The organism is Limnothrix sp. PR1529, from assembly GCF_002742025.1.
Classification (GTDB): domain Bacteria; phylum Cyanobacteriota; class Cyanobacteriia; order CACIAM-69d; family CACIAM-69d; genus CACIAM-69d.
Window position 1 is genome coordinate 309 of record NZ_LIRO01000096.1, and the last position, 57671, is coordinate 57979.

General features: G+C 53.1%; 53 protein-coding genes, 5 pseudogenes and 1 CRISPR repeat array (1 of these 59 only partly in view). Of the genes and pseudogenes, 17 read left to right on the top strand and 41 right to left on the bottom strand.

The features are described from left to right. The 4 genes from AMR42_RS13450 to AMR42_RS13465 form a co-directional block, all read left to right on the top strand. A partial coding sequence (locus AMR42_RS13450) for a hypothetical protein (protein ID WP_234406998.1) occupies positions 1-549 on the top strand: 549 nt, incomplete at its 5' end. A 163-nt stretch (positions 550-712) separates the two neighbouring features. Then, on the top strand, positions 713-1297 hold the full coding sequence (locus AMR42_RS13455; RefSeq protein WP_099534183.1) for a VWA domain-containing protein: 585 nt from the start codon (positions 713-715) through the stop codon (positions 1295-1297). 95 nt (positions 1298-1392) lie between these two features. Continuing rightward, positions 1393-1752, top strand: a complete 360-nt coding sequence (locus tag AMR42_RS13460; protein ID WP_143473087.1) for a hypothetical protein — start codon at positions 1393-1395, stop codon at positions 1750-1752. 204 nt (positions 1753-1956) lie between these two features. Further along, complete coding sequence (locus AMR42_RS13465; RefSeq protein ID WP_099534262.1) at positions 1957-2559, top strand: sugar O-acetyltransferase; 603 nt, start codon at positions 1957-1959, stop codon at positions 2557-2559. 122 nt (positions 2560-2681) lie between these two features. Here the strand turns inward: AMR42_RS13465 and AMR42_RS13470 are convergent, their stop codons facing one another. From AMR42_RS13470 to AMR42_RS13530, 15 genes and pseudogenes are all read right to left on the bottom strand, one after another. Next, positions 2682-3131 (bottom strand): hypothetical protein, encoded by a 450-nt coding sequence (locus AMR42_RS13470; protein ID WP_143473088.1) that lies wholly within the window; start codon positions 3129-3131, stop codon positions 2682-2684. A gap of 57 nt (positions 3132-3188) precedes the next feature. Further along, complete coding sequence (locus AMR42_RS13475; protein WP_099534186.1) at positions 3189-3428, bottom strand: hypothetical protein; 240 nt, start codon at positions 3426-3428, stop codon at positions 3189-3191. Positions 3429-3442: 14 nt separating this feature from the next. After that, entirely contained in the window at positions 3443-4345 is a 903-nt protein-coding gene (locus AMR42_RS19950) for a hypothetical protein (RefSeq protein WP_143473089.1), read from the bottom strand. A 400-nt stretch (positions 4346-4745) separates the two neighbouring features. Next, entirely contained in the window at positions 4746-5057 is a 312-nt protein-coding gene (locus AMR42_RS13485) for a hypothetical protein (protein WP_099534188.1), read from the bottom strand. A gap of 321 nt (positions 5058-5378) precedes the next feature. Then, positions 5379-5693: pseudogene (locus tag AMR42_RS13490) on the bottom strand (helix-turn-helix domain-containing protein); the annotation flags it as partial. An 18-nt stretch (positions 5694-5711) separates the two neighbouring features. Next, complete coding sequence (locus tag AMR42_RS13495) at positions 5712-6074, bottom strand: type II toxin-antitoxin system RelE/ParE family toxin (protein WP_099534263.1); 363 nt, start codon at positions 6072-6074, stop codon at positions 5712-5714. A 129-nt stretch (positions 6075-6203) separates the two neighbouring features. Further along, positions 6204-6308, bottom strand: a pseudogene (locus tag AMR42_RS13500) (thylakoid-associated protein); the annotation flags it as partial. Between the two features lie 75 nt (positions 6309-6383). Next, entirely contained in the window at positions 6384-6863 is a 480-nt protein-coding gene (locus AMR42_RS13505; protein WP_099534190.1) for a GNAT family N-acetyltransferase, read from the bottom strand. Positions 6864-7391: 528 nt separating this feature from the next. Then, positions 7392-8126 (bottom strand): HNH endonuclease, encoded by a 735-nt coding sequence (locus AMR42_RS13510; RefSeq protein WP_099534191.1) that lies wholly within the window; start codon positions 8124-8126, stop codon positions 7392-7394. Next, positions 8098-9045, bottom strand: coding sequence for a DNA adenine methylase (locus tag AMR42_RS13515; protein ID WP_099534264.1), 948 nt, complete (start codon positions 9043-9045; stop codon positions 8098-8100). The genes AMR42_RS13510 and AMR42_RS13515 overlap by 29 nt, the downstream gene beginning before the upstream one ends. A 354-nt stretch (positions 9046-9399) precedes the next feature. Then, positions 9400-10365: an NAD(P)-dependent oxidoreductase gene (locus AMR42_RS13520; protein WP_099534192.1), complete on the bottom strand. Its 966-nt coding sequence runs from the start codon at positions 10363-10365 to the stop codon at positions 9400-9402. A gap of 147 nt (positions 10366-10512) precedes the next feature. Next, positions 10513-10707, bottom strand: a pseudogene (locus AMR42_RS20570) (hypothetical protein); the annotation flags it as partial. After that, positions 10674-10805: a hypothetical protein gene (locus tag AMR42_RS21405; RefSeq protein WP_255407547.1), complete on the bottom strand. Its 132-nt coding sequence runs from the start codon at positions 10803-10805 to the stop codon at positions 10674-10676. The pseudogene AMR42_RS20570 and the gene AMR42_RS21405, both read right to left, overlap by 34 nt. 320 nt (positions 10806-11125) lie before the next feature. Next, positions 11126-11389 (bottom strand): hypothetical protein, encoded by a 264-nt coding sequence (locus AMR42_RS13525; RefSeq protein ID WP_199858184.1) that lies wholly within the window; start codon positions 11387-11389, stop codon positions 11126-11128. Between the two features lie 143 nt (positions 11390-11532). Continuing rightward, complete coding sequence (locus AMR42_RS13530; protein ID WP_099534194.1) at positions 11533-12069, bottom strand: Chromate resistance protein ChrB; 537 nt, start codon at positions 12067-12069, stop codon at positions 11533-11535. An 81-nt stretch (positions 12070-12150) separates the two neighbouring features. Between AMR42_RS13530 and AMR42_RS13535 the strand changes: the two genes are divergently transcribed. Next, positions 12151-13119, top strand: a complete 969-nt coding sequence (locus tag AMR42_RS13535) for a sodium:calcium antiporter (RefSeq protein ID WP_099534265.1) — start codon at positions 12151-12153, stop codon at positions 13117-13119. A 233-nt stretch (positions 13120-13352) separates the two neighbouring features. On the opposite strand, the pseudogene AMR42_RS13540 reads toward AMR42_RS13535, so the two are convergent. From AMR42_RS13540 to AMR42_RS13550, 3 genes and pseudogenes are all read right to left on the bottom strand, one after another. Further along, a pseudogene (locus AMR42_RS13540) lies at positions 13353-13577 on the bottom strand (phosphoketolase); the annotation flags it as partial. 85 nt (positions 13578-13662) lie between these two features. Then, entirely contained in the window at positions 13663-14454 is a 792-nt protein-coding gene (locus AMR42_RS13545) for a hypothetical protein (RefSeq protein ID WP_143473090.1), read from the bottom strand. Positions 14455-14576: 122 nt separating this feature from the next. Next, positions 14577-16784 (bottom strand): transketolase, encoded by a 2208-nt coding sequence (locus AMR42_RS13550; protein ID WP_099534196.1) that lies wholly within the window; start codon positions 16782-16784, stop codon positions 14577-14579. Positions 16785-16984: 200 nt separating this feature from the next. Between AMR42_RS13550 and AMR42_RS13555 the strand changes: the two genes are divergently transcribed. The 3 genes from AMR42_RS13555 to AMR42_RS13565 are packed head-to-tail and all read left to right on the top strand — an operon-like array spanning position 16985 to position 18997. Next, positions 16985-17818, top strand: coding sequence for an alpha/beta hydrolase (locus AMR42_RS13555; RefSeq protein WP_099534266.1), 834 nt, complete (start codon positions 16985-16987; stop codon positions 17816-17818). 55 nt (positions 17819-17873) lie between these two features. Then, positions 17874-18419 (top strand): Uma2 family endonuclease, encoded by a 546-nt coding sequence (locus tag AMR42_RS13560; protein ID WP_099534197.1) that lies wholly within the window; start codon positions 17874-17876, stop codon positions 18417-18419. A gap of 32 nt (positions 18420-18451) precedes the next feature. Beyond that, positions 18452-18997: a Uma2 family endonuclease gene (locus tag AMR42_RS13565; RefSeq protein WP_099534198.1), complete on the top strand. Its 546-nt coding sequence runs from the start codon at positions 18452-18454 to the stop codon at positions 18995-18997. A gap of 36 nt (positions 18998-19033) precedes the next feature. Here AMR42_RS13565 and AMR42_RS13570 read toward each other — a convergent pair whose 3' ends face one another. From AMR42_RS13570 to AMR42_RS13595, 5 genes are all read right to left on the bottom strand, one after another. After that, entirely contained in the window at positions 19034-20614 is a 1581-nt protein-coding gene (locus AMR42_RS13570; RefSeq protein ID WP_099534199.1) for an adenosine deaminase, read from the bottom strand. Between the two features lie 344 nt (positions 20615-20958). Beyond that, positions 20959-23178 carry a transglycosylase SLT domain-containing protein gene (locus AMR42_RS13575; protein WP_143473091.1) on the bottom strand — a complete coding sequence of 740 codons (2220 nt, stop codon included), beginning with the start codon at positions 23176-23178 and terminating at the stop codon, positions 20959-20961. 45 nt (positions 23179-23223) lie between these two features. Next, positions 23224-23724, bottom strand: a complete 501-nt coding sequence (locus AMR42_RS13580; protein ID WP_099534201.1) for a GNAT family N-acetyltransferase — start codon at positions 23722-23724, stop codon at positions 23224-23226. A gap of 1635 nt (positions 23725-25359) precedes the next feature. Next, positions 25360-26964: a YcjF family protein gene (locus AMR42_RS13590; RefSeq protein ID WP_099534203.1), complete on the bottom strand. Its 1605-nt coding sequence runs from the start codon at positions 26962-26964 to the stop codon at positions 25360-25362. Between the two features lie 36 nt (positions 26965-27000). Beyond that, positions 27001-27447, bottom strand: coding sequence for a DUF29 domain-containing protein (locus AMR42_RS13595; RefSeq protein ID WP_099534204.1), 447 nt, complete (start codon positions 27445-27447; stop codon positions 27001-27003). A gap of 193 nt (positions 27448-27640) precedes the next feature. On the opposite strand from AMR42_RS13595, the gene AMR42_RS13600 reads away from it, so the two are divergent. Next, positions 27641-28198 carry a hypothetical protein gene (locus tag AMR42_RS13600; protein ID WP_099534205.1) on the top strand — a complete coding sequence of 186 codons (558 nt, stop codon included), beginning with the start codon at positions 27641-27643 and terminating at the stop codon, positions 28196-28198. A gap of 13 nt (positions 28199-28211) precedes the next feature. Further along, a CRISPR array of direct repeats spans positions 28212-29121; the repeat unit is 37 nt; unit sequence CTTGCAACGATCGCCCAAGTCAGACTTCCGTTGCATC. A gap of 459 nt (positions 29122-29580) precedes the next feature. Here AMR42_RS13600 and AMR42_RS21625 read toward each other — a convergent pair. The 7 genes and pseudogenes from AMR42_RS21625 to AMR42_RS13635 all read right to left on the bottom strand — a co-directional run. Beyond that, positions 29581-31017: pseudogene (locus AMR42_RS21625) on the bottom strand (zinc ribbon domain-containing protein); the annotation flags it as partial. A gap of 139 nt (positions 31018-31156) precedes the next feature. Next, positions 31157-31687, bottom strand: coding sequence for a CDP-diacylglycerol--glycerol-3-phosphate 3-phosphatidyltransferase (pgsA, locus tag AMR42_RS13610; protein ID WP_099534206.1), 531 nt, complete (start codon positions 31685-31687; stop codon positions 31157-31159). A gap of 104 nt (positions 31688-31791) precedes the next feature. Beyond that, positions 31792-32373, bottom strand: a complete 582-nt coding sequence (locus AMR42_RS13615; RefSeq protein ID WP_143473092.1) for a hypothetical protein — start codon at positions 32371-32373, stop codon at positions 31792-31794. A gap of 204 nt (positions 32374-32577) precedes the next feature. Continuing rightward, positions 32578-34113 (bottom strand): NAD(P)H-hydrate dehydratase, encoded by a 1536-nt coding sequence (locus tag AMR42_RS13620; RefSeq protein ID WP_099534208.1) that lies wholly within the window; start codon positions 34111-34113, stop codon positions 32578-32580. A gap of 270 nt (positions 34114-34383) precedes the next feature. Further along, on the bottom strand, positions 34384-34695 hold the full coding sequence (locus AMR42_RS13625) for a DUF2470 domain-containing protein (protein ID WP_099534209.1): 312 nt from the start codon (positions 34693-34695) through the stop codon (positions 34384-34386). Between the two features lie 107 nt (positions 34696-34802). Continuing rightward, a complete protein-coding gene (locus AMR42_RS13630) occupies positions 34803-35768 on the bottom strand; it encodes an NAD-dependent epimerase/dehydratase family protein (RefSeq protein WP_099534267.1) in 966 nt (321 codons plus the stop codon). Between the two features lie 17 nt (positions 35769-35785). Continuing rightward, on the bottom strand, positions 35786-36418 hold the full coding sequence (locus AMR42_RS13635) for a DedA family protein (RefSeq protein ID WP_190355983.1): 633 nt from the start codon (positions 36416-36418) through the stop codon (positions 35786-35788). A 27-nt stretch (positions 36419-36445) separates the two neighbouring features. Between AMR42_RS13635 and AMR42_RS13640 the strand changes: the two genes are divergently transcribed. Further along, positions 36446-37180 (top strand): NUDIX hydrolase, encoded by a 735-nt coding sequence (locus AMR42_RS13640; protein WP_143473093.1) that lies wholly within the window; start codon positions 36446-36448, stop codon positions 37178-37180. A 138-nt stretch (positions 37181-37318) separates the two neighbouring features. Next, positions 37319-39421: a mechanosensitive ion channel family protein gene (locus AMR42_RS13645; RefSeq protein ID WP_143473094.1), complete on the top strand. Its 2103-nt coding sequence runs from the start codon at positions 37319-37321 to the stop codon at positions 39419-39421. Positions 39422-39862: 441 nt separating this feature from the next. On the opposite strand, the gene AMR42_RS13650 is transcribed toward AMR42_RS13645, so the two are convergent. Next, the gene (locus AMR42_RS13650; RefSeq protein WP_099534212.1) at positions 39863-40435 is read right to left on the bottom strand and encodes a manganese efflux pump MntP family protein; all 573 of its coding nucleotides are present in this window, start codon (positions 40433-40435) and stop codon (positions 39863-39865) included. 740 nt (positions 40436-41175) lie between these two features. Here AMR42_RS13650 and AMR42_RS13655 point away from each other — a divergent pair. The 3 genes from AMR42_RS13655 to AMR42_RS13665 all read left to right on the top strand — a co-directional run bounded on the left by AMR42_RS13655 (position 41176) and on the right by AMR42_RS13665 (position 43721). Continuing rightward, the gene (locus AMR42_RS13655) at positions 41176-41769 is read left to right on the top strand and encodes a cytochrome b/b6 domain-containing protein (protein WP_099534213.1); all 594 of its coding nucleotides are present in this window, start codon (positions 41176-41178) and stop codon (positions 41767-41769) included. A gap of 606 nt (positions 41770-42375) precedes the next feature. Then, on the top strand, positions 42376-43239 hold the full coding sequence (locus tag AMR42_RS13660) for a ParA family protein (RefSeq protein WP_158234482.1): 864 nt from the start codon (positions 42376-42378) through the stop codon (positions 43237-43239). 152 nt (positions 43240-43391) lie between these two features. Beyond that, a complete protein-coding gene (locus AMR42_RS13665; protein ID WP_099534215.1) occupies positions 43392-43721 on the top strand; it encodes a hypothetical protein in 330 nt (109 codons plus the stop codon). 12 nt (positions 43722-43733) lie between these two features. Here the strand turns inward: AMR42_RS13665 and AMR42_RS13670 are convergent, their stop codons facing one another. Then, the gene (locus AMR42_RS13670; RefSeq protein WP_099534216.1) at positions 43734-44186 is read right to left on the bottom strand and encodes a DUF2809 domain-containing protein; all 453 of its coding nucleotides are present in this window, start codon (positions 44184-44186) and stop codon (positions 43734-43736) included. A gap of 196 nt (positions 44187-44382) precedes the next feature. Between AMR42_RS13670 and AMR42_RS13675 the strand changes: the two genes are divergently transcribed. Both AMR42_RS13675 and AMR42_RS13680 read left to right on the top strand, forming a co-directional pair. After that, positions 44383-45276: an ROK family protein gene (locus AMR42_RS13675; RefSeq protein ID WP_099534217.1), complete on the top strand. Its 894-nt coding sequence runs from the start codon at positions 44383-44385 to the stop codon at positions 45274-45276. 205 nt (positions 45277-45481) lie between these two features. Next, positions 45482-45949 (top strand): helix-turn-helix domain-containing protein, encoded by a 468-nt coding sequence (locus AMR42_RS13680; RefSeq protein WP_099534218.1) that lies wholly within the window; start codon positions 45482-45484, stop codon positions 45947-45949. Between the two features lie 36 nt (positions 45950-45985). On the opposite strand, the gene AMR42_RS13685 is transcribed toward AMR42_RS13680, so the two are convergent. The 7 genes from AMR42_RS13685 to AMR42_RS13720 form a co-directional block, all read right to left on the bottom strand. After that, positions 45986-46696, bottom strand: a complete 711-nt coding sequence (locus AMR42_RS13685; protein WP_099534219.1) for a hypothetical protein — start codon at positions 46694-46696, stop codon at positions 45986-45988. A gap of 213 nt (positions 46697-46909) precedes the next feature. Beyond that, entirely contained in the window at positions 46910-48823 is a 1914-nt protein-coding gene (locus tag AMR42_RS13690; protein ID WP_099534220.1) for a PhoX family phosphatase, read from the bottom strand. Between the two features lie 80 nt (positions 48824-48903). After that, on the bottom strand, positions 48904-49446 hold the full coding sequence (locus tag AMR42_RS13695) for a hypothetical protein (RefSeq protein ID WP_143473095.1): 543 nt from the start codon (positions 49444-49446) through the stop codon (positions 48904-48906). Positions 49447-49999: 553 nt separating this feature from the next. Continuing rightward, the gene (glyA, locus tag AMR42_RS13700) at positions 50000-51283 is read right to left on the bottom strand and encodes a serine hydroxymethyltransferase (protein WP_099534222.1); all 1284 of its coding nucleotides are present in this window, start codon (positions 51281-51283) and stop codon (positions 50000-50002) included. Positions 51284-51635: 352 nt separating this feature from the next. Beyond that, positions 51636-52445, bottom strand: coding sequence for a hypothetical protein (locus AMR42_RS13710; RefSeq protein WP_099534224.1), 810 nt, complete (start codon positions 52443-52445; stop codon positions 51636-51638). A gap of 6 nt (positions 52446-52451) precedes the next feature. Beyond that, positions 52452-52676: a hypothetical protein gene (locus tag AMR42_RS13715; protein ID WP_143473096.1), complete on the bottom strand. Its 225-nt coding sequence runs from the start codon at positions 52674-52676 to the stop codon at positions 52452-52454. 58 nt (positions 52677-52734) lie between these two features. After that, positions 52735-54030, bottom strand: coding sequence for an FtsK/SpoIIIE domain-containing protein (locus tag AMR42_RS13720; protein WP_158234483.1), 1296 nt, complete (start codon positions 54028-54030; stop codon positions 52735-52737). Positions 54031-54033: 3 nt separating this feature from the next. On the opposite strand from AMR42_RS13720, the gene AMR42_RS20575 reads away from it, so the two are divergent. Beyond that, on the top strand, positions 54034-54192 hold the full coding sequence (locus tag AMR42_RS20575; RefSeq protein ID WP_158234484.1) for a hypothetical protein: 159 nt from the start codon (positions 54034-54036) through the stop codon (positions 54190-54192). Between the two features lie 767 nt (positions 54193-54959). Here AMR42_RS20575 and AMR42_RS13725 read toward each other — a convergent pair. Next, positions 54960-56906: a HEAT repeat domain-containing protein gene (locus AMR42_RS13725; RefSeq protein WP_143473097.1), complete on the bottom strand. Its 1947-nt coding sequence runs from the start codon at positions 56904-56906 to the stop codon at positions 54960-54962. 240 nt (positions 56907-57146) lie between these two features. Further along, on the bottom strand, positions 57147-57671 hold the end of the coding sequence (locus AMR42_RS13730) for a CHAT domain-containing tetratricopeptide repeat protein (protein ID WP_099534228.1). Its footprint extends 2208 nt past the window's final position; only the last 525 of its 2733 coding nucleotides appear in the window; its start codon lies off the right edge, out of view; its stop codon occupies positions 57147-57149.

Genomic DNA, 57671 nt, shown 5'->3' on the forward strand with positions numbered 1-57671 from the left:
GACGCTTCCAGCTCCATGGGCATTCAGATGCCGAACGGCCAAACCCGTTGGGCCGCCGTTGCCGAAGCAGCCTTTGGACTGGCCCAGGCGATCGAGCAATTTGATCCCGATGGTATCCAGGTTTATACCTTTGCCTCTGGGGTCAAGGAACATGGCAACGCCAACGCTCAAACCGTTGCCAATTTGTTTAGCCAAAATCGCCCATTTGGATCAACCAACTTGGCTGGACTGTTGAACTTGGTGTTGCTGCAAAAGTGGGTTCCCGAAGTGCCCACCACCTTGATTATCGTCACGGACGGGCAACCAGACGACAAAGCCGCCGCCGCCCAATCCCTGGTGGCCGCCACCAAAAAAATGCAATCGGACGAACAACTAGCGATTACCTTTGTCCAAATTGGCGATGATCCGGGTGCAACCAATTTCTTGAAATTCCTGGATGACGAGTTAATGGGATTGGGCGCTAAATTCGATGTGGTCGATACCTTTTCTGCTAGTGAATTTGGCAATCGATCAATTGAAGAAATTCTGCTTGCCGCCATCCAAGATTAAGAGAAATCAATGGGCGCAATGTTCAAACATCAACGATCAGTGAAAACGATCAGCGAATGGGGCATGATTCAGCGACCAATTTCCTGAAAACCATGGGCACTAGTTGCATCACTTCTCTAGATGCTCTGATCGTTTAACCACCTTTTTTCTATCAAATTGAGACATGATTAGCCTCAAGCGTGATTACATTTTGGCGATTGACGCTTCCAGCTCCATGGGCATGACCCTTCCCAATGGGCAAACCCGCTGGGCCGCCGTTGCGGAAGCGGCTTTTGGTCTGGCCCAAGCGGTGGAAAAACTAGATCCAGATGGAATTGAGGTCTACACCTTTGCCAGCAAAATTCGTGAATTTGGCAATGCAACGGCGGCGACGGTAGCCGAAATTTTTAGCCAAAATGAACCCTTTGGCTCCACCAATTTGGCAGGGCTTTTGAATACAGTTTTGCTGAAGAAATGGCAAGCGGAAGTTCCCTTAACCCTGCTGGTGATTACCGATGGTCAGCCCGATGACAAAGCCGCCGCGGCCCAAGCGATCGTCGCGGCCACCAAAAAGATGTCCGTTGATGAACAATTAGGCATTAGCTTTGTGCAAGTGGGGAACGATCCGAGCGCAACCAACTTCTTAAAGTTTTTGGATGATGAATTAATGGGGTTGGGAGCCAAATTCGATGTGGTTGATACGTTCCCTGCCAGTACCTTTGGCGATCGCCCGATCGAGGAATTGCTGCTGGCTGCGATTCAAGACTAAAATCGTTGGCTGAGAAATGTTTTCTAGCCAATATTTTTTAACCTCGGTTTTTGACCATTTCTCCACGTCACCTCTGAGAACTTGAGAGATTTTATATGACTCAATGGACAATGCGATCGACCTTGAAATCGGCCTTGGCGGCCACTATTGCAGTTCCGATGGTGGCCCTGTCGGCAGTCATGGCCAAAGCGGACACAGAGTCAGTGACTTTCACGTTGGTGAATGGCACTAGCTCAACCATGACGCATTTCTATGCTTCGCCCCCCAGCACCAGTTCTTGGGAAGAGGACATTTTGGGGGTTGATGTATTGAACCCTGGCGAGTCCGTTGACATCACCATTGATGATGGCCGTGAAGATTGTACCTATGACTTCATGGCTCGCTTTTCTGATGGCTCAGATTCGGTCAGTTCGGGCACAATTTGCGGTGGGGAAACCTATACGTACACCGATTAAGCCCAGGTTTCTCGATCGATTCAACCTTGAAATGGGCAAAACTCGATCGAATCAAAAGACATTTCAGAGCGAGCCGATCAGCTTGTTTTGATTAATCCGACAACTGCGCAGATTGCATAGAACCCCAGGAGATGATCAATGACTCGTGAATCGCTCCTGGGATTTTGATTTTGATGAAGGTCGATTGATTCTGGGAGGCTGATGATGGCTAATTTTGCCGAAGAACATAGCGAAAAAAGCAAAATGATCGCAGGGCAACTATACCTAGCCTCCGATTCCCAACTCATTCAAGAACGGGCCCGGGCCCGCCAACTTTGCCGTCGCTATAATGCCACCACCGAGGAAGAACCCAACCTAAGGTTCAGCATTTTGCGCGATCTTTTAGGCACAGCGCCACCGGAAATTTATATTGAACCGAATTTTAAATGTGACTACGGCTATAACATCCATTTGGGCAATCATTTCTATGCCAATTTTGATCTCATCATTCTGGATGTTTGTGAAGTGCAAATTGGCGATTATTGCCTAATTGGCCCTCGGGTCAGCATTTTAACGGCAACCCACCCGATCGACCTGGATTTGCGGCGATCGGGTCAGGAACTTGGCAAGCCGATCTCGATCGGCAATAACGTTTGGATTGGCGGCGGCGCGATTATCAACCCCGGCGTAGCGATCGGTGACAACGTGGTGGTTGCTTCCGGTGCAGTGGTCACCAAAGACGTGCCCGATGGTTACATCGTGGGCGGTGTCCCCGCCAAAATCATCCGACATTGCACCGAAAATTCGCGTGAAAATCGGAGTTCATGAATCAAAATTCCGGTTTTGGTGCTCAATCGCGATCGCCCATTCTATCGGTTTTTTTCGTTGCTGTAATACCGGATCAACTTTTTCAGTTTGCTCTAACAGGTTTGTTCCACTGCTGGTACTTATCAACTAGTTTCCTCTTCTTGAAATGGATTTGCGTACCACTGTACGTACCACAGTTCTAAATCCTCATCATCTGGATAGTCCTCATACTTTGGAATATGAATCTGGTAAGAATCATGAAAAAACAAATTGAGACTGCTATCTTCCAAAAATTCATATCCTGTGAATACGCTTTGATTTAACGGATGAAATAGATTGCACCATTCTTTGAATCTTGGATTGTAATCAATATCTTCATGATGTGGGCAGAAGGAGGCATCTGTAATCAGTTCTCCATGCTGCATGAATGACCAAGGTGGGTCAATCCAAATGTAACCTTTCCTCTTTAACTGGCCTCTTTCTTCAAACCTGATTTTGATTGAATTACAAGCGATCGAGTGGGAGCAAGTTTTCCCAAAAAAATCTCTCAAAATTGGTTCATACTGCTGTCGGTCACTAACGGTGTAATCCAATTTTCTGCCTCATTCCCAGTGCTACAGATATGCTAACAACCTTCCATCTTCGAGCTATTAACCTTGACGACTGACAAGGGGTCTGCCAGACACGTCTATAACCTTACCGATCGTCTTAGGAGTGCCACAGCCACAGCCCAACAGCGCGATCGCCCGTTTCGCCAGGTTCTCAGCCGTCAGACCGTTCAGACCCATCAGTTGACCAGCGGCGGCCGTTGTTTCGCCGCGCTTCCAGACCAACACATCGCGTAGGGCGATCGGCTCCAGCATGGCGATCATGCCGCCGGTTATACCCAATGCCAGAAGTTAGCCTAATGACTTTTTTGTAAATAATAACGGAGGGCTTCAGCAAACTCTGTGGCTGCTTTCAAGTCTGTGCTGGAATACAAGATTCCTGGACTTCCTGTCGTCTGTTGATTCATGAGAGGCGATAGGGCCAAATCGACTGTATAAGTGACTTGAGCGATTTGAGTGCCTTGCCCGCTTGCGCTCGGAATTGCTGTCCTAAGCTGAACGTCTATTACCTCTTGACTGCTGAACGTTTTGGTTCTCTTGCCAATGAGAAGCTTTCGGGTAATTTTAACTTGGCGAGTGGATCTTTCAAATGTCCAGGTTTCGCTGAATCCACTATATTGCGCTATCAACATCATAATTCCGATTAAGATGCCGACAAGAATTTGAGGTATTGGAGGAGAAGCGGTGAGTATCGGAATCAAGGTGACCAGCATCAAGAATGCAAGAATGATTGAGCAAGCTATGGCTGTCCCTCTAAGATAATTATGCTTATAGATTAGGCGTTCAATGCCTTTTTCTAGAATGTGTGATCTTGTGTTTTCCCACCCTTTTGAAGAGAATCCGTGATAGGGCGGTTTTGCTGGGAGTTTGAGATAGCTACGAAGTTCTGTTTCTAGTGCGATCGCATCTTTTTCTGTTAAGGAACCCCGACTCAAATAGACCTGAGAAAGTCGAGAGTCTGATAGATCTAGTACGAGTCCAGTGGTTGCTTCATGGTCATAATCTGGATATGCTCTGTAAAAAATCCACACATCTTGAACAGCATCTATTGGACAAGTGATACGTTTCCCATTTGACCACTGAAAATCAATCGCTTGTGCTTGCCAGTCGAAAACACAGATGATTTTCAGCGGGTTCAAGAGCGATCCGAAGGCATCACAATGAATGCGAATGCTATTGGGGAATCTATCAACTTTCATGATCAAGCCTGAAGAGCAGAAAGATACTTGATTAGAGTGCCCAATATAGCGATTTGTTTAACTAAATCTTCACGATCGAACCAGAAGGCTGACTATTCATTAGATCATACACGCGGGATAACTCTTTCAGCAGAGTGTTATCAAGCCGTTGCAGTCTAACTCCGGTACTAAGAGTACTATCCCGAACTAACGATCGGCTCCAGCACCGCACTCGTACCGCCGGTCACGCTCAACAACGCATCACCACCAAAGGGGCGATCGAACGCTGTGCATCATTCACAGCAAGATAACGACCCAGGCTCAGCGACCCGGCGCACGGGGTGTAACGATTGCACACTAGGTGTCATGGTTTGTAACTTCCTCACTTCGGCCTCCAACTCTCCGGCAAGAATCGCCCTAACTACGCGAAAACGTCTTCACCGTAGGCTCTCGCAATCGCGGTGTCGAAACGGCTGGCAAACTCGCAGAACTCCTGCCCCCAACCACTGCTCACACTGACCTCCTGGATTGGGCCGGTGGGAAGAAACAAAAGCTCAATGTCGGAACGCTTGGGTATGTCACCAGACTCAATGCGAGCAACAATGCTGTCAATCTCTCGAAGTGCTGCCGGTGCATCCTTCCATGAAGACCAATCAAAGTTGTTGTCGGGCCGCGAAAGGAACTGGCGCGCCTCTCGGAGAACCTCAACCAACTGTTGGTGCTTGGAATTCATAGAAAAGTGCGAATGACACCTAATTATTTATTAGACCGCAGTTGCGGGATGACTCTTTCAGCAGAGCGTTGTCAAGCAGTTGCAGTGTAATTTCAGTATGAAGGGTATTGTTCCGCAGTTACGAGATAATACCCCCACTTATAGAACTTCTACCGCAACGATCGCCCTGAAAACGCCACAGCCAAAGCCCAACAGCGCGATCGCCCATTCTGTCGAGTTTTTCGCTTAATTGTCGAGGGACGGCCGTTGCTTGGCTGCGTTCCCACGCAAGGATATTGCACGGAGCCGCGCTGAGGTCAGCGATCGACGGCGCATCGTGCGGACGGATGTTGAGGCCTTGGCATGAGCAAGCGGCTTTTCCCTCACGATAATCTCCACATCCTGACCCAGAGCATTCAAGAAACGGAAGAGTCGAGGAATAGAAAATCCTGCTAACTTGCCATTCATCAGAGCTGAAACTTTGGGTTGATCAATGCCTAAAATTTCAGCCGTGATCGCCTGGGTCATCTGTTGATGTTCAATGAGGCGTTTGATTTGATGCGCTAATTCTGCTTTGACTAATAATTCAGTCGAATTCTCTAAACCCAAGTCCGCAAAAACATTTCCACTACTCGACTGGATCTCAATGTTTGACATCGTGCCTTCCTCTCAAGACTACTTGTAGTGACTTAAATAATGTTCTGTGGCGCGTTGCAGTCTCTTTTCGATTAACTTGATTTCTTGTTGAGGTGTTGCAATCCCATGCTTTGATTTTTTCTGAAAGGCATGGAGGACGTACACCACTCCAGCTAACCGAATCGTATAGATGGCTCGATAGGTATCACCATCAAAGTCATCAATGACTTCTAAGACACCCGCACCCTTAAACCCTTTTAGTGGTTTTGCTGAAGGATGCTTTTCGCCACGCTGGGCTAGATAGAGAGCATAACCAACTACCAACCGTACATCTTCTGGGAAGTTCTTGACATCTTCTAGGGCGCTGCCAACCCATTCAACGGGTTTTAGAGGTGGGTTCATATCCCCAATATGCCAATTTTGGCATAAAGCCGTCAAGATGCGTCAGAAGTGGATGATCGCCCTGAAAATGCCATAGCTCTAGCCCAACAGCGCAGCCGGAGGTTTTTTCTTGATTCCCAAATCACAGCGTTAAGTACGGGCATAAACCGCCATCGGCTCCTTAATCAACTTGATATAAAGATGCTTGAATGTGGAGCGCACCACTCGCGGCAAACCAAAATCAATCGGCATAACGACCCTGTTCACCCGCCGTTAACAACCTCTCAGACTTAGTGACCAACTTGTATACGTCAGCGTGCAGCAGGATTGTTATGCAGCAACACTTCCTAATAACTTGCGAAATACAATTTTATCGACACCATCTGTATAGAAATCGCGAATTCTTGCTTCCTCTGTGTAACCATTGTTGCGGTAAAACGCGCGAACGTATTCAAAGTCATCGGTTCCAGACGTTTCCACCAGTAGCACACGCTCACCTCGCTCAGCGAGCACTCGCTCGACGTATCGCAGCAACACGGCTCCGCGACCCTGTTTTTGGTGGTCGGGATGAATAGCAATCAGATAGAGATTCCACGTCCTGTCAGTCATCCGTTCTGGCGCAACGTAGGCAACACCCAGTGGCTCATGATCGTAGTCGGTTAGCCATACACCCTGACTGGCTGTTTCGTTACTGAAATGCTGATTTAGCATTTGGGCAAGTTCTTCAATTTGATCTGACTCGAAAAGCCCTGTCGCTTCTGCTAAAGCAAGTAATGCATTTGTATCATCGGGTGTAGTCAATCGAATCATAGTAAGTTCTAGTCAAAGCTTATACTTTTGCTTCTATTATTCAAACACCAACATTAAAATTTCCCACTACCTCAATCAGAAATGCCTAAGATGTTTGCGACTAAGAGATAACCTTGCAACTACTGCCCCAACCATTGATTTGATCCCCATAACTATTTATTAGACCGCAGCTGCAAGATAACTCCTTCAGTAGAGTGTTGCCAAGCAGTTACAGTCTAACTCGGGTACAAAGGGTATTACCCCTCAGTTGCGGAATAATCCCCCCCTTATAGGACTTCTACCGCAACGATCGCCCCAGCAACACCACAGCTCTAACCCAACAGCGCGATCGCCCGTTTCAGCAGGTTCTCTGCCGTCAGATCGTTGAGGCTCATCAAACGATCGGCTCCAGCATCGCACTCGTGCCGCCGGTCACGCCCAACAACGCATCACCACCGAAGGAGCGATCGAACCTTGTTGTACATCATCCATGGCAGATAACCTTGAACACTCATCGATAGCCTCTGTTACGTCTGAACGAAAGCAGTGTTAGCCGTCGCCACTGCGCTCAAGCTCACGCTCAATAATCTCTTTGACCAACTCAGGGAGTTCCTTTTCTACGCTGACAGCCCTTTGCTTAAGTCTTTCATAAATCTCAATGTCATCTCCTTCCCAAAGCAGATCTATTCTTCTGATCTGCCGCATTGCAATATGCTCATAGCTTTCTGGATAAGCCCAGTAGCAGGATAGACAAATAGATTTATCCTTAATGCTGTTCCAGTTTTCGCAATGTTCGCATGACCACGACTTAGCCCGGTTAGCTGAGCCACAAAGTAACATGAAGTTTTCTGGGGCTAGATCCGGCTCACCAGCAACTTCAAAAGGGACACGATGATCAATTTGTAATTCGCGTTGATTGACCTCTTCAAGATAAATAAAACACCTGCATCCATATCTGCTAATCAGTGCCTCTTTAATTTGCTTGGATAAACCTGTTCTGCCAGAAAGGCGAGTGAATCTTGCCTTGCTAATATCTCCAAATCGATATGCAGCTATTTTTCTGCCATCGCTTCCAGTAACACGAAAAGTTTCTAACGGGATACCGTTTTCTCTGACATCTCTAGCGGCTCTTGGAGGATGGTTATAACCGTAAGTTTCTTTTAATTCCTCAGTTGTAATAAATCCGTGTTGCAAGATGTGGTCAATGACTGCTTTCGGTCTCTTTGCTGTTACAGAACGGCAAAGGTTCAGGAAGTCATCGGGTAGCGGCTGCGAATTCTCCATGCGTTTCCAAGAGGGTTAGCTGCTTTGGTTGCTGGTCAATATAGCTGAAATCACAGATTTTAGTATTCATTAAGTTTTTGGATAAACTTGGCGACAAGTACAACGATTCGATTGTATTTTCTGCTTTGCCTAGTAAGGTAGACTGCGAAGATCTGCCAACTTCGATTTCGATTTTTTCAAGGTTTAAGCGCTTAGGAAGAACTTTGCCAAATGCCTTATCACCCAATTTACCGTCATAACTGATGATAAATGCAGATCCTTTGTGATTTAACTGTTCAAGCGCTAACACAAAATCATCGAAACTGATTCCAGACAAATATCTTGAATCTCTATTTCCGCAGACACCTTGGTATGGAGGATCCATGTAGATAAAATCATCTTCCTGGATTTGCTCTAATACTTCTCGGTAATCCAAATTGGTAAACTTACATTTGCTTTTGAGCAAACTAGAAACACCAACTATATTTTTTCTCATTGTTTCGGGTCGTGTTCCTTTGCGTCTTTTGTCCGGACTTTGGTTAAACAATCCTTCGGAATTGTAGCGAACTGACCCTTTAACGCATCTTGCTAGTAGATAAAGAAGTAGTTTTGGATCGTTGGTCTCATTGAATTTTGATCTGACTTCAAAGTAATGGTCTACAGAGTTAGGATGTTGTTTATTCCATAGCTCTAAGTAAAAATCGGCTATTTCGTCTGGTTTTTCTACAGCTAGTTCTAGGAGCTTGATGAGCGGATGGTTCAGATCATTTAACCAAAAACTCTGGGTGATCTGACTTGCGGACGTAGCAACACTAATTGCAGCAGTTCCAGCAAAAGGCTCTACTAGCCTATTGAATTTTTTTGGAAAGAACTGGAGGATGTGTTTTGCTAGCTTCCTTTTGCTGCCTTGATATTGAATGAAGTGGGGTAGGTTTGCCATCGTCATACAAGAACAAATGATCTTACAGTGGCTTATCAGGATGGTTTGGGCTTATTGCTTAATTCAAGCATTTTTTTGAGGGCGACAGAGGGGGCAAGGCTGAAGTCTAAGACGGCTAACGATTCATTCGGCCGCAATGATCGCCCGTTTCACCAGGTTCTCCGCCGTCAGACCGTTGAGGCTCATCAAACGATCGGCTCCAGCATCGCACTCGTGCCGCCGGTCACGCCCAACAGCGCATCGCCGCCAAAGAGGCGATCAAATGTTGTGCATCATCCATCCATAGCAATATAACTTCCAAGTTCAGTGGCGGCGTGTAGTATTGTCCGCTGCAACCGGTTGTTAGGAGTTGAGTTAGCTGCCTAATCGCGCGAGTCCGTCATCAATGGCAATCCGATTGCAATAGCCGAGTTCTTGCCGGGCCCGTGTGTCATCGATGCGAAACTCACCGCCGATGAGGTCGATCAAGGTGTTGGTGATTGGCGGCCTTCCGGAAAGTCTTAGCAAGGCCCAGGCCGCTTCGGCAAAAGTGGCGCTCGTTCGTGCTATCGGCCGGGGCAGCGAAAGCCGTGGTGTCGTCAATCCCCTCGCACACAGTGCAGTCTCGATCAGCCTCCTAAATTGAATGTCCTCACCATCCGAGACGAAAAACACCCCTTCCCCCGTTGACGACGAAAGAGCTGCCAGAATGGCCGAAGCCAGGTTTTCTACATGAATGGTTGCCACGCAGTAGTGGCCCCCGTCAATCCAGACAAACTGACCTTTCTGCACCGATTCCGCGATCGAATTGAAGACTGGTGCATCCTCCGCCCAGACCAATGGCGGCCGGAGCACCACGCGCCGCAGATGCGGGTTCGTGCAAGACAAGACCTCCCTCTCGGCAAACGCCTTCGTAGTGCCGTAGTTGCCCGCAGGCCTGGCGATCAGACGCGCCTTTTCGTTTACCGGAAATGGATCGGGGGATCCGATGGCAACGGCTGCCGCGCTAATCATCACGAAATTCTTCACCCCCGCCTTCTGACTCGCCTCCAACATCCGTTGCGTAAGCACGACGTTGTCGGCGTAGAAATCTTGGTAAGAACCTGAGATGTCAAGCCGAGCAGCCATGTGAACGACTGCATCAGCGCCTTGGAGGCAGTTCATGATCGAGTTAGTCTGACCCAAGTCACAGAGACATGCCTCACAGCCGAATGATTCAACTTTGCGAGCAGATTCCGGGCCACGAACCAGAGCAGTTACCGCGTGCCCTTTGGACAGCAGTATCGGGATCACGTGTCGTCCAACAAACCCGGATGAACCGGTGATAGCAATCCTCCGCATGTTGGTTTCTCCAGGTGCTTAACTACTTACTAGACCGCATGTGTTGCAGTCTAACTTCGGTACAAAGGGTATTACCCCGCAGTTGCGGAATAATACCCCCACTTATAGAACTTTTACCGCAACGATCGCCCTGGGAGCGTCATAGCCCTAGCCCAACAGCGCGATCGCCCGTTTCACCAGGTTCTCCGCCGTCAGACCGTTCAGGCCTATCAGTTGATCAGCGGTAGCCGTCGTTGCGCCGCGCTTCCAGGCAAACACATCGCGCAGGACGATCGGCTCCAGTCTGACGCTCGTGCTGCCGGTCACGCTCAACAACGCATCACTGCCGAAGAGGCGATCGAACGCTGTGCATTATCCACTGCAAGATAACGCCCGGCATCACCCGCCGCCCTGAACGATTCGATGTGCATGATAAGCAGCGTGTCGCCGGTCAGGTGCATGCCGTTTTTATGTGACGATTGTCGCCGCCAATTGGGTTTGGTATCCTTATGGCTAAGGTGCTGCTATGAAGAAACAGATTGGTGATTTGGTTTACGACACAGATAAGGACGAAAAGGTGTGTGCACATACTGAATTCTTTTGGCTTGAAGAATTATACAAAACGCCAAAGGGACGATTCTTCATGTTCAACAACGAGATGGGGGGAGTGATGATATCGTAGCTCTTACGCCAAAGAAGGCAAAAGAGTTTTTCAACAAATACGGCGATAGTAACGACTATGAGAGGGTGTTTGGCAGGCAGCAGGAATAAGCGTGAACGCTTATTCCTGCTGCCTGCCGGGTTCATCGCTAGTATCTCGCTTCCGCCACATCCTTTCTCCCCGACTCCACACAACTGTATCGGCTGTAATTTTTCTAAATTCTTTCAGCACAGCAGGCGAGATTGCTAAGTTGAAATTCTCATTCTCATAAACAAACTCACCGCCAAATTCCGCCTGTATCTCCCATACAACATCCCCCTGATAAATCTCGCCTTTCCCTTCAATTTGTTTCAGCATCCATTCTGCTACATCTTTCGCGCTCAAGTTAAGCCTCCGTAATATTTCCGAGGTTATCTGTGTGAAGCTACATAACGGTGAAGTTGTGCGGCGGCAGATAACCTTGAACTCATCACCAAGATCTCTCGCCCGTCCGCACCAACGCAGTGTTAGACAGCGGCAACTACAACTTATAGATCTTGTGCATCATAGACTTGCTGGCTGAATTCTTGAAAGTCTTGCTCACAGAGTTTTAACGCTTCGATTGCAGCAACATACCCAGTTGCCTCAAACAGATCTCGCTCGTGAATCTTAGGGAGCCAGGATTGCAATTTCGCCAGTTCTGCCTCATTTTCATCGAGTTCAGCAAAGGTAAAATTGCTCTCCTGCCGCTCATGCTCTAACTCCCTGTGGAAATCTTGGCAACGCCCCAAGAATTCCTGATATTCCTCGTTGGCTTGCTGTTGAAACCGCTCGATTAACCGTAAATTCTGAGCGTCGTCTTCAATCACAACGGTCAGCAAATCCGCTTCGCCACCACCCTCAACAATTTCTGCCGCTAATTTTCCCAATTGTTGCTGTAACTCCTGACGCTGCGGCAGTACGCAGACTGACTGTTGCAAATACAATCCTCCCCAGCCCTTTAATTTTCGCCAGACATAGACCCTCCGCGTGGACGGTTGGGAGGGAACTCGGTAAATCAGCAGATTCCAGGATTTATTGAGCATGGCTTGATTGTAACAGGTGTTGCATTCGAGCAGAAGATATGTCAAACTCTGATGCAACAGATGTTGCATTTGGAGATGCTTGTGATTTTAATCTGGGGATTGCTGATCATTGTTGGCGTTGTCCTGATCGTCTGGGGAGCCGAAGCCTTTGCCGAACATTTGGGGGCTGCTGCTGTGCGATTGCAGATAAGTTCATTTGCCTTGGCGTTACTCCTGGCTGGAGCGGAACCGGAAGAACTCGCTACGGCGGTTGCGGCATCGCTCAGAGATGCTCCAGCGATCGCGTTTGGCGATGTGGTGGGCGCAAACATCGCAATTTGTCTGGTGGCATTGGGGGTAGGCGCATGGATTGCTCCTTTGCCATTTAGCAAACGAGTCATGCGCTATGCCTTATTTGGCTTACCGATTGGTGTAACCGCAACTGGGTTTATTTGGGATGGAGAGATTAGCCGTTTTGAAGGGCTATTCTTAATTGGGCTGTACGTTCTCTATGTTGCTGTAATCTGGTGGGTTGAACGTAGACCACCTGCTCTAGGTGAAACTGGGGAGTTAGAAGAAGCATCAGAGGAATTTGCCATCGAGCAAGCGAAAGGGATTCAGCACCGAGTAGGGAAAGAGCTACTCTTCGTTTTGGCTGGATTTGCTGCCATGATTGCAGGATCTATCCTACTGGTGGAAGCTGTGCGTCAAATCAGCCAGGTTGAAGAGACTCAAACCAAATTGGCACTCTCGCTCGTTGGTTTTGCGACCGCTTTTGAATTGGTGATTCTGGCTTGGTCAACCGCACGACGAGGCGTGACAGAAGCGGTTGTTGCAGGCGTTGTGGGATCGTTTGCTTACAATGTGACAATGACGCTAGGGGCTGCGGCGATCGCCCGTCCGCTAAAGATTGTGGATGCTAGTCTCTTGCATTTTCCGCTCATCGTTATGCTTGGGTCACTGGCATTAGTCATTGTACTGGCATCATTCAAAGGCTATCTGCACAAGACCGCCAGCATAATTTTACTGTCTGCCTACCCACTATTTCTCATCGCCTTATTGGTTATGTAACAGCAATCTCAAACTTCATGTCTTACAGACAACCTCTCGGCTGCTGTCCCAACCAACAACTCAAGCTGTCTAACTATGTATTAGACCGCAAGTGCAGGATAACTCCTTCAGCAGAGTGTTATCAAGCAGTTTCAGTCTGACTCCGGTATACAGGGTATTACCCCGCAGTTGCGAGATAATACCCCCACTTATAGCACTTCTACCACAACGATCGCCCTGGGATCGTCACAGCCCTAGCCCAACAGCGCGATCGCCCGTTTCACCAGGTTTTCCGCCGTCAGACCATTCAGACCCATCAGTTGGCCAGCGGTCGCCGTCGTTTCGCCGCGCTTCCAGGCAAACACATCGCGCGGAGCCGTGCTGCGCAGGACGATCGGCTCCAGCATGGCGCTCGTGCCGCCGGTTACGCCCAACAACGGATCACCGCCGAAGAGGCGATCGAACGTCGCATCATCCACAGCAAAATAACGTTAGCGCTCACCGGAGCAGGTAGCTTTTGCGACCTAATCAACCATGTCAAAACGTTTTGGTGCAGCTTGATTATTAGGCTTTGGGGAATGCTCGGTTGTTACGTAGAGCATAACTCCAACCATTATTGATATACCCTTTACTTTCTCTATTTTCTCTTCTTTTGACCTGCTTTTCTGAAAAGTCAATCAATAATTGATCATCATCTTTATGGACTGGTGCTTTATAATACTCAGCAGCAAAACGACTAAGTAAATTGTCATTGGTTAAAAATTTTTTCTCTCTATCAATAGCCGTCGATAATATCAAGAGATCATTGATGGTATTACGAATATTGCCTTTACAGTTATGCTCAGACACAAACTCTGAGAACAAGCTTAAAGCATTATCTATTGCTGACTTGGTAAGAGAATAGCAATGGTAATTACTGTCAAGGATATGCTTCAAACGTCTTAAAAGCCATTTCTGTTTCTGTTTAGGTAAATGGGCAATGCTAATTTTATATATTCCAAGTTTCTTTTCATTGATGATTTCAGAAATTGCCTCATTTCCAAATTCTCGATAAGCTGGAAACTGATTGCCAAAATCAATGATTACCTGATCTGTTCGGTGAGCACCCATTCTCGCCCATTTAGGATTTCCAATGTGTTCAGGAACACCAGAGCCGCTCTCTTCTACATATAAAGGATGAAAATATCTAGCTGGATGAATAATGTAATAATCAGGTTGTTCTGAGTTCTTTGAATGAGTTACTAGAAATTCACTAGCCGTAATTGATGAAATTGCAAAAACTCTGTTGTGAATATATTTTTCAACGCCCTTGAATTGATATGACAGTATTTGTGTGTCAACAATTAGATCCACCATTCATTTCTCTCCAAGGACTAGAGACCTAACTCCGGTACGAAGGGTATTATCCCGCAACTGCGAGATAATACCCCTACTCATGGAACTTCTACTACAACGATCGCCCTGGGATCGTCACAGCCCTAGCCCAACAGCGCGATCGCCCGTTTCACCAGGTTCTCCGCCGTCAGACCATTGAGGCCCATCAGTTGGCCAGCAGTAGCCGTCGTTTCGCCGCGCTTCCAGGCAAACACATCGCGCGGGGCCGTGCTACGCAAGACGATCGGCTCCAGCATCGCACTCGTGCCGCCGGTCACGCCCAACAACGCATCACCGCCAAACAGGCGATCGAACGTTGCGTCATCCACAAAGTGAGCATCCGGCTCCGAGCACATCTCCACCGCCACATCGGTCGGGCGATACAGGCGACGGGGGCTGATCACCGCCACAATCCGCGAGCCGATGCCCTGGGCCGCCAACTGTTCCGCCGCTGCGATCGCCGGGGTCAGCGTCATGTCGCCAATCACCGCCAGGACAACGGTTTTCTCACCGGGCGTTTCTTGCAACACAAAACCACCATCCTGCAAGGCTTGGCGCGTTTGCTCAAAGGTCGAGACGATCGGTAGCGGCGACTTGCTGACCGTAATCGTGATCCCCTTGTTCACCTGAGCCAGCGCCCACTCATAACAAGCCTGGGTGCTGTTGGCATCGCAGGGGAACAGCGGGAAGATGTTGCCGTTGCGCATCATCGCCGCGAAGTAGTTTTCGATTTCCGGGCGTTGGTGCGTCCAGCCGTTGCGCCCTTGCTCCAACGCGCCCGCCGTGAACAGGCAGACCGTGGCGGGGGTGGGGCGGCGCAGTTCGGCCATGGCTTGGGTGACGGTTTGCCAAATCGGCAGCCCGTTGATCGCAAAGGACTCGTAGGAACACCAGAGCGATCGCGCCCCAAACAGCGCTTGACCCACCGCCAACCCGGCGCAGGCATCTTCGTTCAGGGGTTCGTAGACCTGACCATCGGGCTGTTGGAAATAGATGGGGTCGGTGGTGGGGTGAACGATCTTCAGGCCCACGTTGATGTTGTTGATCCCCGAAGCGGCGTTACCGTCGGCGTTGGTGACAATGAAATCCGGGTCAGCCTTGCCCACTTGCACGACCAGATCGCCCATGGCCGTGGTCGAAACTTTCTTTTCGCCGGCCGGGAATTCCACCAGGTTCAGCTTGCCCAAATCCGCCAAGGGGCGAACGCTTTCGGTGACGGCCACTTGGGAACCGGGGCCACCGCCCGATCGCTCAAAATTCGTCCGCACCAGTTGCCAAGCCTCCGGCGACAGGGCCCGCTCCTTCAGGGCCGCCACAATGTAGTCCCGCTCCAGGTTGTCGCCGGGATAGAGGTTGTGAGATTGGGCCCCGCGCTTGTGGACACCCGCCCCCTTCAGTTGCTTGATGATCAGCACCGTCAGCTTGCCGCCCAAGGCCAGTTTCGCCGCTTTGTCGGTGGCTTCCAACACCGCCTGGGCAAACACCAACCGCTGGGCAAAGGAGAACTGGGTGCTATCGACGTAATCGCCCGCTTGGTTGGCATCGTTGAAGTCTTTGGCATCCAGCAGCACCACTTCTTCAAAGCCATTGCCGCGCCAGTAGGCTTCCATGGCGGCGTTGGATTTGGTGGAGACCATGCTGTGGTGCTCTTGGCTGTAGCCGTTCCAAATCAGGATCGGCAAGAAGTTGGTGGCCTGCGGATAGGCGGTGTTGAAGTGGCCAAAGCTGCTCATGATGTAGGGTTCGCCCAGGCCGCCATCCCCGATCGTCACGGGGAAGAGGGTTCCGGGGAACAGCTTCGCGCCGGCCATGGCGAAGTGTTGACCCTGGCCGAGGGGGCCGGCGGGTGCGAGCAAGCCGGGAATTTGTCCCGACAGGTGACCCAGCAGCCCGTGGGTTTCCCGGAACCGATCGCGCAGTTGCTGTACCGTCGTGATGCCCATGGCTTCGAGCGATCGATCCAAGAACACCTGGGAATAAAAACCGGGGGCATGGTGGCCCACTTCGGTGGTGAAGTTCTTGTAGCCCAGCATGATCAGCGCCGCCATCACATCGGCGGAACTGGCATAGCCGCCGGGGTGGCCCGATTCCTTGCTGGCGGTCATTTGCACGGTCAGGTAGCGTAGGGCATCGGCCGCCAGGAGAGTTTGGAAGGCCGCCGCTCGATCGCTCGGACTGGCGATCGCCCCTGTGGTCGCATCCACGGCTGGCGCAGCACCCAGGGTGTCAAATTCGGGCCAAGGCGCACCGAAGTATTGAATGCCGTCGCAAAACGCAGGCGTGGTCGTGGGTGCGGGGGTTGTGGCGGTCATGGGCAATTCACCTAGTGGTTCGACTCTCTCGACTGTAAGGCCAGTCTTGAGGCGATATTTTACAACCTTGATGTTGCTAAAGTCGCAAGCCGATCGAAACCGGCCCCTTGGCTGCCTGTGGTGCGGGTGGCCGGTTGGCGGGCCGCGGGCGGCGACCATCGGTCAAACTAGCTGATAAAAAGCAAAATGGGTTACTGGTAATGTGGTCTTCCCAGTTGCGATCGCTGTTAATTGGTAAACTGAGTTGGCAGCGATTGATTCGATCGATTGTTTTTGTCTATGTGGCAATTACGCTGTATGTCTTCTTTCGGGCGGATAGCATGATTTTTTTGCCACCGCCGCCGAGCTATGTTGACAGTCCTGAAATTTTGAAAATTCCGGTCAATCCTCGGGAAAAAATTTCAGCCCTTTATTTGCCACAGAAAAACGCCCGATCGACCATTCTTTATATTCACGGTAATGCCAGTGACTTGGGGCAAATTCGGCCCTGGCTGTTTCAGTTACATAACTGGGGCTATCCGGTGTTTGCCTACGATTATCGTGGTTATGGAACCAGTGACGGCAGCCCCAGCGAGGCCAATGCCTATGAAGATGCGGAAGCGGCCTATCAATATCTCACCCAAACTTTGAAAATTGCGCCGCGCAATCTTCTGGTTTATGGACAATCGCTCGGGGGCGGATCGGCCACGGAGTTGGCGCGACGGCATCCGGTGGGAGGCTTAATTTTGGAAAGCACTTTCACCTCTGCTTTTCGGGTGGTGTTGCCGATTGCGATTTTCCCCTTTGATAAGTTCACCAATCACAGTAAGTTGGCCCAGGTGCGATCGCCCGTTTTAGTCATTCATGGTCAACAGGATCAAACGATTAATTGGTCCCACGGGCAGCAACTCTACGCCGCTGCTCCCGGAATGAAGCGATCGCTCTGGATCGCTGGTGTCGGCCACAATGATTTGAGTGAAGTGGCGGGCGATCGATTGCGGCAGTCTCTTGCTGAATTTGCCGCCCTAGTCGAGACCCAAAACACCACGCCCTAGGCCATCAAGCCTGTTGATAGACTGGGGGAAATTCCCCGATCGAAACTGGTCGCCTATGTTGACCCTGGCGCAATGGACTGTGGCGGAATATCACCAAATGATCGCGGCGGGCCTGTTGGTCGATCGCCGTGTGGAACTGTTGAACGGGCAAATTATTGAAATGTCACCGGAAGGGCCGGAGCATACCTATCGCGGCGAAACCCTGGCGGAGTGGCTGCGCGATCGCCTGCGGGGGCGAGCCTATGTGCGGGAAGCGCGACCGATTACCCTAGACCATTCGGAACCGGAGCCGGATATTGCAGTGGTGCGGGGCGATCGATCCCAATTTGTCCAACGACATCCCGGCGCGGCGGATCTGTTTTGGGTGATTGAAATTTCCCGATCGACCCTGAAAACCGACCTAACCCACAAGCGAGATCTCTACGCGCGGGTGGGAATTCCGGAATATTGGGTGGTGGATTTGGTGAATCGGCGGGTGGTGGTGTTTCGGCAACCGGAAGCAGGCCGCTACAGCCAAGAGGAAACGGTGAGCGATCGCCTGATCGCCCCGCTGGCCTTCCCGGACTGCGCGATCGACTTGGCCCAGCTCTTCCAACCGTAGAGTCTGCCGCGTAACGACGCGACAACGCAATTATGTTGACCCTGGCGCAATGGACTGTGGCGGAATATCACCAAATGATCGCGGCGGGCCTGTTGGTCGATCGCCGTGTGGAACTGTTGAACGGGCAAATTATTGAAATGTCACCGGAAGGGCCAGAACACCGCTACCAGTGCAGCAGTTTGGGCGATCGGTTGCGGCTGCTGTTGCGCGATCGGGCTTGGATTAGTGAAGCACACCCAATTACGTTGGATGACTCGGAGCCGGAGCCGGATTTGGCAATTGTTCGGTTGCCTCGATCGGCCTTTCGCGATCGCCACCCGGGGCCAGCGGATCTGTTTTGGGTGATTGAAATTGCCCGATCGACCCTGACCACAGACCTGACCCACAAGCGGGATCTCTACGCGCGGATGGGAATTCTGGAATATTGGGTGGTGGATTTGGTGAATCGGCGGGTGGTGGTATTTCGGCAACCGGAAGCGGGCCGCTACAGCCAAGAAGAAACGGTGAGCGATCGCCCGATCGCCCCGCTGGCTTTCCCGGACTGCGCGATCGATCTAGTCCAGCTCTTTCAACCGTAAGCAAATCGGGCGTAGGCAAATCGTGAATTTCCTGCACTAGGGGCCCGTACGGAACGAGGGCAAGGCTTCAAATTGGGCAAACTCCGATTCAAGTTTCCACTGCACCCGGGCGCGATCGCTCTGGGCCAAAAAGCCCCGACAACCCGCCGAAATGGAAGCAGCGTTGGGCGAATCTTGGGCACAGGCGGCAGTCACTGCGTCAAAATTTGACGAATTCCAAAGACTGACTCCCGAGAGGAAACTATATTCCAAACTATTGCGCGCCAACCGTTTGAGATCGGCATAGCTCAACTGATAGCGCAAGATTGCCAATCCATACTCGTTGCTCAAATCAATGCGAGCAATGCCCTCATCATCGGAAGCCAACGTCATCGGCACACCGGCCGCCAGATATTCGCGGAAGGGATGTTGGTTGCCAGCCACATTCAAAATCACCTCATTGCTGGTGAGGCAAATTTCGACTAACACCCCCCGTTTGCGCATTTCTGCCATCAGTTGAAAGGGGTTGTTTTCATAGAGAATGCTCACCCCATGGCCAATGCGACTGGCCTGAGCCACTTCCACCGCTTGCCGAATATGAAAACGCAGATCATTCGGTGGCACTAAGCCCAGGGTTAATTCCCCTGCGTGAAGAGAAATTTTGACTTCCGGAAACTGCGTTTTTAGAAATTGCAACATCTGCATTTGTTGCTGGTAGTCGCGCAGGGCCACCGGATTATCTTCGGGCGCAACTAAGTTGATCCCCACAACGCGAGAGTTTGCTTTAGCCAACTCAAAGGCATAAACAAATTGGGCAAAAACTTCTTCGGGCGCTTTGGTGCGTGTGGTTTGTTGCAAATAGCGCACCGTCACTTCACAGCCCGGTTGAGCCATGGGCGTATCGCAGCGTAAAGTGCTGGCGACCTGGCGTTCAAGATTCGCCACCTCCTGGCTCCCTCGGGCCACCAGATCCATTAAGCCGCGATCAAGCAGCGCGCGCCGCATTTGGGCAAAGTCGCCACTCCAGCCCACCGCCCGCCCCAGTTGACGCACTTCAGCGCCTTGAACGGTCATCAACAGTTCTAAATAGAAAATATGCTGATCAGCGGCGCGATTGGCCACCTCCGCCACCATGTCGTCCTGGCGCGACGGAGCAGAAGAAATCTCCGAAAAGCCGCCAAACGCCTGGAAAAATTGATCATGTCCCGATCGATTGGCAAAAGGCAGATTGCGCGTTGACCACAGATTAATCAGGGCATCGTAGGTGTCAGGACGATTGGGCAACTGCGAGGCGGGAAAATAGCGGCTGTTTTGGCCACAGGCACTCGGTGGAATCAGGGTCAGGGCCTGGGGATCAATGCAGTAGCCATCGGCGGCGGCCCACTCCAAATAACGCTCCGCATAAACGGCCCCGCTCAGGTGTGTATGAATGTCGCCTCCTTTCGGCATTCGCTGCACAAAGGCCCGAATCGCAGGGGGACTGGCGCGGTGTTGCTCCAGCCATTGGCTCACTTGGGCTTCGGCATCACGGCGCGATCGCGGGTTTACGGGAGCTTCTTGGGCGGCAACGCTGGAAACAACCAGGCCAGAACCAAGCAACAGTCCCCATAAAACAGCGAAGGAGGAAAGTTTGGGCATGGAAAACCGGGGGGCGGTGGGAGAATTTTGGTGAACTGTACCGCCAATTTTTGCTCAATCATTCAACCATATTCAAATTCTAAATAAATTTACATTTATGTTTTCAATATCTGTCTGAAAATCAGCTAAGGATTGCAATATCTTTCTGGAAATTATCCATTATTTACATCGTTTACCTTGCTAACAAGGGGCTTAAGCCCCTTGTTCCACGTGATTTCATGGCGGCAATGTCAAGGTTTTGGGTGATTTGATTAATAGCCTGAAGCCCTTTTTTTTGATTAATAGAGTGAGAATTAGATCGACATTTGGCTTGGTTTGACTTGATTTGAATTTTTAAGCATCCTCTAGGGGCTATTTTGGGGTTTGGAATCAGCTTGAAACGGTTGCAAAATTGCTTGGGTTTCCGGGTTGTAGAGCCGGAGATAATTCCAATAATTGCCCAACACATTTTCTACATAGCCGCGCGTTTCCGAAAAGGGAATTTGCTCCACAAATCGATCGAGATCCGCCGTGCCAAATTGCTTCACCCAGCGGTTCACATTGCCCGGCCCGGCGTTGTAGGCGGCCACGGCTAGCAGACTGTTGTTGTCATATTCCCGGTGGGTGTAGTCCAAAAACCAAGTGCCGAGTTTGATGTTGTCCGGGGGATTTTCCAGGGTGTAATCCTTGAAGCCGATTTTGTTGGCTACCCATTCGCCTGTGGAAGGTAACACCTGCATTAAGCCCACGGCATTGGCGATCGAGCGGATGTCGCGCTCAAAGTGAGACTCTTGGCGAATTAACCCCAACACGAGGGCCGAATTCAGATTTTGGGCCCGGGCCCCGGCGGCGATCGCATCCCAATAGGGACGGGGATAGAGCCGCCGCCAATAGTTCAAGTCTCGACGGGCGGCCGCAAACTGTTCCCGATCGCCCGGTTCCTCTCGCCACCGCAAATTGGCCAGGGCGAAAAGACCGGCTAAATAATCGCCATTGCCCAGTCGCAACGTGCCGTCCGTATATTGCTCTGCAAAGGTGGGCTGGTTGCGGTTTTGGAATTCCGTTTGCCAATAGTCAAAGGCAGCGCGGTCTTGCTCCAGTTGATAGAGCGCTTGCAGGGTGGGCGATCCGGCGGGTAAGGGAGCGCGGGGGGGCGGTGGTTGCAGGGTGGGTTGCCCCGATCGAATGGTGGTGAAATCTCCGACCGGTAACCCCAACTTCACCGCCGATCGCCAGGCGTAGTAGGACTCGGGATACTGTTGCAGGGTGTGGCGGTAGGCCGCTTGGGCGGCAGCTTGGTCTCCCAACTGGGCGGCCCATTGCCCGGCCCAAAAGCTGGCCCGAGGGGCATCCTCATGCTCAGGGTTCTGTTGCACCAGGGCGATCGCCCATTGGCGGGCCGCTTGGGGGCTGGTGGTGGCGGCTTCCTCGGCCAGTTGCCAGCGCAAATCGCCGGCCGCGTCGCTGTTGCTGAAGGTTTTGAAGAGTCGATCGCGATCGGCCGTGGCGGGCTGTTGCTGATTTTTCAGGATCCGCACTCGCTCCAGCAGGGCCCGAGGGGCATGGGTGGGGTTGGCCAGGGCGCGATCGAGCAGGGCCAAACCTTCGGCCGGCGGCACTAACCGGGCCAAACGGGTCATGCCAAAGGCCGCTTCCGGAGCTTGGGGAAATTGCTGAATCAGGCGACGATAGCGGGCGATCGCCTCGGGCCGTTTGCCGCCCAGTTGGGCCCCCCGCCCGGCCCGATAGGCATGGAGGGGGCTGGGGGTGGCTTTGGCGTAGGCATCACCGGCCTTGGCGTATTGACGACGATCCCAATAAATCCGCCCGATCGTGGCCCAATCGGCGGGGGTGATGGCGGTGGCGAACTGACTTTCTAAGGGCCCCAGATAGTTGCCCACGTCCCGCGCATCGGGGGCATGGCGCAATAGATATAGGAACCAGTCGGGGCGATCGGGCGTTTGGGCTAACCGTTGCTTGGCTACCGCGATCGCCCGGGGATGCGATTTCCAGGGAGAATCGGCCGCCACCAGGCGATCGAGCCACTTTGGATCCTGTTGACCCAACCCATAGAGCGCTTCCGCCGTGGCCGGATCCTGGGGAAATTGCTTCAGCAGGGTTTGCCAGGTTTGGCTGGCCCCAGCCCGATCGCCCCCTTGGAGTTGCGCCTTGGCCCGCAGGGCCAACACCGGAGCCAACAGCACCGGATCATCAGCATTTTCCAGCCACTTCAGGGCCGTTGCATGGTCTTTGACGCTCAGGGCTTCCGTGGCCAAAACATAGCGTGCGCCCGATCGGGTCAAGGGGCTGGCCGACTCCGCCAACTCCGTCAGGGGAGGCACTTTGGCCGCTTTGGGATCCTTGGCCTCGGGACTGGGCGTTTCTTGGTGAATTCGGGCCGCGGCCACTTCGGCTAATCCCGTTGTGGGGGCCTGGTTCGCCTGACGATTAGCCAACCAATCTCCCATGGGCGACAGGGCCGCACCAACCCCCAAGGCCACGGCTCCCGCAGCCCCCAAACCCACCACCCAAGGGCGATCGCGCCACAGGTGACGTAAACCCACTGTCCAAGTTGCAAACTTCACGGCCGGCCTCGATCGCAAGACACCCTAGCCATTGTGCCGCAGTCCCTAGGCCGATGTGGGTTGGGCCACCACCTCCGCCACCGGCACCACCTCCGCCCCTTGGCAAGTTGGCAAGGGTTCAATCAAGGGTTGATTCAACAACACCATGGTGGTGCTTTGGTTTTCCTGGAAACCAATCCGTTCATAAAACGCCTGTTGATTGGTGGTCATTAAATAGACTCGCTCCACCCGGCAGAGTTGCGGGTGCGCCAAAACCGTTTGCACCAATTTGCGCCCAATGCCAGCCCCTTGATAGGTGGGATGAACCACCACGTCCCAAATCGTGGCCCGATAGATGCCATCGGAGGTGGCCCGGGCAAACCCAATCAACCGATCGCCATCCCAAGCGCTAATCACCGGCAAACTGTTGGCCACGGCCAATTCCACGTCCTCTCGGCGGCGATCACGCGCCCAAAATGCCGTGTCCTGAAACAGTTGATGGAGCTGGTCAAAATCAATCTCTTCGGCGCGATCGCGAAACTGAATATGGCTGCAATCGAGAGGCATGGCAGTCGCGGGCAAACAACGACAATTGCAGTTGATGGTAAACGACCCATCCCAACTTTGGCAGCGTCCTGGCACACGGAAATGCAGCCAGGTTCGATCGGCCCAAAATCCCTTCCAGAATCCCTTGCTCCAAAACCTGACCCTAATCAGTCTCTAACCTGTCCCTAATCGATCCCTAATTTGCCTCGGGTAGGGTGTTGGGGAATCGCTGCCGGGAATGTATCGCCCTCCGTCAGCGCCCGATCGCGCCCTTGGTCCCAACTCGCTCCGAAAGCCGGGATCAGCAAGCCGGGATCAACAAGCCGGGATCAGCCCTTGCCGCAACATCTGAAATATGAAGGGCGATCGCGTCAATTTTCCCCAACCCGCTAGCAAGCACTATTGGGTTCATAACCATTTGTAAGTAAATCGCAACTAAAAAGCCCCATTTCTGACTTCTTTATTGCTATAGATCGCATTTTTTAACAGTTGCGAATTATTTCAACCTACGGGGATCAAACCCATTAGAATCAAATCAGTTAGCGCTAGACAACCTAGTTAGTTAACTCCCTTAACCATCGTTTCAAGTTATTGCCTCGTTTCGTAGAGGGCTACATAGACCTTGTGGCTCTGTTCGTTAACCAAAACCCCAGTGGTTTTGATGGGCTTGTAACATGCAGCATTGTCATTGATTCTGAATCAGAATCCTCTCGGAAGTCTTAGTTGGCTAAAATAATCATTAGCCAATCCGTTAGCCAATTAGTTAGCTCAGCTAAAGCGCAGTTGGTTATCCGTCTTTCGCAGTTGGCTTGTCACGATTTTGCGGTTCGCTGTTTCTCATTGATCGTTTGATCAGTCAGTTCTTGCTTGTTTTGTGGAACTGCTGGCAACTGAAGACAGGTTTTCTCGGCTTTTCGACCTTGATGATGTTGATGGCTGGCTTGAGTTCTGATTAACTCGCTGGCTCCGCTGAACATCACGGGTCACCCTTTCGATATCTCAAAGTCTCAAACATTTCGTCTCAAACATTTCTGATGACTTAGGAGGCTCCCTAATTCCTCTCTGATTGCTGTTTGTGTTTGATTTTGATTTGACTTGCATTTGACGACGATTGATGATGTTGGATTTTGGTTGGGCTTGGTTGGACGAAAACTGGATTAAGTCGTTTTCAGTCTCCAAGATTCAGTTGGAAAGATTCAGTCGGTCTGAATTCGCCTAAGACCAAGCCCCCATTCCACCATCAAATTCTCAAGTATCGGCCATGAGCATGGTGATCTGAGGCTCAAAACAAGACCGGAAACGGCCATGTCGGCAACCGCTGGAGCACTGTCCTAGCAATCGCCAGCCCAAGCTTGGCCTCGATTTGGTCAAAGGGTTTGGGTCGCCTGTGTCGGTTGCAAGCCTGCCCATGGCAACGTTTGTTGCTGATGTTTCTGAGGTTTTTGAACGTTTCTTGCCAGAGGTTTTCTTGCCAAAGGCTTGCTGTTGAATTCTGAACTGTTTCCATTGTCGAATTGAGTATTAGCTGATTGAACGCTGATCGAACATTGCTTGAATAATGGATCAAAGAGCCACCCTCATTGGGTGGTTTCTTTTTGGGATGATTTGCTGGGAGATGATTTGCTGGGAATTGGCCACAGCTTGCTGAAGGAGAAATTAGGGGTTAGGAGAGGTACGATCGGGCGGCTTTGGTTGTGGCGCAGTTTCTTGGGCGATCGGTTGCACCACTTTCGCGATCGCCTGTTGCACAAACCGTTTTACAAACTGATCGCGTTGTTCTAGCTGAAACTGTTTTTTGACCACTTCGCTAATGCCACCATCGCCCCAATCTTGATCGTGACGAAAATATTCAATGAAACTGCGGCCGGCAATGCGGGTTAAATAGGCCGCTGTCACCGCTTGGATGGCTCGGCTGATGATGGCGGTGGCGATGTTCACTTGGAGCGCGGTAGTCAAAATTCCCATGGCTCCCTTGACAATGCCCAAGCCGGTCATGGTTTTGGCGAGGGACAGGGCCAACTCCTGTGCCCGATCGCCACTTAAGTTGCAGCCATAGACCTTGCCCAATTCCAAAATCATCTGGGCATTGACCGCCGCGGTGGCCAGCAAATCCACCACCGGAATAGGCGTGACGGCGACGGCCCCCGCCCCCAGCCACTGATAGCGATCGACCACGGCTTCGGCCTGTCGTCGTCGTTGGGCATCAATGAGTTGGCGGGCCCGATCGCTCAAGCGCTGGGCTTGCAGCAACATATTGTCCGCAATCAGTTCTTCCCCTTCGGCCCGCAACACCGCCACGATCCGCCGAATCAGGGGCATAATTTCCGGGTCGGGGGTCAGGGTTTCCCCGTTGGGCAACCGCACCGCTGCCGGCCGCGCCGCGATCGGGACAATATCCGCCGTGGGGAGCTGTTCTGCCAACCGTTCCCGCAATTTGGCCAAAATCGCGGTGCGATCGGCCTCGGGGTAGCGATCGGTTTTGTTGAACACCAACAGCGATCGCTTCCCGATCGCCAACAACTGTTGCAGTGGCTCCAATTCCGACTGCTGCAAGTCGCCTTCCACCACAAAAATCAGCAAGTCCGCTTCAGCCGCCAGCCGCCGTGCCTGGCGATCTCGCTGGGTTCCCGCCACCCCCGCTTCCAAAATGCCCGGCGTATCCGTAATCAACAAGGCGCGATCGATTTCCGGCAGCGCCAGCCGATAGGTTTCGCCCTCTTCCGTTGTGCCCATGGTGGGGCCAATGGTTCCGGCCACCCGTCCCAGCAGGGCATTCACCAAGGAGGTTTTGCCCGCTGACCCTGTGCCAAACACCACCAACAGCAATTCGCCCCGGGCCAAGCTGCTTTCAATTTCGCGCGATCGATCCAACAGGGCCTGCCGCGCCACCCGATCGCGAATTAAGTCCACCTGGGCCCGCACAGCCTCCAGTGCCGCGCCGGCCGCTTCGGTTTTCACTTCGGAAACGGTGGGGCTGGGTTCCGGGAGAGTGGGGGGCGTTTGTCCGGTGATCGATCGCTGGGTCACCTGCCAGAGCGATCGCCAATCTTGGGGCCAATCCAGGGGCCGCACATACCGAAAAAACGCCACCAGCAAGGCCCCCAACAGGGCCAAGGTCAACAAGACGACCACCGGCCCCAAAAACGGAGCTGTCCAACTCACCTGCCAGTAGAGCTGTTGCAGGGCGCTGACGAGCCAGAGCACCAGCGCCAAGATGACGCAAAGCCCAGTCAGGACAACAATAAAGCGAGTTAGGGTCACAGGAATTGGGTGATGGCTCCACCAAATTTTGTTTCCCTAACCAATACCATCAATTTCAATGGTCATGGCCTGGGAAAAATCGAAGGGTGGCGCGATCGGGAATGTGTCAATGGCTAATCGTGTTTCGGCTGCGGCTTGCTTACGGGCTTTGGCATAACCTTTGGCAACGCCTGCCGCCAGCCAAGGTTGGAAGCTGGGGTTATCTTCCAGTAATTCTTCAATTTCGATGCGAGCATTTTGAATCGACAATTCCCAAGAGCGCGATCGTCTTTGGGGTTGGTGTTGCCACTTCAAGAGATGCAGATACAGCCGTGCAATTTGGTTAACTAATGCAGCCCGTTGCGATGCCCCCAAACCTTCGATTTCCTCAATCAAATGTTCAAGATCTAGTTCAGTGAGTTGCCCAGTTTTCAGCAGTTTCACCTGTTGCTGAATCCAGCCATAATAGTCTGATTCATAGGTGATCGAATCAGTCGCATTCATAGGGCGATCGTTTGCAGTGAATACTGCTTGATTAACAGTTTGATTAACAGTATTGTCCGTCTGACCCCCACGATGTCAACGTGGTGCTCTAGCCTCTCTTGACCCTCTGCAACGATCACTCCCGTCAGGATCTCGTTGTAACTGCGATAACCTATACATAGTGCTAGGTTACATGTGCTTGCCGTGATTGCCCATGACCATCGAAACACGCCTGAACACACTTGAGGCCCAGCTCCAGCAGCTTACGATCAACGTCACCACCTTGGCCAGCATCACCACTCAGCAATCCTTTGAGTGGAACCAACGGTTTAATCATTTGGCAGAGTTGGCGGCCAGTAATAGCAAGGCGATCGAGGGGCTAACTCGGGCGATCGAGGGGCTGACTGAACGCATGGATTGCTTTGAGCAACGCATTGAGCAGCTTGATCAAAAGTTAACTGAGCATGTGGATCATGTTGGGCAACGCATTGAGCAGCTTGATCAAAAGCTAACTGAGCGTGTGGATCATGTTGAGCAACGCATTGAGCAGCTTGATCAAAAGTTAACTGAGCGTGTAGATCACGTTGAGCAGCGCATTGAGCAGCTTGATCAAAAACTGGAAGACCGCACTGATTCAATCCTAGCGGCGATCGACCATGGCATTCAGCAGGCGATCGCCCAAACAGTCGAGCCGCTGCAAAGCCAGATTACCGGTTTACAAACCGAGATGCAGCGGGTGATTAAGATGATTGAGGGGATGCAAAACAGCTAGCTGTCTCCCTTCGCTTGCAACGATCGCCCAAGTCAGACTTCCGTTGCATCCAGCACCGACCGGGGCAGGAAAAACCCTTGCAGCGATCGCCAAAATCAGACTTCCGTTGCATCGCCATAAGGCGTTGCGCTGTTTATTGTTCGTTTTTCTTGCAGCGATCACCAAAATCAGACTTCCGTTGCAACTGGGGTTGGCTCACGGGTCTAGTTCAATCGGTTAAAGACCTTGCAGCGATCGCCAAAATCAGACTTCCGTTGCAACGCTACGGGTTGATCGCTTGGTACGGTAGGGGCGCAAAATGTACTTGCAGCGATCACCCAAGTCAGACTTCCGTTGCATCAGGACACCAGTGCATCAAACTCGGATTGGGACAGGGCTTGCAACGATCGCCCAAGTCAGACTTCCGTTGCATCCGGTCAGGACACCGCACCAGGTGGTGAGGGTGCGCGTCTTGCAACGATCGCCCAAGTCAGACTTCCGTTGCATCAGGAGCCAACCATGGCCGTTTACGGTATCGGACTTGCAACGATCGCCCAAGTCAGACTTCCGTTGCATCTCCCTGTGGCGATCGACCGTTGAGCAAACCATCTGGCTTGCAACGATCACCCAAGTCAGACTTCCGTTGCATCGGGGTATCCCAGTCCACAGCTACCCAGCCGACTGGCTTGCAACGATCGCCCAAGTCAGACTTCCGTTGCATCGCCGAACACATGGGCCACGCCCAGATTGTCCCAAATCCCTTGCAACGATCGCCCAAGTCAGACTTCCGTTGCATCAAGGCGACGTAATTCGCGATCGAATCATCCAACTCTGTCTTGCAACGATCGCCCAAGTCAGACTTCCGTTGCATCGTGCGAGCCACCTGTCCTGGTTTTTGCCTACAACGCTTGCAACGATCGCCCAAGTCAGACTTCCGTTGCATCCGCCAAATCCCACAAATTAAGCTGGACGGGCGTTTCGGGTGGCTGTTGCGCGAACCTGCTACGGGTATCCTGTTTTTGGGTGTTGGCTAGATCGTCGTGCAATCCTTCCGATGCTGGGATTGCAGATGGGGCAAGGCTTTCGCGACTCGCGCGAACCTTTTTATCGGCCCTCACCGCCGTCTTTCCCGCTGGGCGGGGCTTTCGGGTCGATTCAGCCACCAGACCTTCGGCCGTAGCTTCCGGTTCGCGCGTAATGCGTGGCGACCTATCAACGCACTCAGGCGGTCTACATCCCACCTCCCGACTGGTGGGCGGCCCTCCAAGGGGCTGGGGTCTGGCTGCGCCAACGTGCAACCGACCTGCTTTTTTCATCGCTGGACTGATTGCCAGCGGCTTTAAAGTGTGGGGTACAATTCGCCCCGAATCCGGCCAAGCCGGATCAATTGATCGTGCCAGTATGTTAGCACTTCCAACCGCATCTCGATCGCCCTGCCATCCACAAACCCGACAGCGATAGAGCCGCCCCCGTGGTTTGTGCCGGGCCCCACAGTTCGGGCAGGTCTGACTCGTAAAATGCTCATGGGCCTTGTGGAGCGTAGCCCCATATTCCTCAAGCTTTTCGGTCATCATCTTTTCTTGGTTGCCGTACTCCCATTGGGCGTTGCGCTTGACCTGCTTCAGCCGCTTCGATCCCTTTTTGCGGCCCTTGGGGATGGAGCCGATGTCTCCCAGGTAAACCTTGCCCACCTTGTTCCCCCGCAACCAATCCACCGCCCGCCGGGTGATCGAATGGTTGGCATATTTAAGGTTCCGGTTCACTTGGGTGGCCACCCGCTTTTGGGTTTGCCACAGGTGATGATCGCGACGGCTCCGTTTCTTCAGCCCCAATTCCTTGCGAGCCGCACTGACCATCCGCCGCGCATACTTTGTCCCTTGCCCCGGTGACTTAGCCTCCATCGCTGCCATGGTGGCCTTTTGCTCATCGGTCAGATATTGGCGCACCTGGGCCCGAAACACCCGAGCACGCGCCCGTTGGATGCCCCGGAACCGGCGATCGCGCTCTCGTTTCAGCCCGCAAATTTGCCGACCCGACAAACTAACCGACTTGCCACTATCCAGGGTCAACACCATGGCCCGGATCTGGCCCATGTCAATACCAGCCGATCGGGTCAAGTCCGGGTCGGGTGCAAACCCATGTTCACCGGCCGCCGCATAGCTCAGGTGCAACCAAAAATCACCGGCTCCATCGCGGGTGATCGATGCCTTGTTGATTGAACAACCCACATAGCGCTTGGGGATGGGTAACGACACCACACCGCCAATCTGGTTCCGAGTCCCCAACACCAGGCGATCGCCATCCCAATCCAACTCTTGCTTGTCCACTTCCCAGATCCACCCCGACTCGAACTGAGCCGATCGAAACTGGTTTGGCATCTGGGCCGCAAAGTCACCGCGCTTGCGCTTTGTCCAGTAACCCTGAATAAAGCCCCGGATTGTCTGGGTTACCCCGCTGGCCGTTTTGGCGCTGACCCCATACTTGCTTCCGCCCTCATCCCGATCGTGGTAGGGGTACAAATCACAATGGCCCTTCAGCGCATCCCATGGCTTAAATTGCTGCCAATCTCGCCATTCCCGCACGATGTACCCTTCTGCCGGTTTACCGTCGGCTAAATATTGCTTGCGGCGCTTGGGCGCTGACTTGAGGGAACAGGCTCGCACCGGGCCAACACCGGGAACGATTGGGTAAATCGGTGAATTGGCGGCCCGCAATGCCGCAATCACGACGTTGTAGCACCACCGCTGGGCGCTCATCAGCCGCCGCAACTGCTTTTGCTGGCGGCGCGAAACCTTCAGCGAGATCTTGGCCGTGCGATAGATCGGTTTGGGCTTGCCCATGGGTTCTTACCCAGTGCTATAAGTTAGGTTAAAGTGCAACCCCTGCCGAGGGGTGGGTTCGGCTTTGTGTTTTAACCCCGCTTGATTCTTTGTTAATTCTAATGTTTTTCTGTGTGAGAAAAATCAAGAAAGACGTGATCTAAGCACCGGATTCAACGCTCTGTTTACCAACCGGAATGAGATAAATTGCGCCGGAGATTGTGGTTAGGGCCACAGAGACCCAAAAGAGACCGATCGCCCAAAGGGAGTAAGCATCCATCACTGGGGCTAACAACAGGGCGATCGCGGCGATTTGGCTGACGGTTTTCAGTTTGCCCCAGAGGTTTGCCCCCGAAATGCTGGTTTGGTTTACGCGCCAACCGGCGATCGTCAGCTCCCGCGCCAAAATCACAAAAACGCCCCAAGCCGGAATCCGCCCCAGCTCCACCAACAGAAGCAAGGGAGCCAAAACCAGCAACTTATCGACCAACGGATCCAAAAATTTGCCCAAGTCTGTCACTTGGTTCAGCTTGCGGGCCAAGTATCCATCCAGCCAGTCTGTGCCCGCAGCCAACAGAAACACACCCAATGCCCACCAGCGATCGGCTGTGGTGGGTTCGCCGCTGAGCCACCACAACAATAGGGGCACTGCTGCCAACCGCGACACGGTGATCCAAGTGGGCAAATTCACGGCTGTTTCTCCAACGCTTGAACAATACTTGTAGCGCGATCGGGCTGGGAAGGCTAGCGATCGCGCCCAAAGTCAGCAGGAGGGCGATCGGGGTTGATTGCAGCCTATTCAAACGTTAAGGGCTGCAGGTCGATTGACTTTCGATAAATGAGGTTCGAGGCATATTCCAGATATCGTGTGGCGGCGGTTTCTAGGCGATCAATGCTGGTTTTCATTTGGGCAATGTCGCCCGCTGTGGGTTGACAGGTCTTGCTCCGCACACAGTTGGTGACTCGGAGGGTGGATCGTTCCGCGATCGCGAAAAAGCCCGCTAAACTTTTGGGATTTTGCAAGTTAGGATCTTGGGTTTCATTGCCGGTGCGTAACAGCTCTTTCATACCCGGAGCCAAGAGTAAGTTGGCTTTGCTTTGGTGCAATGGTAAGTCCATGTACCACTTGTTACGGCCCTCTTTAAAGGCAGTCCAAACCTTCTCTAATTCCTCGGGGTTGACCGGCGTGGCTCCTGATAGTAATAGCTCCAGTTCGCGCAAGTTCCAAAGATGAAGGCTAACGGAAGTTGAAAGCCTTTCCATGAATTTTTGGGCTTCGTCCAGTTGGCGCTTTTCGTATTCAAACTGGGATTGTCTTCGCCAATTTTGATCTTGATACCATTGGGTGAGCAATCCACCGACTAGGGTGGTCAGCACAAAACCAATGATGAGGCGAGATAGATCAGAGTTTAATGATTGCCAAACTTTTTCGCGATCCATAATGAAGGATTGATTGGGTCATGAATTCGATGATTTGATGATTCATTGATCAATCATGGGGCGATTAATCGTCATCAATGATCGTTATCAATCATTGATCGTGTGAATCGTTTGATTAGATTGCATGGTTCAATCGTGCGATTAGATCGTGTGATTCAAAATGGCCTGCTGACGGGCAACGGTGAGCAGACCATCGGCCAGGCTGGCTCCATTCACTCCCAAAATCGATCGATCCTGAACGGCTTGAATGCCCGCTTGGGCGTGCCACCAGGCGGCCGTGGCGGCCCAATAGCCCCAATCGGTGAGGGTGGTGGGGCGGGCTTGGGCCACCAATCCCCCCAGCAACCCAGCCAAAACATCACCACTCCCACCCCGAGCCAGGCCGGGAGTGCTTTCGGGTACTATCCAGCTTTGGCCGCCGGGTTCGGCCACCACGGTGCGGGCCCCTTTCAACAGGACGATCGCCCCGGTTTGCTGGGCCGCCCGCTGGGCTAGTTCCAGTCGATCGCTGGTTTGGGCGACCAAGTTGGGAAACAGCCGCTGAAATTCTCCCCAGTGGGGGGTGAGGACAACGGGGCCTTGGCGATCGCGCCAGCCCAGTTGGGCCAGGGCGTTTAACCCATCTGCATCTAGCACGAGGGGCCGATCGCTCTCCCAAACCGCTTGGACGATCGGGGTGGCTTCTCGGGTGAGGCCACAACCACAGGCGATCGCGTCGTAGCGAGCGAGATCCAAATCAACGCGGGCAATTTTGCCCATATCCGTTTCGGGACAGGCCACCACGAGGGCTTCGGGAATTTGGGCCACCAACCAGGGCTTGAGACTGGCGGGCACGGCGACGGTTAACATGCCCACGCCGCTCGATCGGGCCCCCAAGGCTGCCAGGAACGCGGCCCCCATATAAACAGCGGAACCCGCCACCACTAGCAAGTGACCTTGCTCGTATTTGTGGGTGGCGGGCGATCGGTTGAGGGGTAATTGGGCGAGGTGGGCGGTGATTCGGTTCAGTTGGGGGTTTGGGCCCAGGATGGCTTGAATGTCGGCTAGGGGCAGGTCAAAGTCAATCAGTTCCGCTTGGCCGACCCAATCCAGGGCCCGATCGAGCAGAAGGCCCCGTTTCCAAAGGCCCAAACAGAGGGTGAGGGTCGATCGAATTGCTTTGCCCAGGACTGCGCCGCTGTCGGTGTGGAGGCCGGAGGGGAGGTCAATGCTCACGATCGGTTTGCCGCTGTTGTTCACCTGATCGATCGCCTCGGCCAAGGATCCTTCGATCGGCCGTTCCAAACCAAAGCCAAATAATCCATCCACCAGCCAATCGGCCGCCAAAATGGGGGCTAGATCAGGGCTGACCTCAATACCCAGGCTGGCGGCGTATTGGGCATGGCGATCGGTCAGTTCCTTGCGCTGCTCAAAGGGGAGGTAAACGGAAACTTGATAGCCGCGCAGGTGTAGCTCCCGGGCCACCACCAGGGCATCACCGCCGTTGTGGCCGGGGCCGGCCAAAATTCCCACCCGCGGCCCTTGGGTGATCGATCGCCAAGCTATGACTCGCTGGGTAATGAGTCCGGCCACTTTTTCCATCAAGGCTGCGACGGGCATTCCCGCCGCAAACACCCGAGACTCGATCGCCTGCATTTGGGCCGCCGTGACGACGTAGCGATCGCGCATCCCCCCCATTGGCCCCTTTGACGGTTGCACACCAAGTCTCCTCAAAACCATGCCTCCTCAAAACCACGGAGCAGGGACTGGCCAACCCAGCCAGACCCGATCGTACAGGATTGAGAGGCTAGGGATAGCTCAGTGGCTCAATCCTGTCGATGAATGGCTTTGCTGCAAAAATTGGCCCCATCGGGTATTTTGCGCCACAAATCTCGGTTTTAGTGGCTAATTTTGGCGTTGAGTCCTTGTGGACGGCGCTAGCGGCTGATGGTCGGGGCCATTGCTAGATTAGCGATCGCTGGCCTGTTGCGCCTCTTTAATCATGTCTACCAAAGCATGATGGGCGGCCTTTGCATCGGCCAAAGGTGCTTTGAATTCGATGCGCAGGGGCTGGAGATGGCCGTCCACTTCCACGGCTAAGTCCATGCCAGCCGCGTCGATCGACCGCATTCGGGCGCTGGTGGCCGTCGTGATCTGGCCGAAATATTGGGCATAGACCAACACCGCGTCGGCGTGGTCATCGTTCATGTGCTTACAGATTCGATCGCTCACTTGGGCCGTGAACGGATTTTCGGGGGCTGCGGTTGCCGAGTCGCTCATGGGTCTGGATGGTTTGAAATCGATTTTGCTGTTTTGGGGTTACGAAAGCCAGTTGAAATTGGGATGCAACCTAGGCGAAATGTTGGAATCTAATCTCCAGGCTTTTCCTATTCAACCATTTCTGCCACCACGTCCCGGAGGGTTTGGGCCAGCGATCGGGGTTGCCAGCCCAGCTCTTGACGGGCTTTGGTGGCATCCACTCGCACACAGCGATCGTAGATGTAGCGAACACGCTCGCGGCTGAGGGGCGGTTGCCAACGAAATAACCGCCCGATCGGGTCGAGAATTGCCCCCAAAATTCGCACCAACCAGGCGGGCACTTCCTTGGGGGGAGGGATTTCAGCCGTCTCGCCCACCATCCGAAACATTTCCCGCGTGGGGCATTCTCCAGCCGAGAGGATATACCAGCCGCCCGGTGTGCCCCGTTCGGCCGCCAAGATCATGCCCGCCACCAGGTCATCCACATGCACAATCCCGGTGGGGCGATCGCCCCCGACCCAAAAGGGCAATTTCCCGCGTAGAAATTGGCGCAGGACGGGGCCAAAGTGTGGATCGTCGCCACCAAAAATGCCGGAGGGCATGACGCTGATGGTGTCCAGACCGTTTTGGGCCGCGCGATCGACCAGCACTTGAGCTTCATATTTGGTGTGGTCGTAGGCGGAATCAAACTGAGCCTGCACCCGCTGGAATGTTTCGTCCACCACTTGACCAAAGGTGTGGCCAAACACCCCGATCGTGCTGCAATAAACCAACCGCTTCACCCCAGCGGCCTGGGCTGCCGCCAGTACTTGGCGGGTTCCTTCCACGTTGGTTTGCCACATGTTTTCGCTGTCCACCAGGCCCAATTCCACATAGGCGGCCGTGTGAAACACCCAGTCCGCTTCGGCCATCCCTTGGGCCAGGGCAGCGGGCTGCTGAAGATCGCCTTCAATGATTTCAATGGGCAGGCCGGCCAGGCGCGATCGATCCGCCCGGGGCCGCACCAGGGCCACCACCCGATCGCCCCGTTTCACCAGGGCCCGCACCAAATGAGACCCGGTAAATCCCGTTGCACCGGTCACGAATACCCGCACGATCGCCCCCTGCTGTCCTAGCCCAATGGTGTGGATTTGCGGTTTTCGAGCCACAGGGACACGGCCACCACCAGCCCGATCGCCAGCAGTGCCACCCAAGTGAACTGACTAGCCCAGCTCATCAGGGTTTCCAAGGACACCAGCCGCCCGCAGAAGTAGGCCGCTGTGACCGTGACTCCGGCCCAAACGGCGGCCCCGGCTGCGTTATAGGCCAAAAATTTGCCATAGGGCATTTCCACCAAGCCCGCCATGGGGCCCGCAAAAATCCGCAGCAGGGCCACGAACCGGCCCCAAAACACGGCCTTACCGGCGTTGTTGCTAAATTGCTCGCGAGCGCCTTCCAGCTTCTCTTCACCAATCCGGAAGAGTTTGCCCAGCCGCACCAACAGCGACCAACCGCCCCAGCGGCCCAGCCAGTAACCCAGGTTGTCGCCCAAAATTGCGCCGCCGATGGCCGTTCCCAGAACGCCGCCATAGCTCAATTCGCCACTGCCCGCCAAAAAACCGCCCACAAGGGTGATGGTTTCGCCCGGCAGGGGGATACCGGCGTTTTCCAGGGCAATTCCCAGGAATACGGCCCAGTAGCCATATTCTTGCGCGAGCGCTTCGATAGTTTCGAGCGTAATCAGCTCGGGAATCAAAGCGAGCATGGAGGAGGATAGGGGTGGTGTAAAACTTTGTTAACTCATTCTAAACGGCGGGTTGGCGATCGCGGCCATGGAGTGACGAAGTTTTGGGTGGTTGGGGCGAATCCACACCCGATCGCCCGGGGCCGGCAATTCAAAATAGCCAGTGATAGCCAAGTCAGAACAGCCAGTTCAAGACAGCCAATTCAGGACAGCAACCAACGAATGGAACCAGCGCATTACTCAGAACGGGATTTGGAACAGGATTCGGAGCCTCGGGGGACGCGATCGCCCCGGCCCTATTTGGATGCGATCGCCTATGGCCAGGCCCTGAGCGCTTTGGTGATTACCTGTGTGGATTTGTTGTTCTGCGAGGGCGATCGACGGCTTTTGGGCTTTCGACGACGGCCGCCCCGGGTGGGTTGGTGGTTGGTGGGTGGGCGAATGTTTCCCGGCGAAAGTCCCCAGCGCACCGCCATCCGCAAGGCGAAGGAGGAAGCTGGCCTAGAAATTTTGCCCAGCCAGTTGCAGTGGATTGGGGCCTATTCCACGGAGTTTGCGGAGCGATCGCAACCCCCGGCCGAGGAAGGGTTACACAGCGTGAATCTGACCTTTGCCGTGAGGCTGACGGCAACCCAGGCGGCCCAGGTGCAACTCAGCGAGGATGAATATTCCGAATGGGCTTGGGTGCGATCGAGTGAGTTGCCCCAGTGGGTGACGGGCCAGGGCCCGATGGATGAAGCCCTATTGGCGATCGGGCGGGCTTGCGATCAGTTGAGCAAGTGAAGCGTCTGATCGAGATTTCGATTCACTTCGATCAACATGATTTCGATCAATATTTCGATCAATGCCTCGATCAATATTAATTATTGATTAATTTATTGAAGTCCATTCCAATTGCCGACCTTGATCGGAATCCCCAACGTGATCCAGAGAGCAATCCAGCGAGCAATCCGAACCATCATCCAACGTCGCTCGGGGCGATCGGCAGGACGGCGCTGGCCATTGGGGGCGATCGCCCTGGGGCTGATCCTCTGGTTGGGGGCCAGCAGTCCCCTGAATGCTCAGGCTCCTGCGGCGGCCGGCTCGACCCTGGAAACCAACTGGGCCAATAGCTTCATTCAGCCTTGGGCTGCTCCTTGGGTGGGAGCTGAGGCCGATCGCCCCCAAGCCGCATGGATTGAATTTGATGGGCGGCCGGTGTTCCAGATTGCGGCTCCCCCCAAGGAGTTGGCTCGGCGGACTGCCACCATCACCACTCAGCTACAGGGAGCGGGCGATCGCTTCCTCAGCGACCCCAAGGGATCGTTGGCGGTCACGATCGAACTCAGCGCGTCTGCCCCCGCTGCGGCTCCCAATTCCAATGCGGCGGTTCCCGGCTCGGGGTCGGCTCCCGCCGTTGCTGCTCCTGCGGCCCCCGCTGCGCCCTTGCCTGCTACGGCCTTGCCTGCTACGGCCTTGGTTGATGCGCCTCGAATTTTGGTTAATGGTCGCTACATCATGACGGTGACGGCCCTGGATGCGGGAACCCAGCTCACCCAGCCCCGAATCTATGCCACTTCCGTGAAAACGGCCATTGAGGAATCTTTGCAACAGGCCCGGGCCGATCGACAACCGGCGGCCTTGGGGCAACAGGTGCGATCGAGCTTGGCCATTTGGTTAGTAGCCTTGGGGGCCCATCTGATGTTGGGTTGGGGTCTGCAACGGCTCGATCGACTTAGCCACAGCACCCCGCCCGTTGACCCGAAACCCAACGACAGTTTTCCCCTGGCCGCTTGGTTGCAACGCCAGCGCCGAGACCATTGGCTGGCGATCGGGCGGATTCTGATTCAAATTGCCCAGCCTTCCGTATGGGCCACCGCCAGTTTGTGGGTGTTGGGTAACTTTCCCGCCACCCGCTGGCTCCAGGCCCGAATCTTTGATGCCCTTGAGGCCTATCTCAAGCTGGGTTTGGCCACCCTGGTCACCTACATTGCAATTTTGTTGAGTTACATCGCTGTCGATCGGGCAACGGCGATCCTCACGGCCGGAACCCAAATTGCTCCCCGCACTCGCCCCCGTTTGCAACAGCGTGTCCTCACCCTATCCAGCATCCTCAAAAGTTTTCTGACCGTGTTGCTGGTCATTTTGGGGGCGATCGTTGGCCTGGCTGGCATTGGCGTAGATGTGGGGCCACTGATTGCCGGGGCGGGGTTAATTGGGGTGGCCCTGTCGCTGGCTTCCCAAAACCTGATTAAGGATGCGATTAACGGGTTTTTGATTTTGGCGGAGGATCAATTTTCCGTGGGCGACGCGATCGCGGTGGGCAACCTGACCGGGCGGGTGGAGGCGCTCACCCTGCGGGTCACGAAGCTGCGGGATGCAGAACAGCGGCTGATTGTGATTCCCAACAGCGAAATCCGCACGGTGGCCAACCTGTCCAACCACTATTCCCAAGCGGATTTGCGAATCCCGATCGCCTATGGAGCCGACTTGGATCAAGCCCTGGCGATTTTGAATCAGCTCAGTGATGATTTGGCGGCGGATCCGCAGTGGTCAGAAATTTTGCTCGATCGTCCCCAAGTGTTGGGGATTGATGAGTTTTCCGCCAGTGGTTCCATGGTGCGGGTTTGGATTCGCACCACTCCCTTGCAACAGTGGGGCGCGGCCCGGGAATTTCGGCGGCGCGTAGCAATTGCCTTTAATGCGGCCCAAATTGGCTTGATGGGTCAAACCGATCCACCTGCTCCAATTGTGCCTTTGGAAATGGAGGACAATGGGGCGCGCGATCGGGCAGAGGAGCGCGACAATGCGGAGCGCGACACCCTGGCCCAACAGTCCCAGCCCCGAAACCCAGACCCCACAACCACCACAACCAAATCACCAAAGTCCGACAGTAACGGCCAGGGCGCTCACCATGCCCATGCTTCCCGCGATCGGGATGGCGGCGACCCGGCCCCGATTGCGGATGGAATGACCGCTTCCGCGCCCAATCCGGGAGCTGATCTGGATGCGGGCCCGATCGACCCGTCGGCCAAAACCAGTTAGGCCCCTCCGTGCCTAGGGACTTGTGCCAGTCTGATTGAGACAGGTCTTGTCCGTATTGGTTGTGTTTGAATAGGTTGCAATAATTACCCTTGCCCCCGTGCGATCGTCTCTGATAGGCGATCGCTTCTTTTTTGCACCCATTTGCATCCCGCCAAGCCAGGTTCCCTCCGCCGCAATCCTGTTGTGGGCCAGAGTTTAGGCCTAGCTGCGAACGTCACCCTAAACGGCCATAGAACTGTTAGGCAATTGTGAAGCTTTCGTAATAGCCAATTTGGGCAGCTAGAACCCAAATTTGACGAAACAGGGTTTATTTAGGAAGGAAAAGCTTCTTTCTGAAATAAAAAGAGGGGAGCTAATCGAGATTAGCTTCCCCAAACTACAGGTTCTTGATACCTGCTATACCATTTCAATTATTGACATAATGATGGCCACTTTGCCGAATCACCCCGCAGTTAGTAACATTTTGAAGCCAAGCAAAATCAGAATCACACCGCCCACAATCTCCACCTTGCCCACGTGGGAGTAGAGTCGGCAGCCAAAAGACTTCCCTAAAAAGACCCCCGCCAAGCAGACTGCAAAGGTGATGAGGCCAATCACGCCAGCCACTTGCAAGATGGGCGTGTTTACCACCGTCAGCCCCACACCCGCCGCCAGAGCATCAATGCTCGTGGCGATCGCGAGGCCCGTGAGCATTCTAGTGTCAGCGGGGTTGCAGGCTTGCTCGCTGGGGTTGTCGTCATCATTACCCAGGGCTTCGCGAATGGTCTTGGCCCCGATCGCCACCAACAACAAGAAGGCAATCCACTGGTCGTAGGCTTCAATGGTCGATCGCCAGGTCAGGCTCAGACCCCAACCCAAGATCGGCATCAACATTTGAAACCCACCAAAAAACAGAGCAATTTTGATGGCTTTGTGCCAGCGAGCATACTTCATGGATAAGCCGCTGGAAACAGAGACCGCGAAGGCATCTGCTGATAGTCCTAGCCCTAAAGAAGCTGCCGTTAAAATGTCCATGATGGTTGTTTGGGAATTGAGTTGAGTTGGGTATCAGGGATGTTTATAAAAATGCTTGATTCTTCATCAGAGATCATTCATCAATCATAAAATCGGAAATTTTTATCTCTGTTCTGAAACAGTGTCATTATAGACAAACTTTTGATTTCTTTGTTTCATATTCAATTCATTTTTATTGGTCTATTTTTAATTCATTTTTAATTCATTTTTTCTGATTCAAGTTTGCTTCAGTGGGCTGATAAAATTAAGTCCATTAGAAAAAGATTTTGAGCAAGATAATCATGCTTTTCTTCTTCAGATTAATAATGTCTCTTAATTTCAATTAGAGAACTAGATTAGAAAATGAACTGGCAGAGCATTTCAAGCAATTATGGCGTGATTTAACCTGTTATGGTAGTAGTGCGATAATTTTTAAGATCAGCAGTGATGAATTTATCTTGATTAAAAAATGAAATAATAATGAATAGAAAATGAATTAAACTTGAATCTTAAGTTAAAATTTTGAACCCTATCTCCTGTAATTTCTTGAGGGATTGCAAGTGCTCCAAAATGCTATTGGGGTGTTCTCTTGATCCTTAACCTTGCCTCTCAGCGAGTGATGATTTTTTATCGTTACGCAGCCCATTCCACAACTCATTTCTTCTGGAATTCCTTAAACTATTGGAACGGCATTCAACCAGTGAGATGGTTTTGCACGACAATCTTTTTCAGTTAGTCAGGATGACTTGAGAGGAAAATTCATGGCCAAGGCTCAGCCCTATCAACCTTCGTTATTGCGGTTTTTGCATGGCATCAGTGCCAGCTTGGGGATTGGGGCGATTGTGACGGCGGCCCTGACCTACAACACTTACGATGGCCGGTGGGGACGGTTGCCGTTGCCCCCGATCGCGGACATTGAAGGCTTGCACGGCACATTCGGTCTGTTTTTCCTGGTGATGTTGTTGCCGCTGGCGCTATACAGCTTTTATTTGGGTGCTCATCGGTTGCTTTCGATCGCGGCGCTGCGACAACTGGGCAATCAACAGGCGGGCCAAGCCAAGCGATCGCTCCATCGCCTGGCGAATACGTTGATGTTGTTGGCCGCGGGGCTGGCGGTGGTTTCCGGCCGACAAATTAAGGAAGAATGGCTGCCGGCCGGGGAATTTCACCATGTTTGGTATTCCGTACATTTGGCGGCTTGGGTGGTGATGGTGTTGTGTTTGGGGCTGCATGTGGCGGCGGCGTTGCGATCGGGTGGTTGGCCCCTGATTCGATCGATGTTGAGCTGGCAGGTGCGATCGAGCGATCGGCCCCAGGCTTGGTGGTCACAGGTTCAAGGTATTTGGCGACGTTAAGCCGCTTCTTTTGAGGAAAGGAAGCACTGAGAAATTCGGTGTTCTTCAAAAAACCAATCAGTCGTAGGGGCAGGGTTTCCCTGCCCAGTTCCCGTAATCCTTGGGTGTTCCCAGGGGTGAACAGGGTTAGGGCGATCGCCCGGGTTAGGGTTGGGAGACCCAACCCCTACGGCGATGGGAATGGCGACAGGCCCTAAACCTCTTGTCCGTTTGTTTGTATTTGGGGCATTGGCGATTCAAGGGCCGGATCTGGGATGCATAGACCGCAATTTTGTATCGCAACTTCTAGTTTCTGAAGTGCCTTGGAGCTAACTGGCGGCGAGGTCAGTCTCCGTTGGGGGGTATGGGACTGCTTGGGGACTGGTTCTGACGGGTCTGTTTTGATGGATTTACTCGAAAGCATTCTCAAAATCATTTTTGAGTTTTTAACAAGTTGACAATTTGAATGTTTATATTCTTGTTAATTTATATTTTGAAATTTTTGAGACGTTGTGAATTCATTAATTCAAATTCTTTTATTTCTGAGTGGCTGAATGGTTGACCAGCGAGCAAGATGGCGAGTGAAGCGGTAGAATTCGCCTGTGGTCTGGGATATGGGCAAAACCGGTGGCAAGCACAACGATCGCGATCGTGAATCCCAAAGGGGGCGTGGGCAAAACCACAACGGTGCTTTGTTTGGCGGAACTGTTGGCGGCTCGATCTCCTGTGGAATCGCCCGTGGTGATGGTGGACTTGGATCCCCAGGCGCACCTAACGGCCCTGTTGGGAGCGACGGATTCACCCTCGATCGCGACAACGTTGCAAGGACAGGGGGCGATCGGCGATCGACTGGTGGCGGCGGGCGATCGGGGATGGCTGTTGCCGGGTGGTTTGGATTTGGAGTCGGCGGCGGTGGCCTTGGCTCGATCGCCCGAAGGGTTGTTGCGGCTGCGTCAGGCCCTGGCGCAATCTTGGCCACTGCTGGGCAAGCTTGATGAGCAACAACCCAAACCATTTTTGGCAACCTCTCCCGCCCAAATCCAAAGCCCTCTGGTGTTGCTGGACTGTCCGCCGGGATTGGGGTTTTGGACGCTGAGTGCGTTAGCGGCGGCGGATGGGTTGTTGATTCCGGTACAATGCCAACCCTTGGCCTTGCGCAGTTTGTTGGCTCTGATGGAAACGGTGGCCAGTGTGCGATCGCAGCTCAATCCCAATTTGCGGGTTGTGGGGGTGTTGCCCACCATGAGCGAACGACGGGCTCCTTGGTGTGATCAGGTGTTGGCGGGATTGCAAGATTGGGCCCTGGCCAGCCGAGGCGCGATCGCCCTGTTTCCACCCATTCCTCGATCGGCTTGTTTCCCCAAGCTCACGGTCGATGGAAAATTGTTGCGATCGGGACTTGCTCGCCAACGCCGATCGGTTGTGTTGCAGGGTTATGAAGCGATCGCGGCGGTTTTGGTCGATCGTCCCTCACCCACCAATCCAACCTGATCGATCACCGCTACTCATCTCCTCGATGGATGCTGCAACCGATCGACTGATTAACGAATAGACCGATCAACCGATCGACTGATTGATCTGATCAATTCCCCTGATTTTCCCCATCTACTTCTCGGTTCAAATCCCCAATTCTGCAATCCACCATGTCTCCAGAACCCACGGCCGGCGATCAGTTGTTAGCGCAATATCTGCAACCCACGGAATCCGAGACGGATTCGCTGCCGCCCGCACCCAAGGGCCAAGCGGCCAGTTTGCGCCGGGCTACTTTTCAAGTGCGGGAGTCGGTGCTGGACGAACTCGATCGCTTCCATTTGGAACTGCAATTGGCCCTGGGCAAAAGCAACGCCCCCTATAAGGAAACGATCGTGGAAGCGGCGATCGTCCATCTCCTGAACCAGGCCAAGGAAGATGGGGGGCAATGGATTGAACGGTTGCAACAGTGGCAGCAAAGCCGGCTGCGATCGCGCCGCTAGCGTCGTTACTCGTCACTGATCGATCGAGGGGCGATCGGGCGGGGCCACTCGGGGTTGTTCCTGGCCCCAGCGATCGAGCCACCGCAACCCTCCGTAGCCCAGCAAGGCCCCAAGGCCGTAGTGGACAAAATCCCACCAGTCGAAGTAGCTGCCAAAAATAATTTGCCCCAGGAAGGTGGCGCGAATCGCTTGCAACATCGGTGGATGCCACAGTTGCAGTAGTTCAATCCCGATCGCGATCGCCATCACCCAAGCACTCAGCACCCCAGCCGATCGCCGGGGCCACAGCCAACGGGCCACCCCAATCAGAAAAATCATCACCAACACATCGCCCAGGTGATGTTGCACCCAACTTTCCAAGGGGCCGTGATAGCGCTTGGTTCCCAACCCGAGGGCCGTGAGTATCCCCAGAATGCCGGCCAATAGCCAACGATTTTGGGGTCTAGAAGCGGTTGGAGTCGCCATCGAAGGGTTTGGGTCACGTAATGGGGTTTCGACCCCCAATTTAGCGTTCTTGAATGCAAGATTAGTTTAGTAATCTTGCATTAAGATGGCTGATTGCTGCCCTTTTTGGGGTTGCTGACCGTTGCCCAGGCTTTTGACCCGATCGCGCCGCTAACCGAGATGCCAAAATAGCGCGGCGGAGTTTTGGTACAGAGTCATGGGTTCGGCAACGGTAATCGGGGTAGATTTGGGCGGCACGGCCATCAAGTTGGGACGATATACGGCCACGGGTGATTGCTTGGCTTCGTTGGTGATTGATACTCCTCAGCCGGCCACACCCACAGCAGTCACGGAGGCGATCGCCGCCGCCATTCAGCAACTCGACCCCGATCGAGGAGCGATCGCGATCGGGATTGGCACACCGGGGCCCGCCGACGCGGCCGGCCGGATTGCCCGAGTTGCCATCAACCTGGAAGGCTGGCGCGATGTGCCCTTAGCCGATTGGATGGAAGCGGCCACGGGCCGATCGACCATTTTGGCCAACGATGCCAACTGCGCTGGCTTAGGAGAAGCCTGGTTAGGAGCTGGTCGCCAATTCCAAGACCTGCTGGTGTTGACCCTGGGCACGGGCGTAGGCGGAGCCGTCATTTTGGGGGGCGAACTATTCACGGGCCGCACCGGAGCCGCCGGGGAATTGGGTCTGATCACCCTCAATCCCGACGGGCCCCCTTGCAACAGCGGCAATCAAGGATCATTGGAGCAATACACCTCCGTGCAGGCGGTGCGGCGGCGCACGGGTCTGGAACCTCACCAGGTGGCGGCCAAGGCCGCGGCGGGCGATCTAGAGGCGATCGCCTTTTGGGCCGCCTATGGCCGAGACTTGGGAGCCGGATTAGCCAGCCTAATCTACATTTTCACGCCCGAAGCTTTGGTGATTGGCGGTGGCATCAGCGCCGGGGCCCAGTGGTTTTTCCCGGCCATGGAAGCGGAAGTGAACCGGCGGGTGCTGCCCTCCTCCCGGGAAGGATTGCAAATTGTAGTGGCGGAATTGGGCAATCAGGCAGGCATGGCCGGAGCGGCCCGGTTGGCTTGGCAGCGATTGGCCCCCTAGGGTGCGTCGATCGGGGCGATCGGGTCGGGTGAATCAAAAGCGTCCGGATTCGACCCTGCCAGCCAGAAGAGCAAAGTGGGGATACGACCGCCGGGCCTTGGCTAGACACCGCAAGCCCAGGGTGGTTGTGCTGGCTCAGGTCAATCGCTTGGCCCCCTGATTTGCTGTTTTTTGATCGCTTGATTGACGATCCCAGGTCGTTCCTATGCCGCCGCGCGTCACGCTGAACCCCCATCTCAGCCTCGATCGCCTGCGCGATCGCTACCGTCAAGCCAAGGAAGCCACCGAGGCCCGCCGATGGCACCTGCTCTATTTAATTGCCCAAGGCTGGACCATTACCCAAGCGGCCCGAGTGGTGGACTTGAGCTATGACTATGCCAAGGAGTTGGTTCGTCGCTATAACCAACTGGGCCCCAATGCGATCGACCGGCGACCCAGCCAACGCCATCGATCGGCTCGATCGCTCCTGACCACGGAGCAACAACAGGAATTAGCGCAACTGCTGGATCAACCGGCTCCCGACGGGGGCCCTTGGTCGGGGCCCAAGGTGGCCCAATGGATTGCCGAACGCACCGGGCGCGATCGGGTCTGGCCCCAGCGAGGTTGGGAATATTTGCAACGACTCCAAGAGGGGAAACCGAGCAACCACCGCACCAACGGGAAGCAACATTAGAAGCAACATTAACGGACAACACCAACAGAGGGGTTGCTAATTAGGTTGAACCAGCGACGCTAAAAACGCTTCCCATTGGGCAATTTCAGCAGGATCCGCCTGAGTTTGCTGTTTCCAAGCCAAAATTCCCTCCGCCCCTTGCCGGGCCGCCGCCAATCGTCCCAACGCCCGATCGGCATAACACCGAAACTCCAGCGCCATAATTTGCAATTGCGGATCCTGGTTTTCTAGCCCAAAACCATTCACATCGGCGCAATGCTCATCCAGCGCCTCCCAAGCGCCGTGATATTTTTCCCAATACAACACCCAATACCAAACCGTACGAAATCGCTCGGCATCCCGTAAATATTCCGTGGCCACGTTCATGGCATGGGCAAAGCGATCGATCGCTTCCTCCAGCAAAGACAAATGCCCCAACGTATTGCCATAGGCCAGATAGAAATCAAAAATTTCCGCCGTTTCCAACTGCCCGGCCATACCCCGATCGAGTGATTGGAAAATTGCCTGAGCCGCTGCATAGTTCCGCAGGCTCATTAGGCAATAGGCCTTGCGCAGTTCCACCAGCGCCAAAAATGGTCCGGTCACCACCCCTGAAGGTTGGTTGCCCAGGTCTGCAAACACCGCTTCATATTGGGCAAGGGCGCTGGCAATGTCTCCTTCGCCGGCCAGCCGGGCTGCCTCATTGAAGCGATCGAGACAAACCTGAGGAACAACCTGAGAAACACCAAAAGATGCGGGATCGGCCATGAACCAACCTCAAAAACAAGCGCCATCGCCAGCATAACAACAGCGCGATCGCACCAGAAATTACCAGGCGATCGCGCTGTGAGGGTTCATCAACAGCTTGTTTTATGGTTGAGCGTCTCGTGGTGGATTGCAATGACAGGGGGCGATCGGGAATCGATCGCCCCCTACACCTAAGAATCCAATTGGAACCTAGAAACTGACGAATTTACCAGCCTACGAGCCAATGATGCCGCCGTCCTTCTTGCGAATCACCAGCGTGCAATCGCGAGGAATCCGACCGCTACCTTGGGGCGCTGGGAAATTGGTCTTCGCCGGGTTCCCATCCCCAGGGTGTTGCAGATTCACAAACATCGTGCGGCGATCGGGCGTAACCGTAATGCCCGTCACCTCACAGTCCGTAACCCCCGTCAGCAGGCGGCGAATATCACCCGTTTCCAGGTTGGCCACCAACAACTGATCATTCAGTCCCTTCTTCTGAGCACCATCGGTTTCAATGAACAGACGGCCATCGGGATCCGCCCACAGACCATCCGGGCTGCTGAACGTGCGCTCATCGCCGTTGCCGTGGGTATCCTTCGCCAGGATGAAAATATCCCAAGTGAAGCTAGTGCCCGTGTAATCATCGCTGTCGCGCCAACTGATGATGTGGCCATCGGGGTTGGGGCCCAAGGGATTCGCCGCATTCACCTGCGTGTCCTTGCGCTGGGTGTTGTTGGTCAGGGTGCAATAAACCCGTCCATTCGCCGCAGCCGTGATCCACTCGGGGCGATCCATCGGCGTTGCTCCCAGGGCATCCGCCGCCAACCGGGCATAGGTCAACACTTCCGCCTGATCGCTGAATTTGCCGCGCAGGGCCGGGTTGCTGATGTTTAGCTCCAGCCAACTGCCCGTGCCGTTGTCATTGAACTTGGCCACATAGAGCTTGCCTTCGTCCAAGGGGCTGACCCCACGGGCCCGCATCGATCGCCAGTTGTCCGCCGAAACGAACTTGTAGATGTAGTCAAAGCGCTCGTCGTCGCCCATGTAGACCACAATCCGGCCGCCGCGACCTTCCACCACTTCAGCCCCTTCATGCTTAATCCGACCCAAGGCGGTGCGCTTGACGGGGGTTTGGTTGGGGTTCATCGGGTCAATTTCCACTACCCAACCGAAGCGGTTTTCTTCATTGGCATATTCAGCGCTGGCCAAGTCAAAACGCTTATCAAACAGTTCCCAGCCATACCCAGCACCAGCCGCCGCAAAGCCGTAACGCTTTTGGGCGTTGGTCGTTTTCCAAGTGCCCGTTTTGGTTTGGGCGTTGTAGGTGCTGTCGCCAAAGTAGCCGTTGAAGTTTTCTTCGCAGGTCAGGTAAGTGCCCCAAGGGGTTTTGCCGTTGGCGCAGTTGTTCAAGGTTCCCAAGGGCGGGTTACCGGCAGCGGTGCGCAGCAGGGGGCTGTTGGCAGCGGGGCCGCTGAAGGTGACGGGGGTGTTCACATGGATCCGGCGCGATCGGGGGCTGGGCACTGCTTGCCACTTGGCTCCCCGCACCCGCCGAATTTCCACCACCGAAACCCCATGGGCGTGCTGTGAAACCCGCACATCTTCCAGGCTGGTGGGCAAGTTTTTGCCAATGACGTGGCTGTTGGTTCCGTATTCGTGGTTAATGGCCAACATCCCATTGTCATTGCCTTGATCCAACGGGAAATACCACATTCCATCGTGGCCAATACCGATTTGCTGGGCCTGTTCGGCCGAGCTGGGGCGACGGTTGGGATCCCCATTGTAGTTGGGGCCTTGGCCGGGGCCCTGCAAGGGGCTGCCCCAAGGAATCAGAATGTCGTACTCATAGGCGGAGGAGATGGCCGGCACCGGGCCCGAGCCTGCCGCAGCAGGGACGATCGGGAAGTCCACCAATTTCCGCGCTTGGGCCAACAATTCCCCACCGGCCAGACCGGCTTCGGGGTTAGCTCCCGTGGCCGCCGCCGCTCCTTGGGCCAGCAGTTTATCGCCAGCCAAGGCCGCTAAAAAGCCGCTGGCTCCCAACATGGCGCTGCGGGCCAAGAGGTTTCGGCGGGACAAGCGGGCGCGCAAAATGTCTTCAAAGGGGCGGTTGTTCGATCGATTGCTGATGCCGTTGTCGTGAATCACGGGTCTTCTCCTAGTCCTGGCGATGCAAGTGGTGGAAACAGGCTGATGAAGGGGCTGAGGCCGCTGTCTTCGCCGCTGTCCTAATCGAGGTCGCTGAGATAGTCCTGAGCTTGCGATCGCGTCATTTGGCCCGTATCCCAAGCCTGATCAATGGTTGCGCCGCGACCACCCACACCCCGAGGGCCCGTTTCCGGTTGCCCCGACTGCGTTGGGTTAGCCGGTTGCGCCGCCACCACAGAATCGGGCGGCTCCGCTGGCTGAGGATCCGGCCGTTGCAGCAAGCGACCGGACGCATAATATTGCGTCCAGGCGTTGACCCTTGGGTTTTGTTGCCACTGCGATCGGGTAACATTCACCGTCAAAATGGGCACTAAATTTCCATGGCGATTGCCCAACACCACAACCTGAACCATCGAAAGGGCCGGTTTTTGCTGAAATTCCCGCGCGATCGCCGCTTGGGCCATTCGTTCGGCTTGGGCCACTAAATCGCGCTGTTCGGTCAGGGTATAAATCGGCAATTCGAGAGTTAGATTGGGGGGGTTGGCCAGGGCCGGCTGATCAATCAAAGTCAGTCCGCTCCCAAAGTTCCAAGGCCCGATCGCGACGGGATTCAGAACAGCCATGCAAACTGAGGCCAATGCAAACCTAGCCAAGCTCATAAATTCAGCGACGCACGAGACCCATTTGCCAAGAAACCAACATCCACCATGTCGGCTTCCGCAAAGAGCCATAGACGCTCTTTACGCTAGGTTTCTTCAGTAAAGACAGGGTTAAGTGAAAACTGGATTTTGATTAACTTTTGGGATCTTTTGCCCTTAAGAAACCTTAATTCTCTAAATTGTCTTTTTCAAAAAATCCAAAATCAACTCGTTTTGAGATCTTGAATTTCTAAATCTTTTAGAAAATTTTTAGCAGTTACCAAGCTGTTAAGGAAAAGCCAAGAACTAAAAGCTTAAAAAGTTAGAATTTTTAGAATCTATGGATTTAAAAATATTCAATCAAACCCCAAAAATTCCCAAGAAAAAGGGCAGGCTTTTGGCCTTGCCCCTTTCAAAAAAACTAAGATTGATGCGCGACTTGCTCAACCAGTTAACGAAAACAAGAGTCTCAAACCCTTTGCTCCCCCCGCAACTGCGGGTGTTTGGCAAGTGCTGCCTAACTTTTTGCAGGTAGCTTCTACGCCAGGGCCGGCAGTGCCACCCGCAGGTGGGGATAGAGCGGGAAGCGATCGCACAGGGCCGCCACCCGATCGCGGCAGGCATCTTCAACTGACGCATCGGCCGCGTTGATCAACCGCTCGGCGATGATGTCACCGATTTCCGTGAATTCCGCCGCACCCATGCCGCGCGTGGTCATGGCCGGCGAACCCAACCGGATGCCGCTGGTCACAAAGGGCGATTGCGGATCAAAGGGCACGGTGTTTTTGTTGGCGGTGATGTTGATTTCACCCAACAGGCGATCGGCTTCCTTGCCGGTCATTTCGATCGAGCGCAGATCCACCAGCACCAAGTGGTTATCGGTACCGCCAGACACCAGCTTCAGACCACGCGCCTGCAACTGAGCACCCATAGCCTGGGCATTGGCAATCACCTGGGCAGCGTAGGTTTTGAAGTCCGGGCGCAGGGCTTCCCCAAAGGCCACGGCCTTGGCGGCGATCACGTGCTCCAGGGGGCCGCCTTGGCTGCCAGGGAACACCGACTTATCAAACTTCTTGCCCAACTCCTCATCACGGCACAGGATCAAACCACCGCGAGGGCCGCGCAGGGTCTTGTGGGTGGTGGTGGTCACTACGTCGCAGTAGGGCAGGGGGCTGGGGTGCAGGCCGGCGGCCACTAGCCCGGCGATGTGGGCGATGTCCGCCATCAGGTACGCGCCTACTTCATCGGCGATCGCCCGGAATTGGGCAAAGTCGATCGTCCGAGGATAGGCAGAATAGCCACAGATGATTAGTTTGGGCTTGTGTTCGATCGCCAGCTTGCGGATCAGGTCAAAGTCCAGTTGCTCGGTTTCGGGGCTTACGCCGTACTGCACCACGTTGAACCACTTGCCAGACACGTTCACGGGCGAACCGTGGGTCAAGTGACCACCATGGGACAAGTCCATGCCCATGATCGTGTCGCCCGGTTGCAGCAGGGTCAGGAACACGGCGAAGTTGGCCTGCGCGCCCGAGTGGGGTTGCACGTTGGCCCAAGCCGCGCCGAACAGTTCCTTCACGCGATCGATCGCCAGTTGCTCCACCCGATCGACGAATTCACAGCCGCCGTAGTAGCGCTTGGCGGGCAGGCCTTCTGCATATTTGTTGGTCAGCACCGAGCCTTGGGCCGCCATCACCGCCGCCGAGGTGAAGTTTTCGCTGGCAATCAGTTCCAGGTGGTCGCGCTGGCGCTGTAACTCGAGACCGATAATTTCGGCCACGAGGGGATCGGATTCGGCCAAAAAATCCAGGTTCGTGCGAGTCACGATGTCAGTTTCCTTGCTTGTTGCGTGGGGGTTGAAAGGGCTGGGGCGAGTGAGGGTCGCGCGATCGATCTGGCTCGGGTTTCGGGTTGCGAGCGCGATCGGCTAACTGTGGCGAAAACACCCCAAGCCAATCATCATACGGCCGATTGGACGGAGGGGCGATCGATCCATAATGGAATCAAAAATGCAATCAGCAGTTTCATCAGCCCCGACGGGGGCGATCGATCATGGTGACGTGGAAATCTTTAAGTGAGCAAGCCGAGCAACTATCCTGGCGAGATCGGCTGATGTTGATCTGGCAACTGGTGCGATCGCCCCGATCATTCTTGATCACGCAGGGATGAAGCGATGATCAAGGTGATGCCCCAGGGGTTCGATCGCGCTTTGCTTGTTCTTGGGCGGCTTCGTCCAGCTCTTCTTCTCGCTTTCGAGTTTTCCGCTCTGTATCCGTTTCCATCACCGATCCCATTTGGTTACTGAGATCTTCTAAGACTTTAGAGTCTAGTTCATTTGCGCTGGTAGATTGCAAACGACTGGGGTTTCTAATTGCTTCAGATAGATTGGATGCTCTTTCCACTAATCCAAAGAAAGATTCTAGATGACGAAGCGACTCAACTATTGTTGGTGCTTGACGGTTCAGCGCACCAATGTACATGGTAGTCATGATTGTGAATGTGCTGACCGTTTTGGTAGACCATGAGCCAACAGATTTTAGTAGTTGATGCATTCCATCAACTGCGTTGTTTAAATCTGCTTCAAAGTTGGTAAGTTCTTCGGGGGTAATCTCTGGCGTGATGAGGCTATAAGTGTTTGAAATTGGGTTATCTGTTTCGACTGTCAAGTGGGGCGAAGTCTGAGGATTTGAGCCAGACGATAAGCTACTAGCCACAATCGCCACAGGGGTAGTCATAACAGCCAGTGAACCCGAGCTAAGACCCAAGATGGCGCGAGTTTCGTCTAGAGTGCCTACAATTGCCTGCACCTTGGCGATACCTGAGTCGCAATCATCAGCTATTTGCTCGATTAGTCCTGGTAGTTGCTCAATATCGGTGTCCCAAATGGTCTGGGCAAGATCGATCGAGGATTCAGCCAGGTCAGTTAGCAGTTGAGCTTGTTTGAGTAAGTCGGCAACTACTTCTAGCAGGGTGCTGCGGTTAGCCATAAGGATTTAACGACCTGCAACATCGCGCATTTCTTCCACTAAATCTTGGGCTTTGCGATAGGTTTTTAGACCTTCTGCACAGAGATCATCAAGCTGCTCAATTTTTCTGGGAAGAGCCTCAAGATCCGTGGAAGGTAAGCGTTGAGCCTCAACGCGCATCTCTTCAGCCGCTTCTAGGACAAGCTGCATCGATTTCAGGAAATCTTGAACCAGGGGAAGTAACTGACTCATAGGACTTAACTCGGGGTACTAGACAAGGAAATATTGGTCATATCAATGTAATTATAAATTATGGTTCGCTTGATTCAATACTGCGGTTCTTAAGTTCTTCCCAGAGATTCAGTTCTGTGATCTGATCATCATCGGGAAAGCGGGGGGTCGCGATTTCTTTCAAATCATCTGCATCTCCTGCATAGTCTGGACCGCGGTAGATGCCACGACCTTTGGTTCGGGGTGAGATCTTGGAGGCATGGTCACTGCCTAGGAATCGCAAACTAACCGTGTCAGCACTGACCCGAAATACCAAGCGATCGCTAACATTGTTCAGCAAATTACTATCAATGACGTTCTCTTCTTTACTTTGAGTGCAAAAAACAATATTGGCTTTGAAGGCGCGACCCAATCGAACAACTTTATCGATATTGGCTTTGACTGACTTAGCAATCTCTTTTTGGTCACGATCATCATACAGATGGGCAAGTTGTGCCATTTCGTCAATGATTAATAGATTACGTTCCCAAGATACTGTATGGTTCTTTTGACTCTTTTCTTCTTGGTAGCGTCTCCTATCTTCAGGAGTGAGTTGCAAGAGATAAGCTAATTCTTCTTGAATGTTTTCGCTTCGATCATTAGATCGCTCTTCTGACTGCTGCCAAAAATTTTGAAGTAGTCGATCAAAGTCTGCGTAGTTTGTAATCAGCTTGATATTGGGAAAAACCGCGCTGACAACCTGAAAATCCATACCACCCTTAAAGTCAGCTAGCCAAATAGTGCGGTTGGGATTATGCCATAGCAATTGGTAGAGTAAAACCTTAAGAAAATTGGTTTTCCCAGCTCCTGCTTCGCCCGCAACAAATCGATGGGGCGAGGTCTTGAACTCAGAAGTAACGGGCTGACCATTGGCATCAGTTCCGACGATGTATTGATCGTCGTTGATGAGGTGACTGTAAGACTGAATTAGGGATTCTAGAGTATAAGTTTGGCTGAAGGGCTGGTTGGCTTCGGCTTGCTGCAAATTACGGTAGTGGTTGACCAGTTCAACGCAGGGGGTGATGAACCGTTCTGCGATCTCGATCGGGAGGTGATTGCTGAGGGGGCGCAGGTCGGCAACGATCGCAGCAGGGGGAGTATTGCTGTTGCGGAAAGTGGACAGCAGGGAACCGCTCACTCCACTGGATTTGGCGAGGGCACTTGGGGGACGGTTGGGCAAGATTTGCTTAAACTCGTCGGACAGCTTGGGTTGAGGGCCGCTGAGAGAACCATCACTGTAGCGATCGAGCAGGCCTTTTTTCGGTGGTCGGATGGCCTCATCAAAGGTCAGTTGCCCGATTTCGCGCTGGGGTTCTGACCAGGGCTGGGGCGGCATGGGTTGGCGATCGGCAAAGGTGCGGAGATGTTCGGCAAAGCGGGGATCGTGGGCTTCGTAAAGTTTGATGGCGGGGCGATCGCCACTCAGGGCCGTGTCAGTCCAGGCCGTGAGCAGATGGAGCGTATCGGCGGGGTGTTCGCTGAAGGCGCGAACGCTTAATTCATAAAGTTTGGCGGGTCGATTTCTGACTAAGTTTTGATAAAGGCTTAGGGTTTCAGCGTAGGGGGTGCGTTGGTCGGAGTCTAGTTTCTGGAGGCGATCGATTGCTTGGTGCAGGGCTTGATTCCAGGGGCGATCGCTTTGGTTAAGAACGACTTGGCTGGTGATTTCAACAAGCACTTGACCTCGGAGGCGATCAACCTGTGCGAGGAGGTTATCTAAGTTCCAGCGATGGGTGGGGGTGAAGCTGGGGGGACGGTAGAGCCGATGGGTACAGTCAAGGTGTTGATCGTCATCCCACTGAATTTCGGTGACAGCTTTTGCCCACTCTTGAGGATTGGGTGGAGGACTGTCATGCAGTGGCAACTCTTGAAGGTAAATTATAACTTCTGGAGTTAGTTGATTATCTAATGCATGATGATTGAGTTGTGGTGATCTACGAGAATCAAACCACACATGAAATGTAAACAATGAACTCTCAATAATATTCCTGAGACTATTAGGCATAGGTACAGTCTGTTCGTGAATAATTCAACAGAATTAATGTTTCGTTCTTATGCGGTAACACCCTGACAGCTATTAAGCTTTTATTCATAAGCCGTTACTAGGCGTACTGGATAGTGCCAGCTACTGGGTAATAATGTAAGGGGAGAAAAATTGGATGCGTAGTCAACAATGTCTTCTTACAAAAGATTATTTTTTGCAAGAAAATATCACGTTGCCAGGGACGGCCATGTGCTGAATGACAATATATTGATTTGATCGTATTATACAAGTCTTTTACATGCTGAAGCCTCATAATCAATCTTATCTTTTAGCCTTTGATAATACATTCGGTTGTTCTCATGATTTTTGATCTTTTTATCCCACTGCAAAGAAGCGAAGTGAATCGCGATTCGGATGACAACGTAAATAATAGGCATAATTACCACTACAACACCTACAATTGCAAGAAATGATGTGAAGAATAAAAAAGCTACAACCATCAGTGTCCATACTAAAAATGGTTTGATTTCTTCATTAGATGGGTTGCTTTTTTCAAGTTTTTCAATAGACTTATCGATCAAGTCAATTTCATACTGAATATGCTTTGACATATCGTCGGCGACTTCACTTAATTGTCGTAGTTCATGCGTCACAGAAAGTAGGGTTTCGTCTTGGGCAATATAGCTCATGCCAGGATCTGTCCAAGTTTTTACAAAAGCCTGGATGTAGTCATCATTCAACATCCTGTTATAGGCAATAGAACTTTCCAGATTTTCGAGATCATCTATAGCGCATAGCAAGACATTAATTGTCTTCTCAGCCTGAGAGTTGTAACTGAGTAACTTATCGCGAGTTTTTTTGAGGAGATCTAATTGACTCAGTTCAGAGTTTCTCCGCGATTGAAAAGACACAGTCAGCCTTTGCAAACTTGACTGGACATCAGTAGTTGAATTATGAAACATATGGCGCAAGCCAGCCAATATATCCTCTTTGAGTTTATAGTACCGGTCAGATCTAATTTTTAAGTCTTCTATTAACTCTGAAAAATCTGAGTCTGTGCTTGATAATAGGTCGGCTTCTGTCCAATTGTTGAGAGGACTAGCCTGATGAAGAGCTGATAGCATACGTAATATAATTTCATTTCGGACTATATTTTGATTACGATGTAAGTCCTGACGAACACACTGATTTAGTGACTCAAATCTTATTATTTCTGTAAGACGAGTCTCCAAAATTGCATAGCTTTTTAGATCATTTTCAATAGTCTCTAGCCAATTTTCGATATCAGAAGATGTTGCTGCTTTTATTTGTGCCTTGAGAAAGCTTATTGTAGGCTCTTCCTGATTAGAGACCTTTTGATTAGAGATTTTGGCAATTGTTTCAATCGCATTTATGCGCTCTGAATTTGAGATTTTATCGACAAAAAATCGTGGTGATTGTAGCAGTAGTCTATTGTCTTCTTTTTGATAGCAATAGCGCTTACAATAATCTAAAAACTTTGCATAAGTAGCGGTGACAGCAGCGCCACTGGCTTTAAAAGCTAGTTCTAACCCCAGCCAAGACAAATCTCCAATTAGCAAACTAACATCAATCGGTTCAAGCTTGGCTTCCGAAAACAACCTTTCAGCCGGGCCAAACGTCCAGAAGTCCAAGTAACGCTCGTACTCAACTGTATGTTGCTTTTGCGAGTCAAAACGCTGCACTCTGTCTTTTTGTACCAGCCGTTGAGCCGTAATTTCTCGTTGAAGTCGATCCGGGCTTTCCGTCAGCCCTCCAAAAAATGTGTTTCGTAAGATGCTGTTTGGATACTTCAAGTTTATGATTGCATCCGCCGCTGCCCAGCGAGTCAAATCGTTGCTGTACGGCCCCTTACCCAGCAGTTCACTCGCCAATATCTGCACCAGTTCTTGTGTATCCTCTGTCTCACAAGACTGAATTTCTTGTAACGTCTCTGGGTGGACAATCTGACCTAATCCGCGCAATGCTAAGGCTCGATAAGTCGAATCAGCATCACTTTTCAAGATTTCCAAAAATGCAAAAAACGCCACTTGAGGGCGGTCGATCGCCATCGCAACAAATAGCTCAATCCTATCACCCGGTAGCAGAAGTGGATCATCCGTTCCTGAAGCGCGTAGATCGCATAGCTTCAGCAGATCAGCCGCATTGTTGATGTAGGTTTTCACCAACTCAGCAGGCGTAACCGATCGCAGATCTAGCGACGAATCCATAGACCAGGGCCAAAATCTACATCAGATGATAAACGAATTTTCCGTGAGTCACCACAACAATCAGTAAAAAGGTAGGTAGTGCCTGTGAGGTGATGATTTTCTGTGACAGATCGCTTTCACCATAAGACTTTCATTAGCTCATCATTACTAAATTACGGCACTACCGAAGATTCGATCGCGAGCCAATTCCAACGATCATGCCTCCACCGTCATAACTGATGCTGTGGCAATGATTCAGGGTTAGTTCGTATCCCCGATCGCCACGAAGGCCGCCCAGTTTTGGGGCCCGGGATATTGCTCCCGCACCTGCAACATGGCCGATCGCAACGCCACCGCCGGATCACTGCCCGCTGCTCGTTCTGCATAGAACGCCTGCATCATCAGCGCTGTGGGTTCGTCCGGCACTTTCCAGAGACTCGCCACCACCGTCGGCACACCGGCCTTGAGAAACGCCCGTGCCAAACCGATCACCCCTTCACCGCTGACGGTTCCTCGGCCCGTGTCGCAAGCACTCAGCACCGCCAGCCGCGCTTGCAAATTGCGATCGAAGATTTCCGCGATCGTCAATCGCCCGTCCTCATTGCCGCCGGGAACCAGGGCCAACCAACTTTCCAACCCGCCATCGACCGTTCTGGGCACAACCCCATGGGTCGCAAAGTGCAGCAGACCCGCGCGATCGATCCGTTCTTTCACCTTCGATTCAGTGGCTTGGGCCCTAATTAAAGGCGTAGCATTCAGAGTTTGGGCGATCGCCCGGGCCTCCGC

Bases quoted from the DNA above. Each gene is read 5' to 3' on its own strand.
- AMR42_RS13455 (WP_099534183.1), top strand. From the start codon at position 713: ATGATTAGCCTCAAGCGTGATTACATTTTGGCGATTGACGCTTCCAGC.
- AMR42_RS13460 (WP_143473087.1), top strand. From the start codon at position 1,393: ATGACTCAATGGACAATGCGATCGACCTTGAAATCGGCCTTGGCGGCC.
- AMR42_RS13465 (WP_099534262.1), top strand. From the start codon at position 1,957: ATGGCTAATTTTGCCGAAGAACATAGCGAAAAAAGCAAAATGATCGCA.
- AMR42_RS19950 (WP_143473089.1), bottom strand. From the start codon at position 4,345: ATGAAAGTTGATAGATTCCCCAATAGCATTCGCATTCATTGTGATGCC.
- AMR42_RS13485 (WP_099534188.1), bottom strand. From the start codon at position 5,057: ATGAATTCCAAGCACCAACAGTTGGTTGAGGTTCTCCGAGAGGCGCGC.
- AMR42_RS13495 (WP_099534263.1), bottom strand. From the start codon at position 6,074: ATGAACCCACCTCTAAAACCCGTTGAATGGGTTGGCAGCGCCCTAGAA.
- AMR42_RS13505 (WP_099534190.1), bottom strand. From the start codon at position 6,863: ATGATTCGATTGACTACACCCGATGATACAAATGCATTACTTGCTTTA.
- AMR42_RS13510 (WP_099534191.1), bottom strand. From the start codon at position 8,126: ATGGAGAATTCGCAGCCGCTACCCGATGACTTCCTGAACCTTTGCCGT.
- AMR42_RS13515 (WP_099534264.1), bottom strand. From the start codon at position 9,045: ATGGCAAACCTACCCCACTTCATTCAATATCAAGGCAGCAAAAGGAAG.
- AMR42_RS13520 (WP_099534192.1), bottom strand. From the start codon at position 10,365: ATGCGGAGGATTGCTATCACCGGTTCATCCGGGTTTGTTGGACGACAC.
- AMR42_RS21405 (WP_255407547.1), bottom strand. From the start codon at position 10,805: ATGCACCTGACCGGCGACACGCTGCTTATCATGCACATCGAATCGTTC.
- AMR42_RS13530 (WP_099534194.1), bottom strand. From the start codon at position 12,069: ATGCTCAATAAATCCTGGAATCTGCTGATTTACCGAGTTCCCTCCCAA.
- AMR42_RS13545 (WP_143473090.1), bottom strand. From the start codon at position 14,454: ATGGTGGATCTAATTGTTGACACACAAATACTGTCATATCAATTCAAG.
- AMR42_RS13550 (WP_099534196.1), bottom strand. From the start codon at position 16,784: ATGACCGCCACAACCCCCGCACCCACGACCACGCCTGCGTTTTGCGAC.
- AMR42_RS13555 (WP_099534266.1), top strand. From the start codon at position 16,985: ATGTGGTCTTCCCAGTTGCGATCGCTGTTAATTGGTAAACTGAGTTGG.
- AMR42_RS13560 (WP_099534197.1), top strand. From the start codon at position 17,874: ATGTTGACCCTGGCGCAATGGACTGTGGCGGAATATCACCAAATGATC.
- AMR42_RS13565 (WP_099534198.1), top strand. From the start codon at position 18,452: ATGTTGACCCTGGCGCAATGGACTGTGGCGGAATATCACCAAATGATC.
- AMR42_RS13570 (WP_099534199.1), bottom strand. From the start codon at position 20,614: ATGCCCAAACTTTCCTCCTTCGCTGTTTTATGGGGACTGTTGCTTGGT.
- AMR42_RS13580 (WP_099534201.1), bottom strand. From the start codon at position 23,724: ATGCCTCTCGATTGCAGCCATATTCAGTTTCGCGATCGCGCCGAAGAG.
- AMR42_RS13595 (WP_099534204.1), bottom strand. From the start codon at position 27,447: ATGAATGCGACTGATTCGATCACCTATGAATCAGACTATTATGGCTGG.
- AMR42_RS13600 (WP_099534205.1), top strand. From the start codon at position 27,641: ATGACCATCGAAACACGCCTGAACACACTTGAGGCCCAGCTCCAGCAG.
- AMR42_RS13620 (WP_099534208.1), bottom strand. From the start codon at position 34,113: ATGGGGGGGATGCGCGATCGCTACGTCGTCACGGCGGCCCAAATGCAG.
- AMR42_RS13625 (WP_099534209.1), bottom strand. From the start codon at position 34,695: ATGAGCGACTCGGCAACCGCAGCCCCCGAAAATCCGTTCACGGCCCAA.
- AMR42_RS13635 (WP_190355983.1), bottom strand. From the start codon at position 36,418: ATGCTCGCTTTGATTCCCGAGCTGATTACGCTCGAAACTATCGAAGCG.
- AMR42_RS13650 (WP_099534212.1), bottom strand. From the start codon at position 40,435: ATGGACATTTTAACGGCAGCTTCTTTAGGGCTAGGACTATCAGCAGAT.
- AMR42_RS13655 (WP_099534213.1), top strand. From the start codon at position 41,176: ATGGCCAAGGCTCAGCCCTATCAACCTTCGTTATTGCGGTTTTTGCAT.
- AMR42_RS13665 (WP_099534215.1), top strand. From the start codon at position 43,392: ATGTCTCCAGAACCCACGGCCGGCGATCAGTTGTTAGCGCAATATCTG.
- AMR42_RS13670 (WP_099534216.1), bottom strand. From the start codon at position 44,186: ATGGCGACTCCAACCGCTTCTAGACCCCAAAATCGTTGGCTATTGGCC.
- AMR42_RS13675 (WP_099534217.1), top strand. From the start codon at position 44,383: ATGGGTTCGGCAACGGTAATCGGGGTAGATTTGGGCGGCACGGCCATC.
- AMR42_RS13680 (WP_099534218.1), top strand. From the start codon at position 45,482: ATGCCGCCGCGCGTCACGCTGAACCCCCATCTCAGCCTCGATCGCCTG.
- AMR42_RS13685 (WP_099534219.1), bottom strand. From the start codon at position 46,696: ATGGCCGATCCCGCATCTTTTGGTGTTTCTCAGGTTGTTCCTCAGGTT.
- AMR42_RS13695 (WP_143473095.1), bottom strand. From the start codon at position 49,446: ATGGCTGTTCTGAATCCCGTCGCGATCGGGCCTTGGAACTTTGGGAGC.
- AMR42_RS13710 (WP_099534224.1), bottom strand. From the start codon at position 52,445: ATGGCTAACCGCAGCACCCTGCTAGAAGTAGTTGCCGACTTACTCAAA.
- AMR42_RS13715 (WP_143473096.1), bottom strand. From the start codon at position 52,676: ATGAGTCAGTTACTTCCCCTGGTTCAAGATTTCCTGAAATCGATGCAG.
- AMR42_RS13720 (WP_158234483.1), bottom strand. From the start codon at position 54,030: ATGCCGCCCCAGCCCTGGTCAGAACCCCAGCGCGAAATCGGGCAACTG.
- AMR42_RS13725 (WP_143473097.1), bottom strand. From the start codon at position 56,906: ATGGATTCGTCGCTAGATCTGCGATCGGTTACGCCTGCTGAGTTGGTG.